This window comes from Mycobacterium sp. NGS16 (assembly GCF_059813225.1).
In genome coordinates, this window is record NZ_JCALEE010000008.1 from 107,940 (window position 1) to 149,841 (window position 41,902).

The following is a 41,902-nucleotide window of genomic DNA, read 5'->3' on the forward strand; positions in this document are numbered from 1 at the left end:
CAGGGCGTGGGGATGCTGCGCGACAGCCGTCCGGTGGCGGTGGTGCTCGACGAGCTGTGCGCCGGGGCGCAGCAGCTGCTGGCGCGCTGGGGCTAGCCCGCATCCGCGGCGGCGCTCAGCACGACGCAGCACCGGGACGGGTCTGGGCAGAGCCGGGTCTGCGGGCAGTGCGGTGCCAGCGCATCGCTGACGCCGCCGATCAACGCCAGGTTCATCGTGCAGGCCAGCTCCGTCTGGGCCTGGGCCAGCGTGTGGAAGGGACAGTTGGCCAAGAAGATCTCGCCGTCATCCGCGCGCGGTTCATAGCCGTGTTCGCCGAGCACGTCGACGGCCAGTTCCAGTGCGGCCGGCGCATTGCTCGGTGCCCGCCCCGCGGTCGCCGTGTCGCCGAGTTCACGCCCGTAGTCGCGGGCCAGGGTGCACAGCACCTCGATCGCCGGCCTGCCGGTGCGGGCGGATTCGGCGATCGCATCGGCCATCAACCGGCCCGCCAGCTCGTACTCCCGCGGCGGCAAGCTGACCGCGATCTGTTCCGGTGAGCGGCGGTAGCGCTTGGAGGGGCGGCCCGCGCCGGGACCGGAGCGGCCGGTCAGCCGCGCATAGTCGCTCTGCAACAGGCCGTCGGCCTCCAGCCGGTCCAGATGGAACTTGGCCTGGTGGCGGGCGATACCGGTCGCGGCCGCCGCCTCGTCGCGGCTGACCGGGGCGGGCTGGGCGGCGACGAATCGGTACAACGTGCGGCGGACCGGATCGGCGAGTGCGCCGATTCCCGTCACGTCGCGGTCGCGGTTGGCCATGGTTCGCCGAACTTCTATCGGATGAAACTCTTGACGTTAGATTCTAGTCCGTTCTAACGTACGAAATATACGCCGTTAGAACTGAGGAGGGCGTCATGAGTGCCACCGGTCATGCGAGTTCACCTGCCGTTTCAGAGCGGTTGAAGGATCCGTTGTTCGAGGCGTTCTTCGTGCTGCGGACCTTGTTCACGGTCGCTCCGATCCTGTTCGGTCTGGACAAATTCTTCAACCTGCTGCCGCACGTCCCCGGCGGCGCGGGCCCGAGTCACTGGGACAAGTACCTGGCGGCCTGGATCAACGACATCCTGCCCGGCAACGGCGACCAGGCGATGTACCTGATCGGTGCCATCGAGATCGTCGCCGGTGTCCTGGTCGCCGTCGCGCCGCGGATCGGCGCCTGGGTGGTGGCGGCCTGGCTGGCCGGCATCATCGTCGACCTGCTCACCTTGTCCGGCTATTACGACGTCGCGCTGCGCGACTTCGGTCTGCTGGTCTCCGCAGTGGTGCTGGCCCGCCTGGCTCAGGCCGTGCACATCCGCCAGCTGACGTGACGGCGCCTGCTCACACCGCTCGCAGGTAGCGCCTGGCGATGAGGCGCTGCGCCACCGACACCACCGGCCCGCCCGCTTTGATCCACCACTTGGCGGGCCGGGAAAACGCCCGTACCTGCGCGTAGACGGTGTCCTCGGCCGGGTCGTAGCGCACCGCGAAGAACTCCTCGCCGGATTCGGGATGTCCCGGCAGCGTGCCGTAGGCGAAGCCGCGCCGGTCGGGCTCGTCGATGACGTAGACGACCCGGCATGGCGCGGACAGAAACCCCATCCGCACCACCACGGTGGTGCCCACCGCGGCGACGTCGCTGTCCGCCCGCACACCCAGGCCGGCCCCGCGTTGCATGCCCCAGCGCAGCACCGCCGCGCCGGCCTCCTCGAAGCGCTGCCGGCCGCGGCCGATCGGGGCGGTGTGCTCCAGGTGCTGATATCCCTGCGGCAGTGCTCCCGCGGTGGCGCCCACCTCGGCGTAGGTCAGCGGTAGGTCACGCAGCTTGCTCACATCCACCGGCCCACCCTCCCAGGCGGTTGACTCTGCGTCCAGGGCGCCAAAGTGCGGGCAGCATGCGCCCTGGACGCAGAGTCAACGTTAAATGGGACGGGTGCACGCGACCCATGCCGGCGGCGGTTTCAACCCGCCCGAGCCGACCCAGAAGGGCGGGCCGGACTACGGCCGGTTCCTGGAGACCATGCGTACCCTGCAAGACCAGGCCCGCGGCGTCGACGCCCCCGACGAGGTGATCACCAAAGCCGCCGACGCGCTGCAGGAAGTCTGCGACCTGTTGGCGCCGTTCGGCAGCGACGAGTGGTCGTCGCCGTCGGGTCGCCGGTTGGATCTGCCCATGCGTGGCAACCTGCTTCCGGTACCGATGAAGCTGAAGAAGGGCGACGACGGCCGGCTGCGTGGCTGGGCCCGGTTCCGGCGGTTCCACTTGGGGCGCAACGGTGCTGCGCACGGCGGTGCCATCGGGCTGCTGTTCGACTCGGTGCTGGGCACCGCGTCATGGCTGCTGACCGGCGGGCCTTACCAACGCACCGCCTACCTGCACGTCAACTACCGCCGCATCGTCCCGATCGACAAAGAGCTGCAGGTCGAGGCGTGGGTCAGCCGGACCGAGGGCCGCAAGATCTTCGTCGAGACCACCTTGTGCGACGGCGACACGTTGCTGGCCGACGGCGAGGCGTTGTTCGTGGTGCTCAAACCCGGCCAGCCATGAGCTCGCAACGGATCGTCTTCGACGAGATGGACACCGGGCCGGAGCACTTCGCCGCGCGGCTCCCGTTGGCGGGCGAGCTGATCCGGTTCCTGCCCGGTGACGATCGGTCCGACTACTGCCTGGAACGCAGATGCGCCCGACGATGCGCGATCTGTGGGTGAACGTCGCCTACGTCATCGACTCGGCCCAGATCCGGGAACACCGGGTGGACTTCGACAAGAACTACCCGGCGGCGATCGCGCGGATCAACCTGGTTGAACCGTAGCGGTCATCGTCGCGGCCGGTGACCTTTGCTCGACCTGGGGCGATCAGCGATGCCCGCCCCGATAGCATGGTCGCGACCCGTTCGATCGTCCGACAGCCCCACTGGAGACCAGCCCATGAGCGTGCCCGCCATCCCCGTCCCGGCAAACCCGATTCGGGTGGCTGCCGGGACGACCGCGGCCGACGCGGTGCGCGCGGCGGGCCTGCCCAGCCGCGGGGCGCCGAACGCCATCGTGGTGGTGCGCGACGCGCAGGGCAAGCTGCGGGACCTGAGCTGGATTCCCGACACCGACACCGAAGCGACCCCGGTGCCGGCCGACACCGAGGAAGGCCGCAGCGTCATCCGCCACTCGTGTGCGCACGTGCTGGCCCAGGCGGTGCAGGACCTGTTCCCGGCCGCCAAGCTCGGCATCGGCCCGCCGATCACCGACGGGTTCTACTACGACTTCGACGTACCCGAGGCCTTCACCCCGGAGGACCTGGAGAAGCTCGAGAAGCGGATGAAGGCCATCATCAAAGACGGCCAGCTGTTTTCCCGGCGGGTTTATGAGTCCAAAGAGGCCGCCCGCGCCGAACTGGCCGGCGAGCCCTACAAGCTGGAACTCGTCGACGACAAGTCGGGCGACAGCGACATCATGGAGGTCGGCGGCGACGAGCTCACCGCTTACGACAACCTCAATCCCCGTACCCGGGAACGGGTTTGGGGTGATCTGTGTCGCGGCCCGCACATCCCGACCACCCGGTTCATCCCGGCGTTCAAACTCACCCGCTCTTCGGCGGCCTACTGGCGTGGCGACCAGAACAACGCCAGCCTGCAACGCGTCTACGGCACCGCGTGGGAGTCTCAGGAGGCGCTGGACCGCCACCTCGAACTGATCGAGGAAGCTCAGCGCCGCGACCACCGCAAGCTGGGCGTGGAACTGGACCTGTTCAGCTTCCCCGACGAAATCGGTTCGGGCCTGCCCGTTTTCCACCCCAAGGGCGGGATCATCCGCCGGGAGCTCGAGGACTACTCGCGGCGCAAGCACATCGAGGCCGGCTACCAGTTCGTCAACACCCCGCACATCACCAAGTCGGCGCTGTACGAAACCTCCGGTCACCTGCAGTGGTATTCCGACGGCATGTACCCGCCGATGCACATCGATGCGGAGTTCGCCGAGGACGGCACCGTGCGCAAACCCGGCCAGGACTACTACCTCAAGCCGATGAACTGCCCCATGCACCACCTGATCTTCCGCTCGCGGGGGCGTTCCTACCGTGAACTTCCGTTGCGGCTCTTCGAATTCGGCAGCGTGTATCGCTACGAACGCTCCGGCGTGGTGCACGGCCTGACCCGGGTTCGCGGCATGACCCAGGACGACGCGCACATCTACTGCACCCGGGAAACCATGCGCGACGAGCTGGCCTCGTTGCTGCGCTTCGTGCTCGACCTGCTCGCCGACTACGGGCTGGACGACTACTACCTGGAACTGTCCACCAAGGACCCGGAGAAATACGTCGGCTCCGACGAGGTGTGGGAGGAGGCCACCGAGACGCTGCGCGAGGTTGCCGAGGCGTCCGGGCTGACCCTGGTGCCCGACCCGGGCGGTGCGGCGTTCTACGGGCCGAAGATCTCGGTGCAGGTCAAAGACGCGCTGGGCCGCAGCTGGCAGATGTCGACCATTCAGCTCGACTTCAACATGCCCGACCGCTTCGAGCTGGAATACACCGCGGCCGACGGCACCCGGCAGCGCCCGGTGCTCATCCACCGGGCCTTGTTCGGCTCGATCGAACGCTTCTTCGGGGTGTTGACCGAGCACTACGCCGGGGCGTTCCCGGCCTGGCTCGCGCCGGTGCAGGTGGTCGGCATCCCGGTCGCCGACCAACACGTGCCCTACTTGGAAGACGTTGCCGCGCAACTGCGCAGCCACGGCGTGCGGGTCGAGGTGGACGCCAGTGACGACCGGATGCCCAAGAAGATCGTCAACCACACCAACGCCCACGTGCCGTTCATGCTGCTGGCCGGCGACCGCGACGTCGAGGCCGGCGCCGTCAGCTTCCGGTTTGCCGACCGCACCCAGATCAACGGCGTGCCGCGCGACGAAGCGGTCGCGGCGATCGCCGGCTGGATCGCCGCCCGCGACAACACCGCACCGACCGCCGACACGCTGAAGGTGGGCGGCGCGAAGTGACCGGCGACGAGGACGGCGAGCAGGGGATCGTCGATACCGGAGTCGGCGAACCCGACCGGCTCGAACGACTGTGGACGCCCTATCGGATGACCTATCTGGCCGAGGCGCCGCTCAAGCGGGCGGCGTCGGGGTCGGCGCGGTCCACCCAGCCGTTCACCGACATCCCCACGCTGTCCGACGAGGACGGGCTGGTGGTGGCGCGCGGGGAATTCGTCTACGCGGTGCTCAACCTCTACCCCTACAACCCGGGCCACCTGATGGTGGTGCCCTACCGGCGGTTCTCGGAGTTCGAGGACCTCACCGAATCCGAGGGCGTCGAGTTGATGGCCTTCATCCAGAAGTCCATTCGGGTCATCAAGGCGGTGTCGCGCCCGCACGGGTTCAACGTCGGCCTGAACCTGGGCGAGTCGGCCGGCGGGTCGCTCGCCGAGCATCTGCACGTGCACGTCGTGCCGCGCTGGGGCGGTGACGCGAACTTCATCACCATCGTCGGCGGCTCCAAAGTGATCCCGCAGTTGCTGCGCGACACTCGCCGGCTGCTCGCCGACGAGTGGACCAGACAGCAATGAGCAGGCTGCCTTTCCTGTCCCGGGCGGCGTTCGCGCGCGTCACCACGCCGGTGGCGCGGGCCTTCCTGCGGGCCGGCCTCACCGCCGACATCGTCACCATCCTGGGCACCGCCGGTGCGGTGCTGGCGGCGCTGACCCTGTTCCCGACCGGTCAGCTGTTCGCCGGCACCCTGGTGGTCTGGTTCTTCGTGCACTTCGACATGCTCGACGGGGCGATGGCGCGAGAAAGCGGCGGCGGCAGCGCCTTCGGTGCGGTACTGGACGCAACCTGCGACCGGATCAGCGACGGAGCGGTGTTCTGCGGGCTGGCCTGGTGGGCGGCGTTCGGCCTGCACAGCGCCCCGCTGGTGGTCGCGACGTTGATCTGCCTGGTGACGTCGCAGGTGATCTCCTACATCAAGGCCCGCGCCGAAGCCAGCGGCCTGCGCGGCGACGGCGGCTACATCGAACGTCCGGAACGGCTGATCATCGTGCTGGTGGGCGCCGGCCTGTCGGATCTGCCGATCTATCCGCTGCCGTGGGCGCTGCACCTGGCGATGTGGCTGCTGGCGGTGGCCAGCCTGATCACCTGCGCCCAGCGTCTGCACACCGTGCGGATCTCCCCGGGAGCGGTGGAACCGTTGCGGGACGCCGACGGCGAGGGAACGGCCGGACCGTGACCATCTTGCCGAGCGGTCTGCGAGTACCCGGACTCAGCCAGCTGGATGCCTGGGCCACCGACGCCGGGTTCGCGGCGGGCTGGATGCTGGTGCGCGCCCTGCCGGAGTTCGTCGCCCGCAACGCCTTCGACGCCGGGGCCTGGTACGCATCCCGGGGCGGGGGACCCGAGCAGCTGCGCAAGAACCTGGCCCGCGTGCTGGGGGTGGACCCGGCGCAGGTGCCGTCGGCGCTGATCCGGGCTTCGCTGGCGTCGTATGCCCGCTACTGGCGCGAGGCGTTCCGGCTGCCCACCATGGACCACGCCGAATTGGCCGGCCGGCTGCACGATTCGGTGCTGGGCCAGGAGTACCTGGAGGCCGCCTTGGGGGCCGGCCGGGGCGCGGTGCTGGCGTTGCCGCACAGCGGCAACTGGGATATGGCCGGGGTGTGGCTGGCGCAGACCCACGGCGGGTTCACCACCGTCGCCGAGCGGCTCAAACCCGAGTCGCTGTACCGGCGCTTCGTCGACTTCCGGGAATCTCTGGGCTTCGAAGTGCTGCCGTTGTCCGGCGGGGAACGCCCCCCGTTCGATGTGCTGGCCGAGCGACTGGCCGTCAACGGGCTGGTCTGCTTGATGGCCGATCGGGACCTGACCCGAAACGGGGTGGCGGTCGACTTCTTCGGGGAGTCCACCCGGATGCCGGCCGGCTCGGCCAAACTCGCGATCGAAACGGGTGCGGCGCTGCTGCCGGTGCACTGCTGGTTCGACGGCGCCGGCTGGGGTATCCGGATCTATCCGCGGCTGGACTGCTCCAGCGGTGAGGTCGGTGTGATCACCCAGGCGCTGGCCGACAGGTTCGCCGAGGGCATCGCCGCCTACCCGGAGGACTGGCACATGATGCAGCCGCAGTGGGTGGCCGATCTCCCCGAATCTCGACGGGCGCGCCTGGGGGAGCGCTGATGCGGATCGGCATGGTCTGCCCCTACTCGTTCGACGTGCCCGGCGGGGTGCAGGCTCACGTGCTGCAGCTGGCCGAGGTGATGCGCGCCCGCGGGCATGAGGTCAGTGTGCTGGCGCCGGCCTCGCCGCATGTGGCGCTGCCGGACTACGTCGTCTCCGCCGGCAAGGCCGTCGCGATTCCCTACAACGGGTCGGTGGCCCGGCTGCAGTTCAGCCCGGCCGCGCATCGCAAGGTCAAGAAATGGCTCCTGCACGGTGAATTCGATGTGCTGCACCTGCACGAGCCGAACGCCCCCAGCCTGTCGATGCTGGCGCTGAATGTGGCCGAGGGCCCGATCGTGGCCACCTTCCACACGTCGACCACCAAATCGCTGACGCTGAGCGTGGCCCAGGGCTTACTGCGGCCGATGCACGAAAAGATCATCGGCCGCATCGCCGTCTCGGACCTGGCCCGGCGCTGGCAGATGGAGGCGCTGGGATCCGACGCAGTCGAGATCCCCAACGGGGTCGATGTGGCGGCCTTCGCCACGGCGCCGCCGTTGCCCGGTTATCCGCGGGCCGGCCGTACGGTGTTGTTTCTCGGCCGTTACGACGAACCCCGCAAGGGAATGGCGGTGCTGCTGGGGGCGCTGCCGGCGCTGGTCGAGAAGTTCGCCGATCTGCAGGTGTTGATCGTCGGCCGCGGTGATGAAGCCGAATTGCGCAGCAACGCAGGCGCATTGGCCGGCCATCTGCGATTGCTGGGCCAAGTCGACGATGCCGAGAAGGCGTCGGCGCTGCGCAGCGCCGACGTCTACTGCGCGCCCAACACCGGCGGGGAGAGCTTCGGCATCGTGCTTGCCGAGGCGATGGCGGCCGGCGCCGCGGTGGTGGCCAGCGACCTGGACGCCTTCCGCCGGGTGTTGCGCGACGGGCAGGCCGGCCGGCTGGTGCCGGTCGATGACCCCGCGGCCCTGGCCGCCGCCCTGATCGAGGTGCTCGGCGACGAGGCGCTGCGGGCGTCCTATGTGGCGGCCGGCCGTGAGGCGGTACGCCGCTACGACTGGTCGGTGGTGGCCGACCAGATCATCCGGGTCTACGAGACGGTCGCCGGCGTCGGCCGCAAGGTCTCGGTGGGCGACTGATGGGCCCGACGATCGCCGGCACCGTGCTGGTGCTGGTCACCGTGGCGGTGCTGGCTGCCGCGGTCGGCTGGGCATACCAGACCGCCAACCGGCTCAACCGGCTGCACGTGCGCTGCGATCTGTCCTGGCAGGCGCTGGACGGAGCGCTGGCGCGGCGTGCCGTGGTGGCCCGGGCCGTCGCGATCGAGGCCTACGGCGACGCGGTGGCCGGACGGCGGCTGGCTGCGCTGGCCGATGTCGCCGAGCGGGCGTCCCGCGACATGCGTGAGACGGCCGAGAACGCACTGTCGGCCGAACTGGCCATGGTCGACGCCGCCTCGTTGCCGCCGGCGATGGTCGCCGAATTGGCCGATGCCGAAGCCCGGGTGCTGCTGGCCCGCCGATTCCACAACGACGCGGTCCGTGACACGGTCGCCCTGCGCGAGCGCCCGTTGGTACGGGCGTTACATCTGGGCGGAACCGCGCCGATGCCAACCTATTTCGAGATCCTCGAACGGGCGGGCATGGTTGCACACGGCGATCACGGCGTGCTTGCTCCGCGCGTCTCGGCGCGGGTGGTGCTGCTCGACGAGACGGGATCGGTGCTGCTGCTGCGCGGTCGCGACCCGGCCCTGCCGGATGACGCCGAGCACCCGGCGCCGCGCTGGTGGTTCACCGTCGGTGGGCAGGTGCTCCCCGATGAGCCGCTGGCCGAGGCGGCGGCCCGGGAACTGGCCGAGGAGACCGGCCTCAACGTCGACCCCGGCGAGCTGGTCGGGCCGATCTGGCGCCGCGATGCCGTCTTCGAGTTCAACGGCGAACGGCTTGATAGCCAGGAGTTCTTCTTCGCCTACCGCACTGGCCGGTTCGAGCCGTCCGGGACCGGTCGGACCGGGCTGGAGCAGCGCTACCTGCATGGCCACCGCTGGTGCGATGCCACCGCGATCGCCGAGCTGGCCGCCGCCGGCGAGAAGGTCTATCCGCTGCAGCTGGGTGAGCGGCTCGCCGAGGCGGCCCGGTTGGCCGACGGCGCCGGCGCGACTCCGGACCTCCGTCGGATCAGCTGACTGCCCGGGTGCGGGAAAAACCCCGTCGCGGCGGGGGGACCCGTTTAGCCTGAACGGGTGAATCCCAAGCCATCCCACCGCGCAGTTCAGGTACCGTCCGTCGGCGCGGCACTGTCCCTGGTCGATGTCGACACCCGCGCACCCGCGCCCAATCAGGTCCGGATCGCCGTGGCGGCCTGCGGTGTCTGCGGCACCGATCAGGGCATCGTCAATGGCGGCTTTCCCGGCCTGAGCTGGCCGTTGACGCCCGGGCACGAAATCGCCGGCACCATCGCCGAACTCGGAGCGCAGGTGACGGGCTGGTCGGTGGGCGACCGGGTGGCGGTGGGCTGGTTCGGCGGGCACTGCAACCACTGCATCCCTTGCCGCAAGGGCGATTTCATTCATTGCGCCAACGGGCAGGTGCCCAGCTGGCACTACCCGGGCGGGTACGCCGAGTCGGTGACCGTGCCGGCCAATGCACTGGCGCGTATCCCCGATGAACTGTCCTTCGCCGAGGCGGCGCCGATGGGGTGTGCCGGGGTGACCACCTACCATGCGCTGCGGTCGACGAGGGCACGCGCCGGGGACCGGGTCGCGGTGCTCGGCCTGGGCGGTCTGGGGCACCTGGGTGTGCAGTTCGCCGCCGCCATGGGATTCGAGACGATCGCGATCGCGCGCGGAGCCGCCCGCGCCGATGACGCCCGGGCCCTGGGCGCCCACCACTACATCGACTCGACCGCCGGCGATGTCGGCCAGGCGATGCAGGCGCTCGGGGGTGCGGCGGTGGTGCTGGCCACCGCGGCCAACTCCCAGGCGATGGCCGCCACGGTTGGCGGGCTCGAGCCGCGCGGGGAGCTCGTTGTCATCGGGGTCACCCCCGACGCGCTGCCGATCGCCCCGGCGCAGTTGATCGGCCCGGGACTCAGCGTCATCGGCCACCCGTCGGGCACCGCCCGCGACGTGGAGGAGACCATGGCCTTCGCGGTGCTGTCGGGGGTGCGGGCCCGTATCGAAGAGCGGCCGTTGGCCCAGGCCGCGGAGGCCTACGCCGCCATGACGGAGGGCCGGGCACGCTATCGCATGGTCTTGACTATGTGATTCCTTCCGGCGAGCAGTTCCCGAACGCCTCTGACCTCAGCCCGATATGGGGCTTTGGGACTGCTCGCGCTCAAGCAACGTCCGCGTCGTAGTCCCAGCGCGTGGGTGGCTTCATCCCCGGAGGCATCCACCCGATGAACATGTGGCCGGCCGGGTGGGCGCTGCGTGTCGGCATGACGCCCAACATCTCCCGAACCTCGTTGAGCGGCCGGTCCAGCAGCTCTTCATACGGGGCCGCCATCAGGTTATCGGCGCGCTGACCGCGGCGGACGGCTTCCCGGAAGTAACGGATCTTGCGCCGCGGCGAGGCCGGGATGAGGGGTCCGAGCAGCCCGAGGGTCAGCGCCTTCAGGGCACCGGAGGGCTCCATCTGCCCGCAGTGGAATCCCAGGTTGCCGAACTCGCCGCCGATGTCCGGGCCGTAGCCGCCCAGGGTGTGGAACATGTCGTGCAGGGCGGTGCCGCGCCGCATCATGTAGAAGAAGTCGTCGTCCCAGCCGCGACGCTCGGCGACCGGCCGGATCACGGTGTCGACGTCGAAGACGCCGGCATCGAGCCGGTTGGTGCGCAGAAACGACCGGTAGGCGTGGCCCAGCGATCCCACCGGGAGGGAGGCCAGATAGTCGTCGTCGCCGAGCAGCGCCAACAGATCCGGCTTCTCGGCGAACAGCCGCCGACCGTTGGGATGTGCCCGCAACTGGTGGTAGCTGCGGGCCAGGATCGGGGCCGCCAGGCCCACGATCAGCTCGAAGGCCGACCCGCCGTTCTTGCCGGGGTTGGTCAGCAGCCGCCAGGAGCCGAACACGGCCGGCCAATCCCGGTGCTCGGGTACGCCGGTGAACGCTGCAGCCATGCGACGATCCCTTCATCGGATACGCAAGCGAAGGCACTACGGAGTGCACCACGTCCAATAATAGACATATGGACGCACATGTCCATATATTCCGGAGACTGCAATGACGGCACGCCGCCGCGGCCGGCCGCCCGGCGGCGGCAACCCGCCTGAGCACGCCCGGGAATTGTTGCTCGACGCTGCGGAGCGTTCGTTTGCCCAGCGTGGCTACCGGACCTCGACCATGCAGGTCATCGCCCGCGAAGCCGGCTACACCCGGGCGGTGATCTACCGCCACTTCGCCACCCGCGATGAGCTGCTCGACGCGTTGGTGGTGCGGGTGGCGGTGCGCAAGATGGCCGAGATCGCCACCCGGGTTCAGGCCACCGACGACCCCGGTGGTTCGGTGAGGCTCGACGGAGGAGAGGCGACGCCGGGACCGTCGTATGACCCCGGCGTCCTGGTGACCGAGTCGCTGGTGATCGTGGCCACCGAGGTCGGCCAGGACCCGCTGCTGCGGGTGATCTCCGAGCACACCGACGAGGGCAACGTCGCCGCCCTGATCGCCCGGTCGGCGACGCTGGGCGAGGTGCTCGCCGGGCAGTTCGAAATCGGATTCCAGCAGGCGGGGACCTTCCTGCGCGCCGGCCTTCGCCCCGGTGACGCCGCCCATTTCGTGCTGTCGGTGGCCCTCGGCTTGTTGCTGCGGCTGATTCCCGGCGTCGACGACCCCGACCAGGTCCGCCGATACGTGCGGGTTTTCGTGCTACCGGCGTTGGTCGCCGCTCCGCCGCCGCCGGGGCCGGTCTTCGCGCCGCTGGACTAACGAGGGAGAAAATCGGCTGGCGGGCGCCCACTACACTGGGCGAGTATCACGAGCGAGGAGAAGCATTCAGTGGACAGCGCGGCGCAGAACGGCTCGGCACCCGGCGGGCAGACCGGAACGGCGCGGGTCAAGCGCGGCATGGCCGAGATGCTCAAGGGCGGCGTCATCATGGACGTCGTCACCCCCGAGCAGGCCCGCATCGCCGAGGGCGCCGGCGCCGTCGCGGTGATGGCGCTGGAGCGGGTGCCGGCCGACATCCGTGCCCAGGGCGGGGTATCGCGGATGAGCGACCCGGACATGATCGAATCCATCATCGCCGCGGTGACCATCCCGGTGATGGCCAAGGCACGCATCGGGCACTTCGTCGAAGCGCAGATCCTGCAGAGCCTCGGGGTGGACTACATCGACGAGTCGGAGGTGCTCACCCCGGCCGACTACAGCCACCACATCGACAAGTGGCGTTTCACCGTCCCGTTCGTGTGCGGGGCGACCAATCTGGGCGAGGCGCTGCGCCGCATCACCGAGGGCGCGGCGATGATCCGCTCCAAGGGTGAGGCCGGAACCGGAGACGTCTCCAATGCCACCACCCACATGCGTGCCATCGGCGGCGAGATCCGCCGGCTCACGTCGCTCTCCGAAGACGAATTGTTCGTCGCGGCAAAGGAACTGCAGGCCCCCTACGAACTGGTCGCCGAAGTCGCCAAGGCCGGCAAGCTGCCGGTGACGCTGTTCACCGCCGGCGGCATCGCCACGCCCGCCGATGCGGCGATGATGATGCAGCTCGGCGCCGAAGGCGTGTTCGTCGGCTCCGGCATCTTCAAGTCCGGTGATCCGGCCGCCCGGGCGGCCGCCATCGTCAAAGCCACCACCTTCCACGACGACCCGGACGTGCTGGCCCGGGTCTCGCGCGGGCTGGGCGAAGCGATGGTCGGCATCAACGTCGAGGACATCGCAGCGCCGCACCGGTTGGCCGAGCGCGGCTGGTAGAAAACCTCTGTGGCGATCGAAGAGATCCTCGATCTCGAACAACTCGAGGTCAACATCTACCGCGGAAGCGTGTTCAGTCCGCTCTCCGCTGACCACCAGCGCACCTTCGGCGGGCACGTCGCCGGTCAGGCGCTGGTATCGGCGGTCCGCACCGTGGACCCGCGTTTTCAGGTCCACTCGCTGCACGGCTACTTCCTGCGCCCCGGCGACGCCCGGGCGCCCACGGTGTTCATCGTCGAGCGGGTGCGCGACGGCGGTTCCTTCTGCACCCGGCGGGTCAACGCGGTGCAGCATGGCGAAACCATCTTCAACATGTCGGCGTCGTTTCAGACCGCGCAGCAAGGCATTACCCACCAGGACTTGATGCCCGACGCACCCGATCCCAAGGATCTGCCCGACATTGCCAGCATGAAGGCCTTCGACGACGCGGGCTTCAAGGCGTTCGCCGAGTGGGATCTGCGCAAGGTGCCCCGCGCGCAGCTACCGCACATTCCGGGCAAAGTCGCCGAGCAGCAGGTGTGGTTCCGCCATCGCGACCGGCTACCCGACGATCCGGTGCTGCACATCTGCGCGCTGGCCTACATGAGCGACCTGACCCTGCTGGGCACCTCCTGGTCGATTCACCCGGCCGAGCGTGACCACCTGCAGGTGGCGTCGCTGGACCACGCGATGTGGTTCATGCGCCCCTTCCGGGCCGACGAATGGCTGCTCTATGACCAGTCCTCGCCGTCGGCGGGTGCCGGCCGGGCCCTGACTCAGGGCAAGATCTACAACCGAGCCGGAGACATGGTGGCCGCCGTCATGCAGGAGGGGCTGACCCGCTTCCCGTCCGGATATCAGCCGACCGAGCAGTGAGCGGCCCGCAGGTCGGTGTGCTCGCGCTGCAGGGCGACGTCCGCGAACACCTGGCCGCCCTGCGTGCCGTCGGCGCCGAGGCGGTGCCGGTGCGTCGTCGCGCGGAACTCGACGCCGTCGATGCCCTGCTGATTCCCGGGGGCGAGTCGACCACCATGAGTCACCTGCTGCGCGAGCTGGAGCTGATCGATCCGCTGCGAGCCCGGCTGGCCGACGGGATGCCGGCCTACGGGTCCTGCGCGGGCATGATCCTGCTGGCCGCCGAGATCGTCGATGCCGGCGCGCAGGGGCGCGCCGCCATCCCGTTGTCGGGGATCGATATGACGGTGCGGCGCAACGCTTTCGGTCGGCAGGTCGATTCCTTCGAAGGTGACGTGGCGTTCACCGGCCTAAAGGATCCGGTGCATGCGGTATTCATCCGGGCGCCCTGGGTGGAGCGGGTCGGGCCCGGGGTGCAGGTGCTGGCGGAGGCTGCCGGGCATCCGGTTGCGGTGCGCCACGGCGCGGTGCTAGCTACCTCGTTTCACCCGGAGGTGACCGGCGATCGCCGGATCCACCGGTTGTTCGTCGACATCGTCAACGAACACCGTTGAGTGCCTGACCGGCAGGCCGTTTCTGCGCGCCCGCCAGCGGGTATCTCGCCCGCCATGACCGCCGGAGCCGACCGCCAACAGCGCCTGTCGTACCGCATCGACACGCTGAACCGGACCGATCCCCAGTTTCGGGCCGCGGCGCCCTCGCCGGCGATCACCGACGCCGCCCACCGACCGGGGCTACGGCTCTGGGAAGTCATCGACACCTATCTGCGTGGCTACGCCGATCGCCCGGCGCTGGGCCAACGGGCGCGGGAAGTCACCCGCAGTGAAGCCAGCGGCCGCAACACCACCACACTGCTGGCCGGCTTCGACACCATCAGCTACCGGCAGCTCGGTGACCGGGTCGCCGCCCTGGCCACGGCGTGGCGGTCGGTGGTGCCCGGATTCGGCCCCGGCGACCGGGTGGCGGTGCTGGGGTTCACCAGCGTCGGCTACGCGGTGATCACGCTGGCGTGCGCGCGCTCGGGCGCGGTGTTCGTGCCGCTGCAAACCAGCTCGACCGCCGCCCAGTTGGCGCCCATCGTCGCCGAGACCGAGCCGCACATCTTCGCCACCAGCGTCGAATCGCTGGACACCGCCGTCGACGTGGTGCTCGGGTCACCGTCGATCCGGCGGCTGGTGGTGTTCGACTACAACGCCGCCGACGACGACCAGCGTGCGCGTTTCCAGGCCGGCACCGCCCGGCTGGTCGCGGCCGGGCGGGCCCTGGACGTGGTGCCGCTGTCCGACGAGCTAGAGAGCGGCAGCACTCTGGCGCCGGCCCCGCCCTTCATCCCGGCCGCCGGGGACAACCCGCTGGCGACCCTGATCTACACCTCCGGCAGCACCGGCACCCCCAAGGGCGCCATGTACACCACCGACATGATGACCAGCATCTGGCAGCGGCCCCGCGGCCCGTCGGTGGATGTGGGCCAGCCGATCCCGGCGATCCACCTGCAGTACATGCCGCTGTCGCACGTGTTCGGTCTGGAGTGGTTGATCGCCACACTGGCCGCCGGCGGCACCGGCTACTTCGCCGCCAAAAGCGACATGTCCACCCTGTTCGACGACATCACGCTGGTACGCCCCACCGGGCTGAACCTGGTTCCGCGGGTGTGCGACATGATCTACCGGCGCTACCGCAAAGAGCTAGATCAGCGGCCTACCGGTGGGCGCGGCGCGGATGAGCTGGCCACCGAGGTGAAAACCGAACTGCGCGAAGAGTTTCTGGGCGGGCGGGTGATCTCGGCGATGTGCGGCAGCGCGCCGCTGTCGAAGACGGTGCACGCCTTCATGGAATCCATGCTCGACATCGCCGTCAGCGACGGTTACGGCTCCACCGAGACCGGCGGCGGCATCATGCGCAACGGGATCATCAAACGCCCGCCGGTGACCGACTACAAGCTGGTCGATGTGCCCGAACTGGAATACTTCACCACCGACCGGCCGTATCCGCGTGGTGAGCTCTACCTCAAGTCGGAGCTGCTGATTCCGGGCTATTACCGCCATCCCGAACTGACCGCGCAGATCTTCGACGAGGACGGCTACTACAAGACCGGCGACATCATGGCCGAGATCGGCCCCGATCACCTGGTCTATCTGGACCGCAGCAACAACGTCATCAAGCTCTCGCAGGGCGAGTTCGTGGCGGTGTCGCGACTGGAGGCCACCTACTCCACCAGCCCCTATATCCGGCAGATCTTCCTGTACGGGTCCAGTGAGCAGCCCTTTCTGCTCGCGGTGATCGTGCCGAACGCCGACGCCGTCGGTGACGGTGACGCGCGCGCGCTGATCGCCGGGTCGCTGCAGCAGATCGCCGCCGACGCCGAGCTGAACGCCTATGAGGTACCGCGGGATTTCCTGCTCGAAACGAATCCGTTCACCCGCGACAACGGGCTGCTGTCGGGAGTCGGCAAATTGCTGCGGCCGGCGCTGACCGCACGCTACAGCGAGCAGCTCAACGCCCTTTACGACCAACTCGCGGCCGGCCAGGACGACCAGCTCGAGCGGCTGCGGGCCGAAGCCGGCGAGCGGCCGACGATCGATACCGTGCGCCGCGCCGCGGCCGCTACCCTGGGACTGCCCGCCGATGACGCGTCATTCGATGCAGACGCCAAATTCATTGACCTGGGCGGCGATTCGCTTTCGGCGTTTTCCTTCGCCACCCTGCTGGAGGGAATCTTCGCCATCGACGTGCCGGTGCAGACCATCGTCAGCCCTACCGCGACACTGGCCGCAATCGCTGGATACGTTGACGGGCAACGCGATTCGGCCCACGGCAGCCGGCCGACGTTCGCCTCGGTGCACGGCCGGGGTGCCACCGTGGCCCGGGCGGCGGACTTGAGCCTGGACAAACTCATCGACGCCGCAACGCTGGCCGCCGCGCCCGGCCTGGCCGCAGCGGCGGGTGAGGCCAACACGGTGCTGCTCACCGGCGCCAACGGGTACCTCGGGCGCTTCTTGTGCCTGGAGTGGCTGCAACGGCTGGCGCCGCGCGGCGGCACGCTGATCTGCATCGTGCGTGGCGCCGACCCGGACGCGGCCCGGCAACGCATCGAGGCGGCCATCGACACCGGCGACGCCGAGTTGTGCGACCACTTCCGCGCCCTGGCCGATCAGCACCTGGAAGTGCTGGCCGGGGATCTGGCAGCGGAGAATCTGGGCCTGGACACCGCTACCTGGGCCCGGCTGGCGGGCTCGGTGGATCAGATCGTGCACGCCGCGGCCATGGTCAACCACGTCCTGCCGTATAGCCAGCTGTTCGGTCCCAATGTGGTCGGCACCGGCGAGATCGTCAAACTGGCCCTGAGCACCCGACTCAAGCCGGTCACCTACCTGTCCACGGTCGCGGTGACCGCGCTGCCCGACGGCAGTTTCGTCGGCGAGGACATCGACGTGCGGCAGGCCAGCCCGGCGCGGTCGCTGGACAGCTCCTACGCCGGCGGGTACGCCACCAGCAAGTGGGCCGGGGAGGTGCTGCTGGCCGAGGCGCACGACGTGTGCGGGTTGGGTGTGGCGGTGTTCCGGTCGGACATGATCCTGGCGCACAGTCGCTTTTCCGGGCAGCTCAACGTGACCGACATGTTCACCCGGCTGATGTTGAGCCTGCTGGTCACCGGAATCGCCCCGCGATCGTTCTATCAGCTTGACGCCGCCGGTAACCGGCAGCGGGCCCACTACGACGGGCTGCCCGCCGATTTCACCGCCGAGGCGATCACCACCCTCGGCGAGCGCAGCACCGCTGGGTTCCACACCTACAACGTGCTCAACACCTACGACGACGGCATCTCGCTGGACACGTTCGTCGACTGGCTGATCGCCGACGGCCAGCCGATCGAGCGGATCGACGACTACGCCGATTGGCTGGCCCGGTTCGAAACCGCGATGCAGGCGCTGCCGGAGCACGAGCGCAAGAATTCGGTGCTGCCGCTGCTGGACGCCTACGCCCACCCGGAGCCGGTGTCGGGCCGGCACGCGCCCGCCGGGAAGTTTCGCGCCGCGGTGCAACAGGCCCAGATCGGCGAGTCCCGCGATGTGCCGCACCTGTCTGAGGCGCTGATCCTCAAGTACGTCGCCGACCTGCGCCACCTCGGGCTGCTGGGGGTGCACGCGTAGACTCATCAGGCTGACTTTGCGAGCGAGAAGAAGAGGTAGTGCATGAGCGGCCATTCCAAGTGGGCCACCACCAAGCACAAGAAGGCCGTCATCGACGCACGCCGCGGCAAGAACTTCGCCCGGTTGATCAAAAACATCGAGGTCGCAGCCCGCGTCGGTGGCGGGGACCCGTCGGGCAATCCGACGTTGTATGACGCCATCCAGAAGGCCAAGAAGAACTCGGTGCCCAACGACAACATCGAGCGGGCCCGCAAGCGCGGTGCCGGTGAAGAAGCCGGTGGTGCGGACTACCAGACCATCACCTACGAGGGCTACGGGCCCAACGGGGTGGCGGTGCTCATCGAGTGTCTGACCGACAACCGCAACCGGGCCGCGTCCGAGGTGCGGGTGGCGATGACCCGCAACGGCGGGCAGATGGCCGACCCCGGCTCGGTCGCCTACCTGTTCAGCCGCAAGGGGACGGTCACCCTGGACAAGAACGGGCTGACCGAGGACGACGTGCTGATGGCGGTGCTCGATGCCGGTGCCGAGGACGTCAACGACCTGGGGGAGAGCTTCGAGGTGATCTCCGAGCCGGGCGATCTGGTGGCGGTGCGCACCGCGCTGGTCGATGCCGGCATCGACTATGAGTCGGCCGAGGCGAGCTTCCAGCCGTCGGTCAGCGTTCCGGTCGACGTCGAGGGCGCCCGCAAGGTGTTCAAGCTGGTCGAAGCGCTCGAAGACAGCGACGACGTGCAGAACGTGTGGACCAACGTGGACCTGTCCGACGAGGTGCTGGCCGCGCTCGAGTCCGAGTAGCGCCTGCGCCCCCGCGTGTCCTGCCGGGCGGTGTCGGCTCCAACCGCTAGTGTTCGAACAGGTGTTCACTAGGGTAGGGAGCGTGTGGTGCGGGTGATGGGCGTCGACCCCGGGCTGACCCGCTGCGGGTTGTCGGTCGTGGAGGGCGGCCGCGGGCGCCAGGTCACCGCGCTGGACGTCGATGTGGTGCGCACCCCGGCCGACCAGTCCCTGCCGCAGCGGCTGCTGACCATCAGCGACACCGCCGAGCACTGGCTGGACACCCACCGGCCCGACGTCCTCGCCGTCGAGCGGGTGTTCTCCCAGCAGAACGTCTCCACCGTGATGGGCACCGCCCAGGCCGGCGGGGTGATCGCGCTGCAGGCCGCCCGGCGCGGCATCGAGGTGCATTTCCATACCCCCAGCGAGGTCAAGGCCGCGGTCACCGGCAACGGTTCGGCCGACAAGGCGCAGGTGACGGCGATGGTCACCAGAATCCTTGGGTTGCAACAGAAACCGACCCCCGCTGATGCGGCAGACGCGCTGGCGCTGGCGATCTGCCACTGCTGGCGGGCCCCGATGATCGCCCGGATGGCGGCCGCCGAGGCGTTGGCCGCCGAGCAGCGGCGCCGCTACACCGCCAAGCTCAAGGCGGCCCGGGCATGACCGCCGGCGACGATGCAGAGCGGAGCTTGCGGAGCGATGAGGAGGAGCGGCGCAGATGACCGCCGGCGACGATGCAGAGCGGAGCTTGCGGAGCGATGAGGAGGAGCGGCGCAGATGATCGCCTCGGTACGCGGTGAGGTCATCGACATCGCCCTCGACCACGTGGTGCTCGAGGCGGCCGGCGTCGGCTACAAGCTGATGGCCACCCCGGCGACGCTGTCGACGCTGCGCCGCGGCAGCGAAACCCGGTTGGTCACCGCGATGATCGTGCGCGAGGACTCGATGACGCTGTACGGCTTTCCCGACGCTGACGCGCGCGATCTGTTCCTGACGCTGATCGGGGTGTCGGGAATCGGTCCCAAGATCGCGCTGGCCGCGCTGGCGGTCTACGACGCGGCCGCGCTGCGCCGGGTGCTCGCCGACTCCGATGTCACCGCGCTGACCCGGGTCCCCGGGATCGGCAAGCGCGGGGCCGAGCGCCTGGTGCTGGAACTGCGCGACAAGATCGGTCCGGTGGCGGCGTCCGAGGGTACCGTCGTCAACGGTCACGCAGTACGCGCGCCGGTCATCGAAGCCCTTGTCGGCCTTGGCTTTGCCGCCAAGCAGGCCGAGGAGGCCACCGACAAGGTGCTGGCCGAGAATCCGGACGCCGGCACCTCCGACGCGCTGCGGACGGCGTTGAGCCGGCTGGGGAAGACCAAGTGAGCGACCCCGGCGAGGCCGCCCCGCGCGAGGTGTCCCCGGCGCTGACGGTCGGGGAGGGCGATATCGACGCCGGGCTGCGTCCGCGCAGCCTGGCCGAGTTCATCGGTCAGCCCCGGGTGCGCGAGCAGCTGCAACTGGTGATCGAGGGCGCCAAAAACCGTGGCGGCACACCGGATCACATCCTGCTGTCCGGTCCGCCCGGCCTCGGCAAGACCTCGCTGGCGATGATCATCGCCAGCGAGCTGGGCAGCTCGCTGCGGGTGACCTCGGGGCCGGCGCTGGAACGCGCCGGAGACCTGGCGGCGATGCTGTCGAATCTGGTCGAGCACGACGTGCTGTTCATCGACGAGATCCACCGCATCGCCCGGCCCGCCGAGGAGATGCTCTACCTGGCGATGGAGGACTTCCGGGTCGACGTCGTGGTCGGTAAAGGTCCCGGCGCGACATCGATTCCGCTGGAAGTGGCGCCGTTCACCCTGGTCGGTGCGACCACGCGCTCGGGTGCGCTGACCGGCCCGCTGCGGGACCGGTTCGGTTTCACCGCGCACATGGACTTCTACGAGCCGACCGAGCTGCAGCGGGTGCTGGCCCGATCCGCGAAGATCCTCGGGATCGAGCTCGGCGCTGAGGCCGCTGCCGAGGTGGCGCGGCGGTCCCGGGGCACCCCGCGCATCGCCAACCGGCTACTGCGCCGGGTGCGCGACTACGCCGAGGTGCGCGCCGACGGGGTGATCACTCCCGACGTGGCCAAGGCGGCGCTGGCCGTCTACGACGTCGACGAACTGGGCCTGGACCGCCTCGACCGGGCGGTGCTGTCGGCGTTGACCCGAAGTTTCGGCGGCGGCCCGGTCGGGGTGTCCACCCTGGCGGTGGCGGTCGGGGAGGAAGCGGCCACCGTCGAGGAGGTCTGCGAGCCGTTCCTGGTGCGCGCCGGGATGATCGCCCGCACTCCGCGGGGCCGGGTCGCCACCCCGGCGGCCTGGACGCATCTGGGCATGGTGCCGCCGGCCGGGGCCGGGGGACTGGGACAACAGGGGCTATTCGAGTAGCCGCTACAGCTTGGCCAACTCACCGGCCAGCACATCCAGCCCCTCGGAGAGCAGCTCGTCGCTGATGGTCAACGGCGGCAGCAGCCGCAACACGTTGCCGAACGTGCCGCAGGTCAACACGATCACGCCGGCCCGATGACACGCGGCGGCCAGGGCTTTGGTCAGCGCCGGGTCCGGCTCGGCACCGTCGGGCCGCACCAGCTCGACGGCGATCATGGCGCCGCGGCCGCGGACGTCGCCGATGCGGTGGTCGTCGGCCTGCAGCCGGCCCAGTCGCTCGAACACCAACCGCTCGATCTGGCGGGCCCGCCCGACCAGATCCTCGGCCTGCACGGTGGCGAACGCGCCCAGCGCTGCCGCGCAGGCCACCGGGTTGCCGCCGAACGTTCCGCCCAGGCCGCTGACCTGTGGGGCGTCCATGATCTCGGCGCGACCGGTGACCGCCGACAGCGGCAGGCCCCCGCCGATGCCCTTAGCGGTGCAGATCAGATCGGGCTCGATCGGTTCGTGCTCGCAGGCGAACATCGCCCCCGTACGCGCGAAGCCGGTCTGCACCTCATCGGCGATGAACACCACGTCGTTGTCGCGGCACCACGCCAGCAGCGCGGGCAGAAAACCCGGCGCGGGGACGATGAACCCGCCCTCGCCCTGGATCGGTTCGATGACCAGCGCGGCCAGGTTCTCGGCGCCGATCTGGTTCTCCAGGACACCGATAGTGCGCTCGGCGGCTCGCTCGCCGTCGCTGCCCAACTCCTTGTCGATCAGCCCGTCCCGGTAGGGATAGGACGTCGGCGCGCGGTAGACGTCGGGGGTGAACGGCCCGAATCCGCTCTTGTAGGGCATCGACTTGGCCGTCAGTGCCAACGTCAGGTTGGTACGGCCGTGATAGCCGTGATCGAACGCCACCACCGCGGATTTGCGGGTGTAGGCCCGGGCGATCTTGACGGCGTTCTCCAGAGCTTCGGCACCGGAGTTGAGCAGCACCGAGCGCTTCTCGTAGCGGCCGGGAGTGAGTCGGTTCAGCGCTTCGGCGACGGCCACATACCCCTCATACGGCGTCACCATGAAGCAGGTGTGGGTGAACTGTCCGACCTGCTCGCGCACCCCGTCGACCACCCGCGGTGCGGCGTTGCCGACGGTCGTCACCGCGATGCCCGAACCCAGATCGATCAGCCGGTTGCCGTCGACGTCCTCCACGATGCCCCCGGCGGCGCGCGCCGCGTAGACCGGCATGGTGCTGGCCACCCCACGTGCCACGGCCGCCGCGCGACGCTGCGCCAGCCGCGCCGAGCCAGGTCCGGGGATCTCGGTGGCCAGGTGACGGCTCTGCGGCAGCGGCGGCACGGTTCACACCTGGCCGAGGGGCCGGCAGACGTTGCCGAAGGGGTTCCACCATTGCCCGGGCGGGCAGTCCAACGGTGTCGGTCCCTGGCCCAGCGGCATGCAGGTGTTGGTGCTCGGCTCCCAATACTGACCGCCCGGGCAGTCCAGCGGCGTCGGTCCTTGCCCGAGGGGCATGCAGGTGTTGGTGCTCGGCTCCCAGTACTGCCCGCCCGGGCAGTTCAGCGGCTCCGCCGACCCGATGGCGGGCATGGCGATTGCGCCCACCGCCAGGGGAGCTGCCGCCAGCGCGACGGCAGTAGCCAGACCACATGCAATGCTTCTCATCGGCCCACCTTCTCTTGAGAATCTGCCCCCGGATTCCCCCACAGCCTAAGCGGCCGACAGCGGTACCGGCGTCCACTCGCGCCACACAATGGCACACTGTTGTCATCACAGCGGCCCGTCATACCCGGCCCGGTGCCGAAGACCAAGAAACGAACAACTCGAAAGATCGATTGCTGTCATGAACCAAATGGTTGCCTTCCTGCCGCTGCTCATCGTGATGGGCGCGTTCATGTTCTTCGCCTCGCGGCGGCAGAAACGCGCGATGCAAGCCACCATCGACCTGCACGAGTCGCTGCGGGTGGGCGACCGGGTCCACACCACCTCCGGATTGCAGGGGACCATCACCCGGATCACCGATGACGACGTCGACCTCGAGATCGCCGATGGCGTGGTGACCACCTGGATGAAGCTGGCGATTCGGGACAAGATCGAGCCGGCGGACGTCACCGCCGAGGCCGCGGTCGAGCAGGCCGCCGAAGGCGCCTGAGCGCCGACGCGCGGAACGCCTGCCCAACGACCGAGCTTGCCGGCCGGGCACGTACCCTTTGCGGGTGCAGTCGAACTGATCGTCGCGAGCGGACCCGGCGCGGACCAGCCCCGACGATCGCCAGAGCGCATCGTGCAATGAGCGAAGGAGACTCAACAACGTGGCATCGCCTTCGGCGCCGGTGCACCCTGCCCGCAATATGGCGGTGTTCCTGGCTTTGCTCATCGGTGTCTACCTGCTGGTGTTCCTGACCGGGAACAAGCTGGCCGAACCCAAGCTCGGCATCGACTTGCAGGGCGGCACCCGTGTGACGCTCACCGCCCGCACCCCGGACGGCTCCGCCCCGACCCGGGACGCGCTCAACCAAGCGCAACAGATCATCAGTGCCCGGGTCAACGGCCTGGGGGTGTCCGGGTCCGAGGTCATCATCGATGGCAACAACCTGGTCATCACGGTGCCCGGCAGTGACGGCAACGAAGCGCGCACCCTGGGACAGACGGCCCGGCTCTACATCCGGCCGGTGATCAGCGGGGTGTCGGTGGAGGAAGCCAAGCAGGCCGGCGGCGGCCAGATGCCTGGCCTTCCCGGCGGGCCCGGGCGGCCCGGCCTGCCGCCGGGCGTTCCCGGAGTTCCAGGCGGAGTCCCCGGTGTTCCCGGTGGAATTCCCGGCATGCCCGGGGGAGTGCCCGGTGTCCCGGGCGGAAACCCCGGCGTGCCCGGCTCGCCGGCCACCGGCGGCCAGTCCGGTTCGGGTGAACAGGGCCTGCCGGGAGGGGCCGGCGGTGAAGGCTCCTTCGGTGGAAGCGGCGAGTCGCTTCCGCAGCAGCCCCTGATGCCACCGGCGCAGCCCAGGCCCTATCCCCAGGAGCCGACCCCGTCGCCGGGCACCACCTCCGACAGCCCCGGCCCGGAGAAAACCACCGAAACCACCGCTCCGGGCAGCCCGCAGATCCCGGCCCACCAGCCGGGGGAGGCGCCGAACCCCGGGGCGCAGCTGCCGGGCATGCCCCCCATTCCTGGTCAGCCGGGCCAACCGCAGGGTCTGGCGGCGCGCATCGCCGCCGAAAAGCGACTGCGGCAAAGCGACAACAAGGTGGTGCAGGCACTGGCCCTGCAGATCCAGGCCAACCGGTGCGACAAGGAAGACATCCTGGCCGGCAACGACGACCCGGACCTTCCGCTGGTGACCTGCTCGCAGGACCATCAGACCGCATACCTGCTGGCGCCGTCGATCATCAGCGGAGACCAGATCGCCGACGCCAGCTCGGGCATGGACCAGCGCAGCGGCGCCAACATCGTCCAGGTGCAGTTCAAGAGCGCCGCGGCCGACATCTGGGCTGACTACACCGCCGCCCACATCGGCACCCAGACCGCGTTCACGTTGGACTCGCAGGTGGTCAGCGCGCCGCAGATCCAGGAGGCGATCCCCGGCGGACGCACCCAGATCACCGGCGGCTCACCAGGTTTCACCCAGGACCAGGCGCGGCAGCTGGCCAACGTCTTGAAGTATGGGTCGTTGCCGCTGTCGTTTGAGGCCTCGGAGGCCGAAACCGTTTCGGCCACACTGGGAATGACCTCATTGCAGGCGGGTCTGATCGCCGGTGCGATCGGCCTGGCGCTGGTGCTGGTCTACTCCCTGCTCTACTACCGGGTGCTCGGGGTGCTGACCGCGTTGTCGCTGGTGCTTGCCGGGGCGATGGTGTACGCGATCCTGGTGCTGTTGGGCAGATACATCAACTACACGCTCGACCTGGCCGGTATTGCCGGTCTGATCATCGGTATCGGCACCACCGCCGACTCGTTCGTGGTGTTCTTCGAACGCATCAAGGACGAGATCCGGGAAGGCCGTTCATTCCGCTCGGCGGTGCCGCGCGGGTGGACGCGGGCGCGCAAGACGATCGTGTCCGGCAACGCGGTGACGTTCTTGGCCGCAGCGGTGCTGTACTTCTTGGCGGTCGGCCAGGTGAAGGGCTTCGCGTTCACGCTGGGGCTGACCACGATCCTGGACCTGGTGGTGGTGTTCCTGGTGACCTGGCCGCTGGTGTACCTGGCGTCCAAGTCGCCGACGCTGGCCAAGCCGGCCTACAACGGCCTCGGCGCGGTGCAGCAGGTCGCCCGCGAACGGCGCGCGGTGGCCAGGGCGGGTAGCAGACCGGGCGGCAGATCCGGAGCCAAAACGGGCGCGCGGGTGACCGCCCAGTCGACGGGACAGGGATAGCCAGATGGCCAAACCGAGCACCAAGCGCGCGACGAAGTCCGCGACCAACGACACCGACGCGGTCGAACTCACCGAGACCCGCGCCGTCGAGGAGACGGCCCGTAAAACCCCCGGCACGCCGCGGCCGCCGAAGCACAGCTTCTTGTCGCGCCTGTACACCGGCACCGGCGCGTTCGAGGTCATCGGCAAGCGGCGGATGTGGTACGTGGTCAGCGGCGCGATGGTCGCGATCGCGATCGCCAGCATCCTGCTCCGCGGCTTCACCTTCGGTATCGACTTCGCCGGCGGCACCAAGGTGTCGTTCCCGCGGGGCGACACCAGCGTCACCCAGGTCGAAGAGGTCTTCCGCAGCAGCGTGGGCAACAGCCCCGAATCGGTCGTGGTGGTCGGCAACGGTTCGTCGGCGACCGTGCAGATCCGCGCCGAGACGCTCACCAACGAGCAGACCGAGAAGCTGCGGGACGCGCTGTTCGAGGCCTTCCAGCCCGTCGGGCCCGACGGCCAGCCCAGCCGGCAGGCGATCAGCGACTCGGCGGTGTCGGAGACCTGGGGCGCCCAGATCACCCAGAAGGCCGTGATCGCGCTGGTGGTGTTCCTGCTGTTGGCGTCGCTGTACATCACGGTGCGCTACGAGTGGTACATGACCCTGGCGGCGATGATCTCCATGGTCTTCGACGTCGCCGTCACCGCCGGGGTGTATTCACTGGTCGGCTTCGAGGTCACCCCGGCCACCGTGATCGGGCTGCTGACCATCCTCGGGTTCTCTATCTATGACACCGTCATCGTGTTCGACAAGGTCGAGGAGAACACCCACGACTTCGAGCACAAGAACAAGCGCACCTACGCCGAAGAGGCCAACCTGGCGGTCAACCAGACCTTCATGCGCTCGATCAACACCAGCTTGATCTCGGCGCTGCCGATCATCTCGCTGATGGTGGTCGCGGTGTGGCTGCTGGGCGTGGGCACCCTGCAGGACCTCGCGCTGGTGCAGTTGGTCGGGGTCATCGTCGGCACCTATTCGTCGATCTACCTGGCCACACCGCTGCTGGTCACCCTGCGGGAGCGCACCGAGCTGGTGCAAAACCACACCCGCCGGGTGATGCGGCGCCGCCAGGCCGCGACCGGTGTCAAGTCGGCACCGGCGCCCGTGGACGGCCCAGAGGACACCGCCGAGATCGAGGACGAGGACGAGGCGACCGCGGTCGCGGCCACCCCCGCCCCGGCACCGGCCGCCCCGGCGCCGGGCGCCAAGCCGGTACGACCCACCAGCCGGCGCAGCCAGCGTCCGAGCGGCAAGCCGGGCGCCGGACGGTAACGGACGATGGCGGCCCGCTGTCGGCCTGCGGCGGCCCTGCTGGTGGCGGTCGCCACCGCGCTGGGTGCCTGGTCGGTGTCGGCGTGCACCAGCGCCACCGTCGACCAGATCGACTACGCCGTCGACGGCGGCCTGCCCACCTACAACACCACCTCGGTGGCCGGTGCCGCCTCGGCGGCGCCGCAGGCGTTCTCCCGCACCCTGACCGGGTTCGGCTACCACGGACCCGAAGGCCAGATCGTCACCGACCACGACTTCGGCAGCATCTCGGTGGTGGGACGCGCCCCGCTGGTGCTGGACTACCAGATCGCCGACGCGGCGGTCTATTCCGATGGCAAGCCGGTCACCTGCGACGACCTGGTGCTGGCCTGGGCGGCTCAGTCCGGGCGGTTCGGCGGCTTCGACGCCGCCAGCCGGGCCGGCTACCTCGACATCGAGCACATTGATTGCCAGCCCGGCGCCAAGAAGGCCCGGGTGTCGTTCTTCCCCGACCGCAACATCGTCGACTACGAGGAGCTGTTCACCGCGACGTCGATGATGCCGTCGCACATCCTCAGCGACAAGCTCGGCTTCAACGTCACCGAGGCCGTCCAGGGCCGGCTGGGACCGGTCGAGGAGGTCATGGGCAAGGTTGCCGCGGCCTGGAACACCACCTGGCAGCTCGACCACAATGTCGACCTGCGCAACTTCCCGTCGTCGGGGCCCTACAAAATCGACGCGGTGCTCGACGGCGGCGCCGTGGTGTTGGTCGCCAACGACCTGTGGTGGGGCGCCAAGCCGGTCACCAAACGGATCACGGTGTGGCCGCAGGGCGCCGACATCGCCGATCGGGTCAACAAACGCGTGGTGGAGGTCGTCGACGTGGCGACCGGGTCGGCGGGATCCCTGATCACCCCGGACGACTATCAGAGCAGCGACACCCCGTCCGGCGGTATCGAGCAGCTGATCTTCGCCCCGTCCGGGCCGCTGTCGGAGACGCCGGCGCGCCGGGCCGTGGCGCTGTGCACCCCCCGCGATGTGATCGCTCGGGACGCGGGCGTGCCGATCGTCAACTCGCGCCTGAACACCGCCATCGATGATGCGTTCGACCAAGCCGAGAACGTGCCCGAGGCCCAGCAGTTCGCGCACGCCGATCCGCGCGCGGCCCGCGACGCCCTCGCCGGCAAACCGCTGACGGTGCGGATCGGCTACCGCGCACCCAACACCCGGCTGGCCGCCGTCGTCGGGGCGATCGGCGGATCGTGCGCGGCGGCCGGTATCACCGTCACCGAGGTGGCATCGGAGAGCATCGGGCCGCAGGCACTGCGGGAGGGGCAGATCGACGTCCTGCTGGCGAGCACCGGGGGGTCGACCGGCAGCGGCTCGACCGGGTCGTCGGTGATGGACGCCTACGAGCTGTTCAGCGGCAACGGCAACAACCTGTCCGGCTACCACAACGACCAGATCGACGGCATCATCTCCGCGCTGGCGGTCACCGCCGATCCGGCCGAGCTGGTGCGGCTGCTGGCCGAGAGCGCCCCGGTGCTGTGGGCCGACATGCCGACCCTGCCGCTGTACCGTCAACAGCGCACCCTGCTGTCGTCGAAGAAGACGTACGGCGTGGCCGCCAACCCCACCCGCTGGGGCGCCGGCTGGAACATGGACCGCTGGTCCCTGGAAGGGTGACGCAATAGTGAGCCCGGCCGACGATGAGGTCGCCGAGATCGTCGCCGCGTTGACCCGCGAGGTGGCCGACTTCCCCGCGCCGGGAATCGCGTTCAAAGACCTGACCCCGGTGTTCGCCGACGCGGCCGGGTTGGCCGCGGTCACCGACGCGCTGGCCCGGATCGCAGCCGGGGCCGACGTGGTGGCCGGCATCGACGCGCGCGGATTCCTGCTGGCCGGGGCGGTCGCCGCCCGGCTCGGGGTGGGTGCGCTGGCAGTCCGCAAGGGCGGCAAACTGCCGCCACCGGTGCTCTCGGAGTCCTACCAGCTCGAATACGGCCACGCCGTGCTGGAGATCCCGGCCGACGGCATCGCGTTGGCCGGCCGGCGGGTGGTGATCCTCGATGACGTGCTGGCCACCGGCGGCACGCTGGCCGCCACCCGGCGGCTCTTGGAGCGCGCCGGAGCCGAGGTCGTAGCGGCGGCGGTGGTGCTGGAGCTGGCCGAGATGGGTGGACGCGCCGCGGTGGCGCCGTTACAGCTGGTGAGCCTGCGCCTGCTCTAGCCGATATCCTCGTCATCGGAGGTGAGCACAGTGGGCTCTGATCAAAGCTCAATCGGGAGCTCTGAGGCCGAGCGGCGCGACGCTGCCGGCGGCCAGCCGGTGGCCGTCTTCCAGCCGCCGGCCCAGGACTCGCCCACCGAGCGCACCGACCTGCTCAAGGTGCCCACCAGTGCCTCCCGGCGGGTGCGGGCCCGCATCGCCCGCCGGATCACCGCCCAGCGCGGCGCGCTGAGCCCGGTGCTGGAGCCGCTGGTCGCGGTGCACCGGCAGTTCTACCCGAAGGCGAACCTGGCGTTGCTGCAACGCGCCTACGAGGTCGCCGAACAGCGCCACGCCACCCAGCTGCGGCACTCCGGGGATCCCTACATCACCCATCCGCTGGCGGTGGCGACCATCCTGGCGGAGCTGGGCATGGACACCACCACGCTCGTGGCCGCGCTGTTGCACGACACCGTCGAGGACACCGGCTACACGCTGGAGGCGCTCGGCGGCGAGTTCGGCGACGAGGTCGCGCATCTGGTCGACGGGGTGACCAAGCTGGACAAGGTGGTGCTGGGCACCGCGGCCGAAGCCGAGACCATCCGCAAGATGGTGATCGCGATGGCGCGCGACCCGCGGGTGCTGGTGATCAAGGTCGCCGACCGACTGCACAACATGCGCACCATCCGCTTCCTGCCGCCGGAGAAGCAGGCTCGCAAGGCCCGGGAGACGCTGGAAGTCATTGCGCCGCTGGCGCATCGACTGGGCATGGCCACCGTCAAATGGGAGCTCGAGGATCTGTCGTTTGCGATCCTGCACCCGAAGAAGTACCAGGAGATCGTCCGGCTGGTCGCCGACCGGGCGCCGTCGCGGGACACCTACCTGGCCAAGGTGCGCACCGAGATCGTTAACACGCTGGCGAAGTCCAAGATCGCCGCGACCGTCGAGGGCCGGCCCAAGCACTACTGGTCGATCTATCAGAAGATGATCGTGCGGGGCCGCGACTTCGACGACATCTACGACCTGGTGGGCCTGCGGATCCTGTGCGACGAGATCCGGGACTGCTACGCCGCGGTCGGCGTGGTGCACTCGTTGTGGCAGCCGATGGCCGGGCGCTTCAAGGACTACATCGCCCAGCCGCGCTACGGGGTCTACCAGTCGTTGCACACCACGGTGATCGGCCCGGAGGGCAAGCCGCTGGAGATCCAGATCCGCACCCGCGAGATGCACCGCACCGCCGAATACGGCATCGCCGCGCATTGGCGCTACAAGGAAGCCAAGGGCCGCAACGGGGTTCCGCACCCCAACGCCGCCGCCGAGATCGACGACATGGCCTGGATGCGTCAGCTGCTGGACTGGCAGCGGGAGGCCGCCGATCCCGGCGAATTCCTCGAGTCGCTGCGCTATGACCTGGCCGTCAAGGAGATCTTCGTCTTCACCCCCAAGGGCGACGTGATCACGCTGCCCAACGGTTCGACCCCCGTCGACTTCGCCTACGCCGTACACACCGAAGTCGGCCACCGCTGCATCGGCGCCCGCGTCAACGGCCGGCTGGTGGCGCTGGAACGCAAGCTGGAAAACGGCGAAGTGGTCGAGGTTTTCACCTCCAAGGCGCAGAACGCCGGGCCGTCACGGGACTGGCAGCAGTTCGTGGTGTCGCCGCGGGCCAAGGCCAAAATCCGGCAGTGGTTCGCCAAGGAGCGTCGCGAGGAGGCGCTGGAGTCCGGTAAGGACGCGATCGCCCGCGAGGTGCGTCGGGTGGGTCTGCCGCTGCAGCGGCTGGTCAATGGCGAGTCGATGGCCGCGGTGGCCCGCGAGCTGCACTACAGCGACGTCTCCGCCCTCTACACCGCGGTCGGTGAGAACCACATCTCGGCGCACCACGCGGTGCAGCGGCTGGTGGCCCAGCTCGGTGGGGTGGACCAGGCCCAGGATGATCTAGCGGAGCTGGCGACTCCGCTGACCATGCCGCGCCGGCAGCGGTCCGACGACGTCGGCGTCGCGGTGCCCGGCGCGCCCGGTGTGCTGACCAAGCTGGCCAAGTGCTGCACCCCGGTGCCCGGCGACGAGATCATGGGCTTCGTCACCCGTGGCGGCGGGGTGAGCGTGCACCGCACCGACTGCACCAACGCCGACTCACTGCGCCAGCAGGCCGAGCGGATCATCGAGGTCAAGTGGGCGCCATCGCCGTCGTCGGTGTTCCTGGTGGCCATTCAGGTCGAGGCGCTGGACCGGCACCGGCTGTTGTCGGATGTGACCAAGGTGCTCGCCGACGAGAAGGTCAACATCTTGTCGGCCTCGGTCACCACGTCACGCGACCGGGTCGCAATCAGCCGGTTCACCTTCGAGATGGGCGACCCGAAGCATCTCGGGCACCTGCTCAACGTGGTCCGCAACGTCGAGGGCGTCTACGACGTCTACCGGGTGACGTCCGCGGCCTGAGGCGTCCTAGTCGGCGCGCACCGACTTGACGGTCACCGTGGTAACGGGCGGGCCGTCGGTGCCGCCGCCCTGCACGCCGCCCGCGGCGATCTTGTCCAGGGTGGCCAGCCCGTCGTCCTGGATCCGGCCGAACACCGTGTACTGCGGCGGCAGCATCGAATCCCGGTACACCAGGAAGAACTGGCTGCCGTTGGTGCCGGGGCCGGCGTTGGCCATCGCCAGGGTGCCGCGCGGGTAGGTCACCGGCTGCCCGGCCGCGGGGTCGTTCGGCGCGTACTGGTCGGTGGGGTATTCGTTGGCGAACTGATATCCCGGACCGCCGGTGCCGTCACCGGCCGGGTCGCCGCACTGCAGCACGCTGAGCATCGGCGAGGTCGTCAACCGGTGGCATTGGGTGCCGGCGAAGAAGTCCTTGGCGCCCAGGCTGATGAAACTGTTGACGGTGCAGGGGGATTGGGCGTTGTTGAGCATCAAGCCGATCGGTCCCTGGTCGGTCATCATCGACACGCTGACCTCGGCCGGCTCGGTCGGGACCTTGCCGGAGCGCGGCGGCTCGACCGGCTTGCTGGCCGGGCGCGCCGACTTGGGGTACTGGCAGTTGGCGCCGAGGGTGGGTGAGGCGGTGAACTTCGGCAGCTGGCCGGGTTCGCCCGGCGACGCCTCGGAGGAGTCAGCGGCGTCGGTGGTCTCCGACGTCGAGGAGGCGCTGACGCTGCCCGAATCGCCGTCGCCGCGCAGCACCACGAACACCACGCCGGCCACCAGCAGCACGGCCACCACCGCGCCGGCGATCATCAGGATCTGGCGCTGCTTGCGGGCCGCCTCGGCGCGCTGCGCCACCTGCTCATCGAGCTTGCGCTTGGCCTGGGCGCGCCGTTCTTCGTTCGTGGACACCGCCGGATTACCTCCCTGGCTCGCGGGTGAGTCGGCTCTACAGTCTGCCAAAGTCTCACCAGCACCGCCCGCGTCCATGCCGCAACGGCGCGCAATGGGAAACTGGTGCACGTGTTGGTCACCGGATTCCCCGCCGGGATGCTGGCGTGCAACTGCTACGTGCTGGCGCAGCGGCAAGGCGCCGACGCGATCATCGTCGACCCCGGCCAGCGGGCGATGACCCGGCTGCGCCACATCCTCGACGAGAATCGGCTGACGCCGTCGGCGGTGCTGCTCACCCATGGCCACATCGACCACATCTGGTCGGCGCAGAAGGTCTCCGACACCTATGGCTGCCCCACCTACATCCACCCCGAGGACCGATTCATGCTCACCGACCCGCTGCGCTCGCTCGGTACGCTGCCGGGCCAGGCGCTGTTCGGCGCGTTGAGCAAGGTGATGTTCTCCGAGCCCAAGCAGCTGGTCCAGCTGGACCGCGACGGGGACAAGATCGGCCTGGGCGACACCACCGTCACCGTCGATTTCACTCCCGGGCATACCCGCGGCTCGGTGGTCTTTCGGGTCGAGGGCGACGCAGCCGAGGTGGTGTTCAGCGGGGACACCCTGTTCCAGAATTCGGTCGGGCGCACCGATCTGCCCGGGGGCAGTGGCCGTGACCTGCTCACCTCGATCGTGGACAAGCTGCTGTGCCTCGACGATGCGACCGTGGTGCTGCCCGGCCACGGGCCCAAGACCACCATCGGCGCCGAGCGCCGGTTCAACCCGTTCCTAGAAGGGCTCAGTGCGTGAGCACGTTTGCCGCACCCAAAGGGGTGCCCGATTACGTTCCGCCGGCCTCGGCCGGTTTCGTCGCGGTGCGCGACGGGTTGTTGGCGACCGCCCGCCGCGCCGGCTACGGCGACATCGAGTTGCCGATCTTCGAGGACACCGCGTTGTTCGCGCGCGGGGTGGGGGAGTCCACCGATGTGGTGTCCAAGGAGATGTACACCTTCGCCGACCGCGGCGACCGTTCGGTGACGCTGCGCCCCGAGGGCACGGCCGGGGTGGTGCGGGCGGTGATCGAGCACGGGCTGGACCGCGGCCAGCTGCCGGTCAAACTCTGTTACTCGGGGCCGTTCTTCCGCTACGAGCGTCCCCAGGCCGGCCGGTACCGGCAGCTGCAGCAGGTCGGGGTGGAGGCGATCGGGGTCGACGATCCGGCGCTGGACGCCGAGGTGATCGCGGTCGCCGATGCCGGGTTCCGCTCGCTGGGCCTGGACGGCTTCCGGCTGGAGATCACCTCGCTGGGCGACGACACCTGCCGGCCGGCGTACCGGGAGCTGTTGCAGCAGTTCCTGTTCGGGCTCGACCTCGACGAGGAGACCCGCCGGCGCGCGCAGCTCAACCCGCTGCGGGTGCTCGACGACAAACGCCCGCAGGTGCGGGAGATGACCGCCGACGCGCCGGTGATGCTCGATCACCTCTCGACGGGCGCCAAGGCACATTTCGAGACCGTGCTGGCGCACCTGGAGGCGCTGGGCGTGCCCTATGTGGTCAACCCGCGGATGGTGCGCGGCCTGGACTACTACACCAAGACCACCTTCGAATTCGTGCACGACGGGTTGGGCGCGCAGTCCGGGATCGGCGGCGGCGGCCGCTACGACGGGCTGATGCGCCAGCTCGGAGGCCAAGACTTGTCGGGGATCGGTTTCGGGCTGGGCGTGGACCGCACCCTGCTGGCGCTGGCCGCCGAGGGCAAGGCGGTGGGGCAGAGCACCCGCTGCGACGTGTTCGGGGTGGGGCTTTCCGAGGCGGCCAAACTGCGGTTGGCGGTGCTGGCCGGCCGGTTGCGGGCCGCCGGCGTGCGGGTGGACCTGGCCTACGGCGATCGCGGGCTCAAGGGCGCGATGCGCGCCGCCGACCGCTCCGGCGCGGTGATCGCGCTGGTCGCCGGTGACCGCGACCTGGAGGCCGGCACCATCGGCATGAAGAACCTGGCCACCGGGGAGCAGGTCGACGTGCCGGTCGACAACGTGGTGGACGAGGTCCTGCGCCGAATGTCGCCTTGATGCACGGTTATCCACAGAAAGCGTGACATAAGCCGACTCTCGGAAGCGGGATGGCGGCCTGAGGCGTCACTGTGACCCCGTGAGGGAATCGGGGTGGCCGTTCGTCGGCACCGAAGCGCTGGCATCGGGCTACGCCACCAGGCGGACGTTGCGCAGCCGGCACCAGATGATCTACCGCAACGTCTACCTGCCGAACGGCGAGGAGCTCACCCCCGTCACCCGCGCGGTGGCCGGTTGGCTGTGGTCGGGCCGAACCGCTACGGTGGCCGGGCTCTCTGCCGCGGCGTTGCATGGGTCGCGGTGGTTGGATGCCCGGCTGCCCGCGGAACTCAACCGGGTCGCCGCCGCTGAAGCCGACGGGATCGTCATACGCCGAGAGCGGTTGGGCGCCGATGAAACATGCTTGGTCCAGGGCATACCGACCACCACGGTCGCGCGCACCGCGTTTGACATCGGGCGTCGGAAACCGTTGACGACCGCCGTCATTCGTCTCGATGCCCTGGCCAATGCCACCGGGCTCAGGTCGGGGGAGATCGCCCTGGTGTGCGAAAGCCATGGCGGGGCTCGTGGCGTGGTGCAGTTGCGGCGCGCGATGGCGTTGATGGACGGGGGCGCGGAATCTCCGCAGGAAACCCGGACACGGCTGCTGCTCGTTCGCGGTGGGCTGCCACCGCCCACTACCCAGATTCTGGTCCGCGACGAATTCGGACGTCCGTTCGCCCGCATCGACATGGGCTGGCCCGAATATCGGGTCGGCGTGGAGTTCGACGGGGCACAACATTGGACTGACCCGCGGCAGCGGACCGCCGATATCGACCGCTATGCGGGGTTGGCCGCGCGCGGCTGGGTGATCGTGCGGGTCAGCAGCGGTCTGCTCCGGGATCGGCCTGGGGTGGTGCTCGCACGGGTGCGCGCTGCGCTGCGGGCGGCCGGTTACACCGCGCCGAGTGTCGACGTGTTGCACGCTCAACGGCTCGGAGCGTGACAAAACTCGACGCTCGCCGGCCCTCCGGTAGCGTTGCGCGGTATGACGACCATGCGAAACCTGACAGCCGGGCTCGGAACGGCGGTGCTGTTGGCAGCCGCCGGACTTGTGGCCAGCCAGGCGACGGCAGTGGCGGATCCAGAGCCCACGGCGCCGTCCACGGCCGAAACCCCGGCTGAAACGCCGTCGGCAGCCCCGGCCGAAAGCCCGACGGAGCCGTCGGCCGAGGCGCCTAAGAAGGGCGCCACCGGCGGTCACGAGGTCACCTACACCATCACCGCCACCAGCGACCTGACCGGCAACATCTCCTACATCAAGACCGATCCGCCGAGCATGGCGGCCTACAACGCCCGCTCCTCGGAGTACCTCGAGACCGTCCGCGTGCCGATCAGCGGGGGACAGCCGCTGGTCTACACCACCACGTTGGCTGACCCGAACCAGTGGGCGCTGGTCACCGCCAGTGGGGGCTTGAGGATCAACCCCGAGTTTCACTGTGAGATCACCGTCGACGGCGAAGTGGTGGTGTCCCAGCAGGGCGGCAGCGGCGTGACCTGCTCGACGCGCCCCTGGTAGCTCAGTCGGCGAACACGTACACCCAAGCCTGTGCCCCGGAACGCAGCGGCACCGAGATCCGCCGGTAGGCGTCGACTTCGTAGTCGTCGGCGGCGGCCAGCTCGGCGGTGCTGATGGCGAACACCGTGCCGTCAACATGGGCGTCGGGTGCCTGAGACGGGCGCAGGATCGGATGCCGGTCGCTGCCGCTGACGGCCACCACCTCCGGGTCGGTGATCGTCACGAAGTCGAGCTCATAGCCGATGATCGCGTCGGTGCGGCCGTCGAGTTCGCGTCCGAAGATGCTGCGCTGCACCTCGGGCTGGCGCAGCGTGCCGTAGGAGAACAGCAGTTCGGTGCTCACCGCGCGGTGCCGGCTTCGTCCGCGGCGACGACGACGACCTCGGCCGGTTCGCTGCCCACCGTGCGCAGACGGTGGCTGATCGAGGCGTCGAAGTAGGCGCTGTCGCCGGCCGTCAGGGTCCAGGTCGCATCGCCGAACTCCAATTCCACGGTTCCACTGTGCACGAAGACGAACTCCTGTCCGCCGTGTACCGGATGGCCGTCGTGGGTGGCGCGCCCGGTGGGACGAACCACGAACGGAGACATCGACTTTCCCAGCATTCCCGAGGCCATCGCCCGGTAGCGTTGCCGGTCGGTGCTGCGGTCGGCGGCGCGGTCCACGGCGATCTTGTCCTCGTCACCGCGCTCGGAGAACAATTGCGCCACATCGACATCCAGGGCCTGGGCCACCTTGATGGCCGTCGCGATCGACGGTGTGCTGCGGCTGCGTTCGATCTTGGACAGATAGCTCTTGGTCAGCCCGGTCCGCTCGGCGAGGCCCTCGAGAGTCAACCCCCGCTGCTTGCGGACGGTGCGCAACAGTGCCGTCATGAAGCCATGATGACATACGATGATGACACAAAGTGTCCTATCAGGTAGCGTAGTGTCATAGCCGTCCGCATCGAGGAGCTGCCATGGGTACCACCTTCGACGATTCCAAATCCGAGCTGATGCAGCGCGCCGAGCGCCGGTTCGCCGAGAACTTCGGCCAAGACGGCTGGTCCACCCGCCAGAAATTGGCGCTGACCTGCCGGGCGCTGTTCGACCGCGGCCACGACTCGGGCCTGGCCGGGCAGATCACCGCCCGCGCCGAGGCGCCCGGCACCTACTACACCCAGCGCCTCGGCCTGGGCTTCGACGAGATCACCGACGCCAACCTGCTTCTTGTCGACGAAGATCTCAACGTCCTCGACGGTGAAGGAATGGCCAACCCCGCCAACCGATTCCACAGCTGGATCTACCGGGCACGCCCCGACGTGCAGTGCATCGTGCACACCCATCCGTTTCACGTGGCCGCGCTGTCGATGCTGGAGACCCCGCTGGTGGTCTCGCACATGGACACCACGCCGCTGTATGACGACTGTGCGTTCCTGCCGAGCTGGCCGGGAGTACCGGTCGGCAACGAGGAGGGCGAGATCATCTCGGCGGCCCTCGGCGACAAGAAGGCGATCCTGTTGGCGCACCACGGTCAGATCGTGGCCGGAGCCAGCGTGGAGGAAGCCTGTTCACTGGCGGTGCTGATCGAGCGCGCCGCCGCGCTGCAGCTGGCCGCCATGGCCGCCGGGACCATCAAGGAACTCCCCGAAACGCTGGCCCGCGAAGCCCACGACTGGACCCTGCTACCCAAGCGCAGCGCCGCCAATTTCGCCTACTACGCGCGCCGCGCACTGGCGGCTCACCCCGACGCAATCACCCGCTAGACGATCACCCAGAGATAAGGAGCATCCCGTGGCAGCACCGTTGCACGGCGTCATCGGCTACCCGGTAACGCCTTTCAACGACGGCGGTATCGACACCGCGGTCTTGACCACCGTCATCGGCCGTCTCGTCGACGCCGGCGTGCACGCCATCGCCCCGCTGGGCAGCACCGGTGAACTCGCCTATCTCAGCGAACGCGAGTTCGACACATGCGTCGACGCGTCGGTCGCGGCGGTCGCCGGACGGCTGCCGGTGCTGGTCGGCGTGTCGGACCTGACCACCGCGACGACGGTGCGCCGCGCCCGCTACGCCGCGCAGGCCGGCGCCGACGCGGTGATGATCGCCCCGGTGTCGTACTGGACGCTGTCCGAGCGGGAGATCACCGCCCACTATGCGGCGGTGTCCGAGGCCGTCGACATCGACATCGTCGCTTACAACAACCCGGCTACCTCCGGCGTGGACATGAGCCCGGAGCTGTTGGTGGGCATGTTCGAGCGCATCGAGCACGTCACCATGGTCAAGGAGTCCACCGGGGACCTGACCCGGATGTTGCGCATCGCCAAGCTGTCCGACGGGCGCCTGCCCTTCTTCAACGGGAGCAACCCGCTGGTGCTCGACGCGCTGCGCGCCGGGGCCGCCGGCTGGTGCACCGCGGCGCCCAACCTGCGGCCGACGGCGTGCCTGGACCTCTACACCGCGGTCACCACAGGCGAGCTGGACACCGCCCAGGCGCTCTACGACGACTTGAAGCCGCTGCTGGAGTTCATCGTCGCCGGCGGGCTGGCCACCACGGTCAAGGCCGGTTTGGAGTTGCTCGGCGTGCCGGCCGGTCCGCCGCGGCGCCCGCTGCTGCCGCTCGACGATGCGGGCCGCGCCGAACTGCGCAGGTTGCTGGCGCTTTAACCCAGGTCTGCGGCGGCGAAGGTGTCGCACTGATTGGGGTCACCGGTCTGGTAGCCGACGGTGAACCAGTGCTGGCGCTGCGCCGACGCGCCGTGGGTCCAGGACTCCGGGTTGACCCGGCCGGTGGCCGCCTGCTGGATGCGGTCATCGCCCACCGACGACGCCGCCGACAGCGCATCGCGGATGTCCTGGTCGGTCAACGGCTTGAGGAACGGCACGCCGGTGCTCTGCTGCTTGGTCACCGACGCGTAATGCGCCCACACCCCGGCGTAGCAGTCGGCCTGCAGTTCGGTGCGCACTCCGGCGCCGGTCGCGCCCTGCGCGCCGTGCTGGGCCCGCCCGAGAACGCCGCGCAGGTTCTGCACGTGGTGGCCGAACTCGTGGGCCACCACATACTCCTGCGCCAGCGGCCCGCTGCTGGAGCCGAACTGGTCGACGAGGACCTGGAAGAAGTCGGTGTCGAAGTAGGCGGTCTGGTCGACGGGGCAGTAGAACGGCCCGACGGCACTGCTGGCGACCCCGCAGCCGGTGCTGGTCTGCCCGCTGAACAGCTGCACCTGTGGGCGGCGGTAGCCGCGGAACAGCTCCGACCACACCGCGTCGACCGAATTGGCGGTGGCCACCACCCGGCACTGCACGTACTTATTGGCATCCGCGCCGGTGCGGCACTTGCTGAGATCGAAGCCCGGCGCCGTGTACTGCCCGCGGTCCACCGGCTGCTGGCTGAGCACATCGCCGGGATCGGCCCCCAGCAGCAGCGCCAGCACCATGATCACCAGCCCGGCGACCCCACCGCCGATCGCGATCCCGCGACCGGCCCCGCCCGATGAGGTGGTGCTGGTATCGATCTGCATGCCTTCGTTGAAGGTCATCGCACGCTCCGTCGGATCATCCGTAGGTTCACTGGTGGCCGGCTGACCGTTTGCGGGCTGGCGAGCCGACCCTAGCTTCGCACAACCGAACCGGTCGCCTGGGCCGGTTGCAGGCGGTTGACCCGGACAAATCCGGGGCACGTGGCTAAGTGAAGACAGCGTTGTCTGACCAGTTCCCAAACCTTTACTGAATGTTTGTCGCCGTGCTGTACCACGTGCTGGTACCGGTGTTACGTTCTGCTTCCGGCTGCAGTGGGACCACACCCGCAACGGCCGCCACAGCTATCTGGAGAGGTTGCCCGATCGTGAACACGCCGGCTCATCCCGTAGCGCCAGGACGGCGCCGCGCGGGCTTGAGCTGTCGGTCGCATCGGCAACCAAAGCTTTATCAGACCGTTATTACACGGGTCGGCTAGAGTGACGTGCGTCAACTGCTGACACAGACTTCGATCGCGTAACACCACATCGCTTCAGGTTCCAGGAGGAAAGATGTCATTCGTAACCGCTCAGCCGGAGGTTCTGACGGCGGCTGCGGGCAGCTTGTCGGGAATCGGTGACTCTATGACCGCGGGAATGGCCGCCGCGGCCGCGCCCACCACCGGTGTGGTGCCCCCTGCCGCCGACATGGTGTCGGCGATGACTGCTGCTCAGTTCGCCACCCACGCACAGCTGTTCCAGCAGGTCAGTGCCCAGGCTGCGGCGGTTCACCAGCAGATCGTGGCCACTTTGAGCGGGAACTCCAACGCCTACGCCCTCACCGAGGCTGCCAACGCCGCTGCGGCCGGCTGAGTCGGGGCGCGTCGATGAGCTTCAGTATGTTCCCGCCGGAGATCAACTCCGGCTTGATATATACCGGGCCGGGTTCGGAGTCGCTGCTTGCGGCGGCGACAGCCTGGACGAACCTGGCAGCCGAACTCTCGACGTCGGCGACGGCCACCCAGTCGGTGGTGACCAACCTGGGGTCGACGTGGACCGGGATGGGTTCGGCGGCGGCGACGTCTGCGGTTGCGCCCTATGTGGCCTGGCTGGAGCAGGCGTCGGCGAACGCCACCCAGAACGCGGCATTGGCCACCCAGGCGGCCGCACTGTTCGAGGCGGCCAGGTCCGCATCGGTTCCGCCGCCGGTGATCGCGGCGAACCGGGCGATGCTGCTGGCATTGATCTCGACCAACTTCTTCGGGCAGAACACCCCCGCGATCGCAGCGACCGAGGCGCAGTACGAGGCGATGTGGGCGCAGGACGGCGCCGCGATGGACACCTACAACGCGTCGGCCCAGGCCAACAACAATCTGATGCAGGTCCAGTCCTCGCCGCCGAACTCGGCGCAGGCGACGCAGGCCGGGCCGGCCGAGGGCGGCCCGCTGCCCGGCGACCCCTCCGGCGGTAACACAGGCACCGGCGGCTACAACCTCGGCACCGTCGGCGGGCTGCTCGATGCGGCCGGTATCGACCAGGCGACGGCCGAGGCGCTGGGTATCCCCGGAAAGGTTCTTGACACCTCGATCAACTCGCTGACCTCGCCACTGACGATGGGCACGTCGTTCGGCATGATGGCGATGCGCATGCTGATGATGCTGCCGCAGCTCGCCCGCTTGGGCGCGATCGGCGGAACGAGCGCTCTGGCCGGACAGACCGCCGGAGCCAGCGGCGCGGGAACCCTGATGACCCAGATCGGCGACTTCGTCAACGACAAGCTGCAGGGCGCGGTCGGCGTGCTGGCCGGCCATTTCACGTCGGCCACCAACGCGATCTCCGCCAAGCTCGGCCAGGCCGCCTCGATGGGCGCGCTGAAGGTGCCGCAGGCCTGGTCGATGGCTGCCGACGGCATGGTCCGTGCCGCCCCGGTGCTGCCGTCCACCACAGTCAGCGCGCCCATTCAGACCATGTCGGCGTCGTCGGGTCTGCCCGGTGGCCCGTTCGGCAACGCGCTGATGGGCGCGATGGCCGGACGCGGTCTCGGAGCGGTCGCCGCCAAGGCCCCCAAAGTTATGCCCCGTTCGCCGGCCGGCGGGTAACGGAAGGGGCCTGAACAGACGTGTCCGCCGGGCCGCCGCCCGGCACCACAACGAATTCCGAGCAAGAAGGAGAAATTTTCATGGCAACACGTTTTATGACCGATCCGGACGCGATGCGGGCGATGGCGGGGCGTTTTGATGTGCACGCCCAGACGGTCGAGGATGAGGCCCGGCGGATGTGGGCGTCGTCGACCAACATCTCCGGTGCGGGCTGGGGTGGTCTGGCCGAGCGGACCTCGATGGACACC

45 protein-coding genes (1 of these 45 running past the window's edge) are annotated in these 41,902 nt (G+C 69.2%); 36 read left to right on the plus strand and 9 right to left on the minus strand.

Features of this window, described 5'->3' with window-relative positions; all coding sequences use genetic code 11:
* Nucleotides 1-96 carry the 3' end of an NAD(P)H-dependent flavin oxidoreductase gene (locus AC5Y4Q_RS17560; protein ID WP_499959814.1) on the plus strand. Its footprint begins 792 nt before the window's first position, so only the last 96 of its 888 coding nucleotides appear in the window; the start codon falls outside the window, past its left edge; its stop codon occupies nucleotides 94-96.
* On the opposite strand, the gene AC5Y4Q_RS17565 is transcribed toward AC5Y4Q_RS17560, so the two are convergent.
* The gene (locus AC5Y4Q_RS17565; protein WP_064920400.1) at nucleotides 93-797 is read right to left on the minus strand and encodes a helix-turn-helix transcriptional regulator; all 705 of its coding nucleotides are present in this window, start codon (nucleotides 795-797) and stop codon (nucleotides 93-95) included. The genes AC5Y4Q_RS17560 and AC5Y4Q_RS17565 overlap by 4 nt on opposite strands.
* Nucleotides 798-892: 95 nt before the next feature.
* Here AC5Y4Q_RS17565 and AC5Y4Q_RS17570 point away from each other — a divergent pair, with 95 nt between their 5' ends.
* A complete protein-coding gene (locus AC5Y4Q_RS17570) occupies nucleotides 893-1,348 on the plus strand; it encodes a DoxX family membrane protein (protein ID WP_064920399.1) in 456 nt (151 codons plus the stop codon).
* 10 nt (nucleotides 1,349-1,358) lie between these two features.
* Here AC5Y4Q_RS17570 and AC5Y4Q_RS17575 read toward each other — a convergent pair whose 3' ends face one another.
* Nucleotides 1,359-1,856, minus strand: coding sequence for a DUF1990 domain-containing protein (locus tag AC5Y4Q_RS17575; RefSeq protein WP_064920398.1), 498 nt, complete (start codon nucleotides 1,854-1,856; stop codon nucleotides 1,359-1,361).
* Between the two features lie 85 nt (nucleotides 1,857-1,941).
* Between AC5Y4Q_RS17575 and AC5Y4Q_RS17580 the strand changes: the two genes are divergently transcribed.
* The 10 genes from AC5Y4Q_RS17580 (at nucleotide 1,942) to AC5Y4Q_RS17625 (ending at nucleotide 10,419) form a co-directional block, all read left to right on the plus strand.
* Nucleotides 1,942-2,565, plus strand: a complete 624-nt coding sequence (locus AC5Y4Q_RS17580) for a PaaI family thioesterase (RefSeq protein WP_499959797.1) — start codon at nucleotides 1,942-1,944, stop codon at nucleotides 2,563-2,565.
* The gene (locus tag AC5Y4Q_RS17585) at nucleotides 2,562-2,726 is read left to right on the plus strand and encodes a hypothetical protein (protein ID WP_165604384.1); all 165 of its coding nucleotides are present in this window, start codon (nucleotides 2,562-2,564) and stop codon (nucleotides 2,724-2,726) included. Before AC5Y4Q_RS17580 ends, AC5Y4Q_RS17585 begins: the two co-directional genes overlap by 4 nt.
* On the plus strand, nucleotides 2,708-2,830 hold the full coding sequence (locus tag AC5Y4Q_RS17590; RefSeq protein ID WP_267887735.1) for a hypothetical protein: 123 nt from the start codon (nucleotides 2,708-2,710) through the stop codon (nucleotides 2,828-2,830). The genes AC5Y4Q_RS17585 and AC5Y4Q_RS17590 overlap by 19 nt, the downstream gene beginning before the upstream one ends.
* Before the next feature lie 115 nt (nucleotides 2,831-2,945).
* On the plus strand, nucleotides 2,946-5,000 hold the full coding sequence (thrS, locus tag AC5Y4Q_RS17595) for a threonine--tRNA ligase (protein WP_064920396.1): 2,055 nt from the start codon (nucleotides 2,946-2,948) through the stop codon (nucleotides 4,998-5,000).
* Entirely contained in the window at nucleotides 4,997-5,569 is a 573-nt protein-coding gene (locus AC5Y4Q_RS17600) for an ATP adenylyltransferase (RefSeq protein WP_064920395.1), read from the plus strand. The genes thrS and AC5Y4Q_RS17600 overlap by 4 nt, the downstream gene beginning before the upstream one ends.
* Entirely contained in the window at nucleotides 5,566-6,228 is a 663-nt protein-coding gene (gene pgsA / locus AC5Y4Q_RS17605) for a phosphatidylinositol phosphate synthase (protein ID WP_064920394.1), read from the plus strand. The genes AC5Y4Q_RS17600 and pgsA overlap by 4 nt, the downstream gene beginning before the upstream one ends.
* A 17-nt stretch (nucleotides 6,229-6,245) precedes the next feature.
* A complete protein-coding gene (locus AC5Y4Q_RS17610) occupies nucleotides 6,246-7,169 on the plus strand; it encodes a phosphatidylinositol mannoside acyltransferase (protein ID WP_234786561.1) in 924 nt (307 codons plus the stop codon).
* Nucleotides 7,169-8,293, plus strand: a complete 1,125-nt coding sequence (locus AC5Y4Q_RS17615; protein ID WP_064920392.1) for a glycosyltransferase family 4 protein — start codon at nucleotides 7,169-7,171, stop codon at nucleotides 8,291-8,293. Before AC5Y4Q_RS17610 ends, AC5Y4Q_RS17615 begins: the two co-directional genes overlap by 1 nt.
* On the plus strand, nucleotides 8,293-9,339 hold the full coding sequence (locus AC5Y4Q_RS17620) for an NUDIX hydrolase (RefSeq protein ID WP_064920391.1): 1,047 nt from the start codon (nucleotides 8,293-8,295) through the stop codon (nucleotides 9,337-9,339). The genes AC5Y4Q_RS17615 and AC5Y4Q_RS17620 overlap by 1 nt, the downstream gene beginning before the upstream one ends.
* A 57-nt stretch (nucleotides 9,340-9,396) precedes the next feature.
* The gene (locus AC5Y4Q_RS17625) at nucleotides 9,397-10,419 is read left to right on the plus strand and encodes an alcohol dehydrogenase catalytic domain-containing protein (RefSeq protein ID WP_064920390.1); all 1,023 of its coding nucleotides are present in this window, start codon (nucleotides 9,397-9,399) and stop codon (nucleotides 10,417-10,419) included.
* Between the two features lie 70 nt (nucleotides 10,420-10,489).
* On the opposite strand, the gene AC5Y4Q_RS17630 is transcribed toward AC5Y4Q_RS17625, so the two are convergent.
* Nucleotides 10,490-11,272: a Coq4 family protein gene (locus AC5Y4Q_RS17630; protein ID WP_064920389.1), complete on the minus strand. Its 783-nt coding sequence runs from the start codon at nucleotides 11,270-11,272 to the stop codon at nucleotides 10,490-10,492.
* A gap of 103 nt (nucleotides 11,273-11,375) precedes the next feature.
* On the opposite strand from AC5Y4Q_RS17630, the gene AC5Y4Q_RS17635 reads away from it, so the two are divergent.
* The 9 genes from AC5Y4Q_RS17635 (at nucleotide 11,376) to ruvB (ending at nucleotide 21,306) form a co-directional block, all read left to right on the plus strand.
* Complete coding sequence (locus AC5Y4Q_RS17635; RefSeq protein WP_064920388.1) at nucleotides 11,376-12,077, plus strand: TetR/AcrR family transcriptional regulator; 702 nt, start codon at nucleotides 11,376-11,378, stop codon at nucleotides 12,075-12,077.
* Between the two features lie 69 nt (nucleotides 12,078-12,146).
* The gene (gene pdxS, locus AC5Y4Q_RS17640) at nucleotides 12,147-13,064 is read left to right on the plus strand and encodes a pyridoxal 5'-phosphate synthase lyase subunit PdxS (protein WP_064920387.1); all 918 of its coding nucleotides are present in this window, start codon (nucleotides 12,147-12,149) and stop codon (nucleotides 13,062-13,064) included.
* Between the two features lie 9 nt (nucleotides 13,065-13,073).
* Nucleotides 13,074-13,919 (plus strand): acyl-CoA thioesterase II, encoded by an 846-nt coding sequence (gene tesB / locus AC5Y4Q_RS17645; RefSeq protein ID WP_064920386.1) that lies wholly within the window; start codon nucleotides 13,074-13,076, stop codon nucleotides 13,917-13,919.
* Nucleotides 13,916-14,512 carry a pyridoxal 5'-phosphate synthase glutaminase subunit PdxT gene (gene pdxT / locus AC5Y4Q_RS17650; RefSeq protein ID WP_064920385.1) on the plus strand — a complete coding sequence of 199 codons (597 nt, stop codon included), beginning with the start codon at nucleotides 13,916-13,918 and terminating at the stop codon, nucleotides 14,510-14,512. The genes tesB and pdxT overlap by 4 nt, the downstream gene beginning before the upstream one ends.
* Before the next feature lie 54 nt (nucleotides 14,513-14,566).
* On the plus strand, nucleotides 14,567-18,109 hold the full coding sequence (car, locus tag AC5Y4Q_RS17655) for a carboxylic acid reductase (RefSeq protein WP_064920384.1): 3,543 nt from the start codon (nucleotides 14,567-14,569) through the stop codon (nucleotides 18,107-18,109).
* 42 nt (nucleotides 18,110-18,151) lie between these two features.
* Nucleotides 18,152-18,907, plus strand: a complete 756-nt coding sequence (locus AC5Y4Q_RS17660) for a YebC/PmpR family DNA-binding transcriptional regulator (protein WP_064920383.1) — start codon at nucleotides 18,152-18,154, stop codon at nucleotides 18,905-18,907.
* Between the two features lie 87 nt (nucleotides 18,908-18,994).
* The gene (ruvC, locus tag AC5Y4Q_RS17665) at nucleotides 18,995-19,552 is read left to right on the plus strand and encodes a crossover junction endodeoxyribonuclease RuvC (protein WP_064920437.1); all 558 of its coding nucleotides are present in this window, start codon (nucleotides 18,995-18,997) and stop codon (nucleotides 19,550-19,552) included.
* Between the two features lie 114 nt (nucleotides 19,553-19,666).
* The gene (gene ruvA / locus AC5Y4Q_RS17670) at nucleotides 19,667-20,257 is read left to right on the plus strand and encodes a Holliday junction branch migration protein RuvA (RefSeq protein ID WP_064920382.1); all 591 of its coding nucleotides are present in this window, start codon (nucleotides 19,667-19,669) and stop codon (nucleotides 20,255-20,257) included.
* Entirely contained in the window at nucleotides 20,254-21,306 is a 1,053-nt protein-coding gene (gene ruvB, locus AC5Y4Q_RS17675) for a Holliday junction branch migration DNA helicase RuvB (protein WP_064920381.1), read from the plus strand. The genes ruvA and ruvB overlap by 4 nt, the downstream gene beginning before the upstream one ends.
* Before the next feature lie 3 nt (nucleotides 21,307-21,309).
* On the opposite strand, the gene gabT is transcribed toward ruvB, so the two are convergent.
* On the minus strand, nucleotides 21,310-22,650 hold the full coding sequence (gabT, locus tag AC5Y4Q_RS17680) for a 4-aminobutyrate--2-oxoglutarate transaminase (RefSeq protein ID WP_064920380.1): 1,341 nt from the start codon (nucleotides 22,648-22,650) through the stop codon (nucleotides 21,310-21,312).
* Between the two features lie 3 nt (nucleotides 22,651-22,653).
* The gene (locus AC5Y4Q_RS17685; protein ID WP_064920379.1) at nucleotides 22,654-22,974 is read right to left on the minus strand and encodes a hypothetical protein; all 321 of its coding nucleotides are present in this window, start codon (nucleotides 22,972-22,974) and stop codon (nucleotides 22,654-22,656) included.
* Nucleotides 22,975-23,152: 178 nt separating this feature from the next.
* On the opposite strand from AC5Y4Q_RS17685, the gene yajC reads away from it, so the two are divergent.
* The 6 genes from yajC to AC5Y4Q_RS17715 all read left to right on the plus strand — a co-directional run bounded on the left by yajC (nucleotide 23,153) and on the right by AC5Y4Q_RS17715 (nucleotide 31,624).
* Nucleotides 23,153-23,461 (plus strand): preprotein translocase subunit YajC, encoded by a 309-nt coding sequence (gene yajC, locus AC5Y4Q_RS17690; RefSeq protein WP_064920378.1) that lies wholly within the window; start codon nucleotides 23,153-23,155, stop codon nucleotides 23,459-23,461.
* 160 nt (nucleotides 23,462-23,621) lie between these two features.
* Nucleotides 23,622-25,679, plus strand: coding sequence for a protein translocase subunit SecD (gene secD / locus AC5Y4Q_RS17695; RefSeq protein WP_064920377.1), 2,058 nt, complete (start codon nucleotides 23,622-23,624; stop codon nucleotides 25,677-25,679).
* Between the two features lie 4 nt (nucleotides 25,680-25,683).
* Nucleotides 25,684-26,994: a protein translocase subunit SecF gene (secF, locus tag AC5Y4Q_RS17700; protein WP_064920376.1), complete on the plus strand. Its 1,311-nt coding sequence runs from the start codon at nucleotides 25,684-25,686 to the stop codon at nucleotides 26,992-26,994.
* 6 nt (nucleotides 26,995-27,000) lie between these two features.
* Nucleotides 27,001-28,659: an ABC transporter substrate-binding protein gene (locus AC5Y4Q_RS17705; protein WP_064920375.1), complete on the plus strand. Its 1,659-nt coding sequence runs from the start codon at nucleotides 27,001-27,003 to the stop codon at nucleotides 28,657-28,659.
* 7 nt (nucleotides 28,660-28,666) lie between these two features.
* Complete coding sequence (locus AC5Y4Q_RS17710; protein ID WP_064920374.1) at nucleotides 28,667-29,203, plus strand: adenine phosphoribosyltransferase; 537 nt, start codon at nucleotides 28,667-28,669, stop codon at nucleotides 29,201-29,203.
* A 99-nt stretch (nucleotides 29,204-29,302) separates the two neighbouring features.
* Nucleotides 29,303-31,624 carry a RelA/SpoT family protein gene (locus tag AC5Y4Q_RS17715; RefSeq protein ID WP_499959815.1) on the plus strand — a complete coding sequence of 774 codons (2,322 nt, stop codon included), beginning with the start codon at nucleotides 29,303-29,305 and terminating at the stop codon, nucleotides 31,622-31,624.
* A 6-nt stretch (nucleotides 31,625-31,630) separates the two neighbouring features.
* Here AC5Y4Q_RS17715 and AC5Y4Q_RS17720 read toward each other — a convergent pair whose 3' ends face one another.
* Nucleotides 31,631-32,518 carry a peptidylprolyl isomerase gene (locus tag AC5Y4Q_RS17720; protein WP_064920373.1) on the minus strand — a complete coding sequence of 296 codons (888 nt, stop codon included), beginning with the start codon at nucleotides 32,516-32,518 and terminating at the stop codon, nucleotides 31,631-31,633.
* Between the two features lie 111 nt (nucleotides 32,519-32,629).
* Between AC5Y4Q_RS17720 and AC5Y4Q_RS17725 the strand changes: the two genes are divergently transcribed.
* From AC5Y4Q_RS17725 to AC5Y4Q_RS17740, 4 genes are all read left to right on the plus strand, one after another.
* Entirely contained in the window at nucleotides 32,630-33,307 is a 678-nt protein-coding gene (locus AC5Y4Q_RS17725; protein WP_064920435.1) for an MBL fold metallo-hydrolase, read from the plus strand.
* A complete protein-coding gene (gene hisS, locus AC5Y4Q_RS17730) occupies nucleotides 33,304-34,566 on the plus strand; it encodes a histidine--tRNA ligase (RefSeq protein WP_064920372.1) in 1,263 nt (420 codons plus the stop codon). The genes AC5Y4Q_RS17725 and hisS overlap by 4 nt, the downstream gene beginning before the upstream one ends.
* A gap of 79 nt (nucleotides 34,567-34,645) precedes the next feature.
* Nucleotides 34,646-35,551: a putative endonuclease domain-containing protein gene (locus AC5Y4Q_RS17735; protein WP_185746575.1), complete on the plus strand. Its 906-nt coding sequence runs from the start codon at nucleotides 34,646-34,648 to the stop codon at nucleotides 35,549-35,551.
* A gap of 51 nt (nucleotides 35,552-35,602) precedes the next feature.
* On the plus strand, nucleotides 35,603-36,124 hold the full coding sequence (locus AC5Y4Q_RS17740; protein WP_499959817.1) for an Rv2576c family protein: 522 nt from the start codon (nucleotides 35,603-35,605) through the stop codon (nucleotides 36,122-36,124).
* Between the two features lies 1 nt (nucleotide 36,125).
* Here the strand turns inward: AC5Y4Q_RS17740 and AC5Y4Q_RS17745 are convergent, their stop codons facing one another.
* Nucleotides 36,126-36,467, minus strand: coding sequence for a gamma-glutamylcyclotransferase family protein (locus AC5Y4Q_RS17745; protein WP_064920370.1), 342 nt, complete (start codon nucleotides 36,465-36,467; stop codon nucleotides 36,126-36,128).
* The gene (locus AC5Y4Q_RS17750; protein WP_064920369.1) at nucleotides 36,464-36,997 is read right to left on the minus strand and encodes a helix-turn-helix domain-containing protein; all 534 of its coding nucleotides are present in this window, start codon (nucleotides 36,995-36,997) and stop codon (nucleotides 36,464-36,466) included. The genes AC5Y4Q_RS17745 and AC5Y4Q_RS17750 overlap by 4 nt, the downstream gene beginning before the upstream one ends.
* A gap of 83 nt (nucleotides 36,998-37,080) precedes the next feature.
* Between AC5Y4Q_RS17750 and AC5Y4Q_RS17755 the strand changes: the two genes are divergently transcribed.
* Nucleotides 37,081-37,866, plus strand: coding sequence for an aldolase (locus AC5Y4Q_RS17755; protein WP_064920368.1), 786 nt, complete (start codon nucleotides 37,081-37,083; stop codon nucleotides 37,864-37,866).
* Nucleotides 37,867-37,894: 28 nt separating this feature from the next.
* Nucleotides 37,895-38,767, plus strand: coding sequence for a dihydrodipicolinate synthase family protein (locus tag AC5Y4Q_RS17760; RefSeq protein ID WP_499959808.1), 873 nt, complete (start codon nucleotides 37,895-37,897; stop codon nucleotides 38,765-38,767).
* Here AC5Y4Q_RS17760 and ypfJ read toward each other — a convergent pair.
* Nucleotides 38,764-39,639, minus strand: a complete 876-nt coding sequence (gene ypfJ / locus AC5Y4Q_RS17765) for a KPN_02809 family neutral zinc metallopeptidase (protein ID WP_064920366.1) — start codon at nucleotides 39,637-39,639, stop codon at nucleotides 38,764-38,766. The genes AC5Y4Q_RS17760 and ypfJ overlap by 4 nt on opposite strands.
* A 489-nt stretch (nucleotides 39,640-40,128) precedes the next feature.
* Between ypfJ and AC5Y4Q_RS17770 the strand changes: the two genes are divergently transcribed.
* The 3 genes from AC5Y4Q_RS17770 to AC5Y4Q_RS17780 form a co-directional block, all read left to right on the plus strand.
* The gene (locus AC5Y4Q_RS17770; protein WP_064920365.1) at nucleotides 40,129-40,428 is read left to right on the plus strand and encodes a PE family protein; all 300 of its coding nucleotides are present in this window, start codon (nucleotides 40,129-40,131) and stop codon (nucleotides 40,426-40,428) included.
* A gap of 14 nt (nucleotides 40,429-40,442) precedes the next feature.
* Complete coding sequence (locus AC5Y4Q_RS17775) at nucleotides 40,443-41,654, plus strand: PPE family protein (RefSeq protein ID WP_065019456.1); 1,212 nt, start codon at nucleotides 40,443-40,445, stop codon at nucleotides 41,652-41,654.
* Nucleotides 41,655-41,734: 80 nt separating this feature from the next.
* On the plus strand, nucleotides 41,735-41,902 hold a 168-nt coding region (locus AC5Y4Q_RS17780), incomplete at its 3' end, for a WXG100 family type VII secretion target (RefSeq protein WP_499959819.1).

Coding starts and splice junctions, on each gene's coding strand:
- AC5Y4Q_RS17660 (WP_064920383.1), top strand. CDS start 18,152: ATGAGCGGCCATTCCAAGTGGGCCACCACCAAGCACAAGAAGGCCGTC.
- AC5Y4Q_RS17590 (WP_267887735.1), top strand. CDS start 2,708: ATGCGCGATCTGTGGGTGAACGTCGCCTACGTCATCGACTCGGCCCAG.
- AC5Y4Q_RS17775 (WP_065019456.1), top strand. CDS start 40,443: ATGAGCTTCAGTATGTTCCCGCCGGAGATCAACTCCGGCTTGATATAT.
- pgsA (WP_064920394.1), top strand. CDS start 5,566: ATGAGCAGGCTGCCTTTCCTGTCCCGGGCGGCGTTCGCGCGCGTCACC.
- AC5Y4Q_RS17705 (WP_064920375.1), top strand. CDS start 27,001: ATGGCGGCCCGCTGTCGGCCTGCGGCGGCCCTGCTGGTGGCGGTCGCC.
- AC5Y4Q_RS17635 (WP_064920388.1), top strand. CDS start 11,376: ATGACGGCACGCCGCCGCGGCCGGCCGCCCGGCGGCGGCAACCCGCCT.
- AC5Y4Q_RS17570 (WP_064920399.1), top strand. CDS start 893: ATGAGTGCCACCGGTCATGCGAGTTCACCTGCCGTTTCAGAGCGGTTG.
- AC5Y4Q_RS17615 (WP_064920392.1), top strand. CDS start 7,169: ATGCGGATCGGCATGGTCTGCCCCTACTCGTTCGACGTGCCCGGCGGG.
- AC5Y4Q_RS17770 (WP_064920365.1), top strand. CDS start 40,129: ATGTCATTCGTAACCGCTCAGCCGGAGGTTCTGACGGCGGCTGCGGGC.
- AC5Y4Q_RS17630 (WP_064920389.1), bottom strand. CDS start 11,272: ATGGCTGCAGCGTTCACCGGCGTACCCGAGCACCGGGATTGGCCGGCC.
- secF (WP_064920376.1), top strand. CDS start 25,684: ATGGCCAAACCGAGCACCAAGCGCGCGACGAAGTCCGCGACCAACGAC.
- AC5Y4Q_RS17580 (WP_499959797.1), top strand. CDS start 1,942: ATGGGACGGGTGCACGCGACCCATGCCGGCGGCGGTTTCAACCCGCCC.
- AC5Y4Q_RS17620 (WP_064920391.1), top strand. CDS start 8,293: ATGGGCCCGACGATCGCCGGCACCGTGCTGGTGCTGGTCACCGTGGCG.
- AC5Y4Q_RS17755 (WP_064920368.1), top strand. CDS start 37,081: ATGGGTACCACCTTCGACGATTCCAAATCCGAGCTGATGCAGCGCGCC.
- AC5Y4Q_RS17750 (WP_064920369.1), bottom strand. CDS start 36,997: ATGACGGCACTGTTGCGCACCGTCCGCAAGCAGCGGGGGTTGACTCTC.
- AC5Y4Q_RS17565 (WP_064920400.1), bottom strand. CDS start 797: ATGGCCAACCGCGACCGCGACGTGACGGGAATCGGCGCACTCGCCGAT.
- ruvA (WP_064920382.1), top strand. CDS start 19,667: ATGATCGCCTCGGTACGCGGTGAGGTCATCGACATCGCCCTCGACCAC.
- AC5Y4Q_RS17740 (WP_499959817.1), top strand. CDS start 35,603: ATGCGAAACCTGACAGCCGGGCTCGGAACGGCGGTGCTGTTGGCAGCC.
- AC5Y4Q_RS17685 (WP_064920379.1), bottom strand. CDS start 22,974: ATGAGAAGCATTGCATGTGGTCTGGCTACTGCCGTCGCGCTGGCGGCA.
- ypfJ (WP_064920366.1), bottom strand. CDS start 39,639: ATGACCTTCAACGAAGGCATGCAGATCGATACCAGCACCACCTCATCG.
- yajC (WP_064920378.1), top strand. CDS start 23,153: ATGAACCAAATGGTTGCCTTCCTGCCGCTGCTCATCGTGATGGGCGCG.
- thrS (WP_064920396.1), top strand. CDS start 2,946: ATGAGCGTGCCCGCCATCCCCGTCCCGGCAAACCCGATTCGGGTGGCT.
- car (WP_064920384.1), top strand. CDS start 14,567: ATGACCGCCGGAGCCGACCGCCAACAGCGCCTGTCGTACCGCATCGAC.
- AC5Y4Q_RS17585 (WP_165604384.1), top strand. CDS start 2,562: ATGAGCTCGCAACGGATCGTCTTCGACGAGATGGACACCGGGCCGGAG.